The following is a 57,671-nucleotide window of genomic DNA, read 5'->3' on the forward strand; positions in this document are numbered from 1 at the left end:
AAGACCTTGCCATTGGAATTGTCCAGACTAATCACTTCTCGATCTATCTTACCTTACGTCCTAACTAAGCTGGCGATTGCTATAACATAATCCAATTGCAAGTCATGTAAACGCAAATTACCGTTCTCATCCTGTGATGCTAAGGATTTATCGACAAGCTCATTTACAACTTCGTGAGCATCATACTTATTTAAGTCTTCTGCTTCCCAAAATATTTGTAGTATTTTTTCTGGTATAGCTGTATCTTCGGGAAAGATAGCAAAATCAAAATATTTTTTCTTGATACGTGGTTCTAACGCGTCTACGCTGACCTGAATAGCTTTGAGTAAGTCGGGATAAGGATAATCCAGGAACTGTTGCTTAATTTTATCTAAATCAGCATTACGCAACCTATACAATACATATTCCCAACGGTCTTTCCCGCGCAACATTGCTCCCACCATCGCCAGAGCTAGGGGTAAGTTTCCGCATTCTCCGACAATTTCCTGTGCTTGCGAGGGTAGTGCAGCATTTTTCTCATAACCCGTCCACTGTGCTAAAAGTGTTAAAGCTTGACGATCGCTCAAAACTCCTAACTCATGTTTCTTAGCTCCCAAACAGCTAATTATCGAAGCGTCACGGGTAGTAATTAGCATTTGAGAGCGTCGTGAATCCAAAATGCTGTTAAAGGCTTTTAAGTGTTTTGAGTCCCAAATATCATCTAAAATCAACAAACAAGCTTTATCTGCAAACAGTTTTTGCAACCGCGCTTTTCCCGATTCAATACTTGTAAACGCAGCTTGATCGCCGTTCAAATACTCTGCAAGAAGAGATTGCTTACTTAAAAGTTCTGGTGTCTGTCCTAATGTTATCCAAAACACTCCATCAGAAAACGCCCTTATTATATCCTCATCTCTCCCTAAAGCTGTAGCTAATACAGTTTTGCCAATACCACCCATCCCTTGCAAGCCGACTCGGCGACTTGTAGCCGTAATTCCCACCGTTTTGTTTGTCTTAGAAAGTACTTTTTCTTTGAGGGGTTCGAGCTCTTCAGGACGGGGTTGATGGTGCGTTGGTAAACTCGGGACACCGAAGAGAATCTCTAAATTAGATTTGCTATCTAGTTGTTCTGTGGTCGATGATGAGGAGATTCCTAATTTTTCTTCAATATATTTAAGGTGTTGTTCAATTTTAGTTTGTTCATACTTGAGGTTGACGAGCTTAAATTTCCAGTAGGGTGAATTTGATTTTTGAGTTTCAGGGCGTAGATCTTCTAATAGTTTTAATTCTTGTAAATATCTAATAGAATTTCGTACTTTATCAATAATATAGTCGTCAATTTGCTTTTGAGTTTTAGCTTTACCTGTATTTTCACCTTTCTTTTCAGCTTCAGCTTTAGTTTTAGCGATTAATTGGGGGTTGTTTTGTTCAATAAGTTGTAGTAAAGCTTTTAATGTCGTACCCTCATGTTCCTTACCTTTTTTGTCTACGCTGACCCCAGTAACCTGCAACTGATTGTCATAAATCCATTCGACTTTAACTTCTTGTTGCACAGAGTCGTCTGTGTTTGGGTTTGATGCAAGTTTGAGTAGGGCTTTAACAAGAGTCCTGACGTATTCTTTAGCTAAGTCACTTTTAACAACCTTACCCACTCTTATCTTTACCTCCACCAGCGTTACCGATAAACCAGCTGTTTAGAAAATTCTTAAACCTAGAATTTATTTAGAGCTTATGTAATAAAACTTTACATATTAATGACATTCCCCTTGGGAAGAGCTTCCCAAGCATTTAAAATTCTATTATAGATAATTTGTGAGAATTGCTTGGGAAATGACTTAACCTTTTTTTCAAGCAAATAATTTCAGACTAGTACTCTGCCACATTGATTCTGACGGGTTTGTTTGTTGTCAAAACCCCCCCAAAGACGCCCGGTAAAGTCTTGATATTAAAGCGCTAAAGCGCTACTACGAACCTTAATTTACCTATCAAAATTAATGTGGCGGACTACTAGTACTGTGTCACACCAACTTTGCTTTGGAAGTTTGCTTGGTATTTTCCCCACCTTCATCATGTTGGGAAGTGATGGATGAAAAGGTCATAAATATAATGCTCTCACAATTAGGTTTCAATTTTCCGAACGAACAATATCAAATTCTTCGCAAGTTAGGGGAAGGTGGGTTTGCGCAAATATATATCGTCAAAGATATCAGCTTACCTAACCAACCAGAATGTGTTGTCAAAACACTGAAAACCGATTCTATAGAAGCACAGTATTTAGAAGACGCCAAAACTTTATTCCACAGGGAAGCTCAAATCTTAGAACAATTAGGCCTCACAACCAGATTCCGACATTCGTAGATAGTTTCCATAACTGTCAAGAACCCTATCAACAACCCTATATAGTCCTGGAATGGATAGATGGTGACGAGCTAGCTCGAGAACTAACTTCCGGAGAAACCAAAGATGAGGAACAAGTGATTTCTTTATTAATCGAAATTTTAGAAATCTTGGATTTCGTCCATCAGCACAAAATAATTCATCGCGACATCAAACCGAGTAACATCATCAGAAGAAAAAAAGATAATAAGTTAGTCTTAATTGATTTTGGTGCTGCAAAATTAATAGGTACCCAAACATCAACTCCCAAATCTACCGTGATGATAGGTACTCCGGGATATATTCCCCCAGAACAAGAACAAGGTAATCCCGACTTTAGTAGTGATATCTATGCTGTGGGAATAATTGGTATTCAAGCATTAACCGGGTTAAATCCCAAGGAATTAGAAAAAGATGAAAATACTGGTGATATTATTTGGCGAAATAAAGCACAAGTTAGTCCCGGTTTAGCCCAAATTTTGGATATCATGGTGTGCTGCAACTTCAACCAACGTTATTCTTCTGCTAAAGTTGCATTACAAGCTTTGAAAAAGTTACAACAAGCAACCGGTTTAACCCTAGTTGTTTCTCCTGGAAATAAACAAAAGGTTATTTCTTCTGGCGATCGCAGATTGTATACACCAAGTTCCGAATATACACCAAGTTCCGATAATCGTAATGAAAATATATTCATTGGCTTATTTATTATCGTATCCCTGTTGGTTGGAGCATTAATAACAGGAGAAATATATAAACTAGCTCAGCGAATTCATTTTCACGAACGTGCTGTATCCCTGTACGAGCAAGGGAATGTACATCATGCATCTAACCGGAAAGATAAAGCGATCGCAAATTACAAGGAAGCAATTAAATTTAAGCCAGATTTTTTCGACGCTCGCAATGCAATGGCTAAAATATTTGACGAGCAAAACAACAATCAAGCAGCTTTAGAGATATATGACAAAGTGCTTGAAAAAGATCAAAATAATCAGGATGCATGGAAAGGTAGAGCAAAAATTCTCCGGAAACAAGGAAGATATCATGATTCTACTATTTCACTCACCCAAGCATTAAAAGTCGCAGAAAACCAACCTGATATCTGGAACGCAATTGGTGAAAACTTCAGTAGTTTAAATTCAGATTCTCAAGCCCTCCCATATTATAAGAGAGCAACTGAATTGGATAAAAATTTTGGCTTAGCTTGGTTTAATAAAGGAAAAACACTACGTAATTTACACAGCTACGAAGATGCAGTCAAAGCATTAAAAAAAGCTACTGATTTAAAACCAGGTAATGCCACAGCTTGGTATTATTTAGGTGACTCCTTACATCAACAAAAAAAATACAGACAAGCAATTCGAGCTTTTGAGCAAGCAATAAAAATCAAACCAGATTATCAGCAAGCTAAAAACAGTCACAATAAAGCTCAAAAAGATTTAAACGCTTGTGGTATTTGGTGTAATGTTGACCCTTACCATTGGTTATGAATGATTATAAATCCTGTCTCCTGTCTTCTGCAATAATTTAATTAAACCGATAACCGAATTTGCGAACCCTGCTGAGTCTTATTTACCTCAATTCTCGCCTGAAAAGCTTCCTTAAGATGAGGCATGTGAGTAACTGTCAAAATACAAGCAAAATCAGGCGCGATCGCATTAATTGCAGCAATTAACCTGTCACAACCTTCAGCATCTTGGGTACCAAAGCCTTCATCGACTATTAGTAACTGTAATGCTGCGCCAGCTCTTTGAGCTAAAAGTTTAGCAAGAGCAAGCCTAATTGCAAAATTAATTCTGAAGGCTTCACCACCGGAATAAGTTTCATAGGAACGGGTTCCTTTTGCATCAGCAATTAAAATATCCAGGGTGTCGATTAATTTAGCGTTCTTTTTACTTCTCCGCTTTGTAGATTTTTGAGTGACAAATTGTACGTGCAGTTGATTTGCACTCAATCTTGCTAAAAGATTATTTGTCTGAGCTTCTAACTGGGGTAAAACATTTTCAATCATCAAGGTTTGGATGCCATTTTTACCAAAAGCCTGGGCTAACTCCTGATGTATGCGGTGTTGTTGGCGACAATTTTGTAATTGTTCTTGCTGCTGTTCCGACTGTGCTTGCAGAGTTTGTAGTTGATGAGCGAGTTGTTCTAAACGTCCTAGCTGTGAAAGGTATTCATCTAGTTGACGACGCCTTGATGCAATTTTTTGTTCTAAAGCCTGAATTTGGGATGCAGGATTTGCTGTTTGCTCCAGTTGCTTAACAATATCAGTAATTTGAGTTGCTAGACGCTGTTTTTCTCCCAATCTTGCTTGTAAAGCAGCTTTTAATTCTTGCGCTCTAGCCTGCAATTGAGGATATTGTTGCTGTGCAGATTGTAATTGTTGGTAGCTTAATTGCCAAGCTTGACCTTGTTTGAGAGTCCCACGCAGTCGACTGTGAGTTTCTCTGTCATAACCAATTTCTTTGATGCGAGCATCGAGTGCAGCAATTTCCCTCGCACATTCCGAGTTAACTTGTTCTTGTTTTATTGTTGTTTCTAACTGAGCAATTTGCGCCTCAAGTTGTGGTTTGCGTTGTGCAATCTGATTCTGACGTTTATTTGCTTCTTTAATTTGGCTTAATTTAATTTCAGCCCAACGCCATCTTTCTACTTCGCTGCGAGCAAGAACGTGGTCTTGTTCGTTGTAATTTAGTTCTTGGAGATGTTGTTCTAATTGAATCAATTGGTTTTGGGTATCGGGAGCATATTGACCGATTTGCAATGCTCTTTCTAATTTTTCCTGCTCTGCAAATAATTCTGCTAATTGCTGTTGAGCATCTGCAGAAGATTCCAACTGTGCGGCTAATTGTCCTCTGTGTTCCCGCAGTCGATCATAGCAAGATAATCTTTGCGAAACTTCGCGATATTCCTGACGCAAGACCTGAATTTCTCGGTCAGAAACCGCCATTTGTTCCCGAAATACCCACAATTGTCCTTCAGTATCCTGATATTCTAGCTTGGTTTTATCTACTACTCGATTCCAGTGGTGTTCGTCTAAGGGACGTTCGCATAAAGGACATTTAGCATCAGGATTTTGCAACATCAGCAATTTTTGCTCAAGTTCGCCCAGTAATCTTTCATATTCCCGTTGTTGGGCTTGTAAGCGCTCCATAAAATGGCGGCGTTCCTGTCCTTTTTCCTGTACCCGTTGCAGATAAACTCGGGTTTTCTCCATTTCTTCAATCTGGGTTGCTACATCCACCACCGCTTGTTGTAATTGTCCTTGGCGTTGGGAATGATGCTGCAGTTGATGTTGGGTTGTTTGTAGTTGCTCGATTTTTGCAACGATCCCAGCATGTACCCGGTCTAACTGGCTTTGCAATGTCGCCTTTTGTTGCAGTAGGGGAGAAACCTGCAATTGTAAATCATCTAAATATTTGAGGCGATTGCGAGCCGCATTCAGTTGTTCTAATGCAACTTCAACTTCATTAGATTTACTCAGCGTTTGTTGAATATCTCGCTCTTGTTGAATTAAAGCTTCTAACTGTGCTTGTCCTTGTTGAATTTGTCGTTCTAAAGCTTGGACTTGCTTCGCTAATTGCTGTTGTTTTTGTTGCTGAATTTGTCCTGCACGAGTGTATTCTTCAAATTTCGCACTCATGGCTTCTTCTTGGGATTGCAGGTTTTGATATTCGTTATATCCCGCTTCAATTTCAGCTTGGCGATTTAATATTGTTGTTAACTGAGATAGCTGAACACCAATTGATGATTCATCTTGGTGTAAGCGATCGCAATCCTGGGTCAAATTTTGCAACTGTTGGCGAACAAAATTTAACTGCTCTTCCCAATTTTGTCTTTGATGCTGAACTACTTGCAAACTCTGTAGTTCCACATTATCTAATGCTTGCTGTTGCTGAAACTGATTAATTTGTACTTCTAATTCTCGGCGTTGATTCTCAGTTTCCGAACGCTGTTGTAATTGAGTTTTAATTGACTCTAAAGAGCGTTTTAATTCCTCTCCCCGAACTTTAAATTGGCGGGAAAGTTCTTTTGCTCTATCTTCTAATTCATCATATTGGTTAAGCTTCAGTAACTCAGCTAAAATTTCCTTACGTTCCGAAGGGCGTTTGAGCATAAATTCATCAGCTCGTCCCTGACGCAAATAAGCTGAATTAATGAAAGTATCGTAATCCAACTTAATATACTCTACAATTAACTCCTGGGTTGCTCTTAAACCCTTAGCTGTAATTGCTCGCAAACCCTTGGGAGTTTCGATTTGAAATTCCAGCGCACTAGTAGAACCTCGATTGCGGGTGCGAATAACTCGATAAACTTGCTGGTTAGTTTCAAAGGTAAAATCAACCCGAACTTCTTTCGCTCCAGTTTGAATGACATCATCTTCCGAAGCTGCTCTACTCTCGCCCCAAATTACCCAGGTAATAGCTTCGAGCAGAGACGATTTTCCAGCACCATTAGAACCACATATGCAAGCTGTATGCAACCCGCGAAAATCCAAAGTTGCATCACGATAACTCAAAAAGTTTTTCAGAGAAAGCTGTATTGGAATCATCTAGGCTTCTAGGCCACACCTTAATTTTATTAGAACTTAGAAATTAAATTATATTTGCTTGTTATTGTTAGTTTAACTAGACAAAAATTATGTTTCTAGTCCTTAAGGAACTAATTTTACAAATGTTAACAATATTTTAAATGTTTTTTTTTCGATTGGGCTATTTTTTATTCTCATAATCAGAGAATAAACAAACTATTGCGATGATTCTATTGGTTTATGAGTGGCAATAGGATATTGTTTAAACTTCCTAAAAAAAATGGGGATCTGGGAAAGAAGAGGATTAGGGGGGAATATTTGGATAATTTTCCACAAACCCACACTCCAGAATCAATTTTTTAATCTTTATGTACCAACAGCCTATTAAGCGTTAAATTAGGCAATTTATCTACTCTTGAAGCGATTAATTTAGTTAAGGGACAATATTTTTATTTACTCGATTTTTTCTTGTTTGTTCATTTATGGGATTGAGTTGTTATAGGTATTACATTACAAAATCCCAATCATTGATTTTCGGCTTTATATTTTACCTTCACCACTTGCGGAATAATATCTATTCAGCGACGCTAATTATCAAGACTCAAAAATCTGACTTTTCAAATCCTCGAACTCTCGAATATTTACAAATCAAGATTTACAAGTTCAGTTATACATATTTAGTTTGCCCTACAAATCTACACATTTATTTTGCTCTGCAAATCTACACATTTATTTTGCCCTGCAAATCTATATATTTATTTTGCCCTGCAAATCTATATATTTATTTTGCCCTGCAAAAATTAACTAAATTCGATAAAGTATAAATCTGTGAAAAATTTAATCTTATGGAAGGTAATTAAAAAAATACCACCATGTCGCCTCCAGACAAATTGTTTGGCTAAGGTATAATTATTTCCTCATGGATAAATTTCCCCATAGATCAAAATATAGATGAAAAACTAAACTCCAGAACTCTTATTTAAGAATTGGAATATTAGAAACTGGAATATTAGAAACCAGAATCTTAAGAAGTAAAACTAAGAACTAAAACATGGACAAGCAAACAGTTACAGTAATTGGTGGGGGACTTGCAGGAACTGAAGCAGCATGGCAAATTGCTCGAGCTGGAATACCAGTAATTTTCTATGAAATGCGTCCGAATCGTTTCAGTGGAGCGCATCATAGCGAATATCTTGCAGAATTAGTATGTAGCAATTCTTTCGGAGCCATGGCTAGCGATCGCGCCGCAGGTTTGTTGCATGAAGAGTTGCGTCAACTTGGTTCGATTGTGATTGCTAAAGCTGATGAGCATCAGGTTCCAGCTGGTGGAGCCTTGGCTGTGGATCGAGGTGTATTTAGTCAAGATTTAACTTCGACTTTGGCTAATCATCCTTTAATTGACCTTCGTCGTGAGGAGTTACGCGCTATCCCTGAGGGAATTGTTGTTTTAGCTACAGGTCCCCTAACTAGTCCCGATCTAGCCGCAGACTTGCACCGCTTTACAGGAATGGAATATCTCAGTTTCTTTGATGCAGCAAGTCCAATTATTGTTGGGGAATCAATTAATCATGATATTGCTTTTATGGCATCCCGTTATGATAAAGGTGAAGCAGCATATTTAAACTGCCCTATGAATAAAGAGCAGTACCTGAGATTTTGGCAAGAACTACGTACCGCCGAACAAGTAGAATTAAAAGACTTCGAACGGGAAAACGCCAAGTTTTTTGAAGCTTGTCTCCCCATTGAAGAACAGGCGCTGCGGGGTGAAGATACAATGCGTTATGGACCTTTAAAGCCCGTAGGTTTAACTCCTCCTTCTCCTACTGGCTGGGGTACTTGGGAAAATCCTCCTGTCCCAACAAGTGATGGTGATGTAAAGAAAGAACGTCCCTATGCTGTCGTGCAATTACGACAGGAAGATAAAGCCGGAAAACTGTGGAATATGGTAGGGTTTCAAACTAACTTGCGTTGGGGGGAACAAAAGCGAGTATTTAGGATGATTCCTGGTTTGGAAAATGCCGAATTTGTCCGTTTGGGGGTAATGCATCGCAACACATTTATTAATGCACCCCAATTAATGCAGACAACATTACAATTTAAAGAGCGCCCAAGGTTACTAGCTGCAGGACAATTAATTGGTACAGAAGGTTATACTGCAGCATCTGCAGGTGGTTGGTTAGCAGGTACCAACGCTGCAAGAATTGCTTTAGGTAAAGAAGCTGTGAGCCTTCCAGGTACAACTATGATGGGAGCATTATTTGAATTTATCAGTTCCGCTTCTCCCAAACATTTCCAACCAATGCCACCAAATTTTGGTATTATTCCAGACTTAGGTAAAAAAATCAAAAACAAACGAGAACGTTACGGAAAATATCGCGATCGCTCCTTAGCAGATTTAGCAGCTTGGAAGTTGACAGTTTAATTTTATTTCTTCGCAAGATATGCGCGGTAGAGTGCGTTAGGCGCAAGTCCAGATAATTGCTTGATGCGAAATCTTAAAAGCGCCGTAACGTACCTGTTTGAGTATTTATTTGAATATTATTGATTTGAATATTGTTTATTGATGTTTTGATAATGAAGCCATAATAAATTACGGGAAAAGGTTCCAAGCGTTTGCCGATATCAAGATTAATGTTGATGAAATTTTAGGAAAAGGCTAAGTGAAAATTTGTTAAATATTAAACATTAAGCCTTAAGTAACTATTAAACTCTCATTAAAATAGCAGCTAATGAAACCTTTAAACTTGTTGCTTTAATACCATAGTTTGGAAGCAAGCTAAGTTTGTCAGTATCTCGCACTAATTGAACTATAAAATTTTTATCATCTAAATTATTTTGAGTACCTTCTGTGTATTCTCTTAGTAGTTTTTGAACTTGTTTTATATCTTTGTGGGAACTAAGTTTTTTGATACTATCTTTAACTTCTGTCGCTTTTAATCCTTCTGGGAGAGCATCCAATCTCTTCAGCCGTTTTTTGATTGAGTTGATACGTTCTGAGGTCATATTAACATTTTCTAATATCTCTTCTTGTTTTAGTTCTGCTGTCAACTTTCTTTTAACTTCAATTAATTGTTTGTAGAGTTTATCCACATTTTTCATGAGATATTTGGTAGAGAATACATCACCTGCATCTCGTGTTTTGAAAGCTGTAGCGATCGCTATTCCGTAACCATCTTTTTCTGCGGTTTGGTCGTTCCAAAAGATTGTTTGGGTTTGATTTGGAATTGCTTCTCCATTAGGTCCAAAATATTCTAGCGTTAATGCGAGTAATCCTGACGGTTCTTCTTTTTCTCCGTTGTGACGACCTAATGTAATCGGATTTGCTTGATAGTCTTCTCCCAATTCTTTGAGTAGTTTACTTAATTCTTCTGCGTATAAAACTTCATTTTGAGTGTAGAGGTCGCTGCTAGTTTCTTGTTTTGTATAAGCTTCTTCTTGAAGGTTATTTTGCTCTAGTTTTCTGGCTTTAACTAAGCTGTTAAGAAAGTTAATATATCCGGGTAGGACTTCATCATCAAATAAAGTATCGCCATATATGGAAGCTCCCAAGTTATCAACTTTAGTTACTATGGATATCTTTCCATCTTGCTGGTTTAATTCACCTACCAATTTTTTATTAAGGTTAGCAAGTCGAGAAGCTTGTCTTAATAATTGGTTTTCACTGTTAGCGTAATAGATATAAATGTTTTCGGTATGATGCTGTTTGGGGCGATCAATTCTACCTATTCGCTGTTCTAGAATCATTGGGTTCCAAGGGAGGTCGATATTAATCAGATAGTCTGCGTCTTGGAGATTTTGACCTACTGATAGAGTTTCTGAACCAATTAAAACTGATATTTGTTCTGTTATATTGGGTCGTTGTTCTGGTTTTTTACAATTGGCTACAGGTGCAAATAATTGAAAAACCTCGTTACGTTTTACACCTGTTCTATGTCTATCGTCTTTGTAAATATTATGTGGTTTAAATATCTTTGGAGTTGTTGAATTATTTGGGTAGTAATATTTAGTTGCACCAATTGCGATCGCAATACCTTTATCACTAATAATACTATCTCGGGTCATGTAGTGATAATAATCGATGACTGTATCGCTGAAGGTAGAGATTAAAAGTACTTTGTGACCTTTAGCAATCAGTTCTTTAACTTTATTGGTAACTTCTTCTCGCTTATGGTCGCGGACAAACTCACCTGACAACAGGTTTTGAATTTGTTCTAGTTTTTGCAGGTCGTCTTCACAATCTGCCAGAATTTTATGATAAATTCTTTGTGCTTCTGTTTTATTTTGATGTAATTTATCGATAACTGTGTCGATCGCACTCAGGAGTTTTTGGCGTTTTTGTTGTCTTTCTTGATTATTTTCTTCTTCTTCCTCTTCTTCCTCATAGTCTTCGTCCCACACCTCTTTGTCATCAAGGTCTAAAAAATTATTTTGATTGGTTTTATTTTCTGACTGAAAACGATAGTGAATCAATAAAAATTCTTTTAACCCATCTGCATCTGGTGAAACAGCTTCTAAGCGTTGTTGGAGTTGACGAATTTTATCCCCAAAGGTTTTGATTGTACGTCTTAGTGCATACATACTAGATTCCGCCCGTTGTAGGAAGAATCGGCGCTGGTTACCGAGCAAACTACGTTGTTCTACGTTACTTGTCAGGTAGCGAATGGGATCGGAAAAGGGAATATATAAGTTGTCTTCAAACTGGGTAAAAATTTGGTCTAGAGCTTGTTCTGTAGTAGGTTCAAATTGTACGGGTAGCCATTGAGCGACTCGTTTAGCATATAAATTCAGGTCTGGGGTAGCATCCCGCAGTATTTTACGGGTACGTTGTAGAAACAGTTCTCGGTAAGTACGACGGAATAATTCTGTGTTGTCAGTAAAATTTTCGATACCAGTTTCTCGATTTTGAAACCATGCTACTAATTCATGCTGAAAACCTAATTCCTTAAAACCTTGTGGACGATTGAGGAAAGGAGAAAGAATATTGTAAATATCTTCTCGTCGATTATTCCAGGGGGTAGCGGTTAAAAGTAAAAAATGTCGTTGTTTTCCTACTTTTTTATCTTGTTCTTGAACTTGCAAGCAGGTTTTATGAATGCGATTCCTATAATTGCGGATACCTTCGTGTGCTTCGTCGATAATTACTAAGTCGGGACCACCGTAACGATTGAAGTCGGTCAGAAAGTTATTACCTTTGCGACTCATCAGGTTTTTGTTGTAGAGTTCGTAGTCATTCGACTTAAAATCTAATTCTGCCATTTCTCGCTCCCAGTTAGGAAACAGTTTTTTGGCGGCTATGATGGCGATTTTAGCAGTGGTGTTATCTTGCTGGTATAATTTAGCAACTGTCGCTGCAAGTCTAGTTTTACCAAGCCCTACAGCGTCAGCGCAGACTGCAACGCCAAACCCTTGCATTACCCGCAGACAATGTTGTGCGCCGGATTTTTGATGTTCAAATAAGATATTTTGGTAAACTAGCCGATCTAGTAGATCGCTACTTTCTACTTGGAATTGATGGGGACGTTGCTGTGCTAACCAATACTGAAAATCTTTTGGTGTGCCGTGTTTACCTGCGAGTATAATTTCTACGGCTTGTTTAAATCCGGGAATTTCTGGGTATTCAGGAATTTTTAAAGATTTACTGACGGAAACTGGTTTCTTTGGGGATGTGTTGTAAGAACCCGTTTTGGTTTTGACTCGAAAATTATTAAGTTTAGTTGGTGGGCGATCGGGATGTACTTTAATTTTACCGACGATGGATTCAGGTTTTTTGCGATCAATATCAACTTTTACCAGCTCGTCATCTTTAACTTGAATCTCTTCTACCTTATCTAAGTTTGTACCCGTTATTTCTACTGTGGTGGTTTCTCCTGGAGTTAATCGATCAGGATTAACAGATTCTATTGTGGGTTGTTTAGCTTGGAAGCGTCGAGAACGTTCTTTTAGTACTTGCTGTAAAAAGTCTTGGCTGATATCAAATGTAATATCTTTTCGCTGCCATTCAGCATCAAATTGGCGAATACTATTATTAATTGCTTCTGAGTCTAGAGATTCCCAAGAGTAGAAAAATGTAACGCTTTCTGCATTTCTAGAATGGGCTGCGACGGTGAAATTATCCGAACCTTCATGCAGAATATGATTTTCTAGATCATCTGTAAAAATACCAGTTTTCTTGTGATAAATTGCTCGTCCCGAATCCATTTTCACGAGCTTTATTCGTAAAAATCCTAGACGTACCAGTTCCGCCATAATTTCTGTACCGGAAAAGGCATTATCTGACAAACCTTGGAGGAATTTCTCTAGAGTTCGTTGGGTAAATTCGGCACGATAGTAGGGGTTTTGTAGTTTTTCTAGCTCTTTAATATCTCTTTTTTTAGTAAACCCCATCCAATCCATTAACAGGCGAATTTGACTTCCCGTTTGTACAATTTGTTGTAAGGGCTGTTGATAAAGTTTGAGAATATCGCTATCAAAATAGCCAGTGGAACGACGATAGATTTTAGCGCGTTCTAAAATATTAGAAATTAAAGGATGATATTTATCTAGCTCATCTGGTAAATTGAATTTACGACGGCAACCTTTAAGTTCTCGAAAATTATTTTTTAGTAATGATTTTTCTTGAGTAACACTTTCTTTTTTAAGGAATTTTTCAATAATATCTAACTTGCTAGTTCTTAATAAAGTTACGCTAGGTAAATTTCCTTCTTGAAGGGGAGTATATTCAAAAATATTAGCGTTTTTAGGGTCGAGCCGCAGCAATTTTTCTGGAGCGTGTTTATCACCAATACCTAAAAAAGTGATGAAGTTATGCAGCAGATTGTCAGCATCCCGATGCTTGAAAACTAGCCAATATTGATTATCAACGCCTTTGATAGGGTTTCCTTGTGGTAGGTAATATGGGCGTTGATTGCGGATAATATCTTCTATGGCTTGTTCAAGCATTTGGGAATTTTAGATATTGGGTTTTAGATTATGAATTTTAAGTTACAAATATAACAGTTAATTCATTTTGATTCACGTCTAATTGGTAAAATCCGCACTCGAGACGTAGCTTGGTCAATAGTAACTAAAGCACCATTATTTAATTGTGTTTCAAACTGCTTAAGGGCTGAAATAACTAGATTTTCGATACTGACAGGCAAAACATCTTGAGTACGAACCTGAATGACACTAGTAGTCTACCAAGTCAACTTTGCCTGGTAATAGCGGATGCTGATAAACTACTTAAAAACATAGAGTTCAGGGCAGCATCATGGCGAAAAAATACATCGTGGATTTAAGCGAAGAAGAGTTATCATACTTACAATCGGTAACTAGAAAAGGTAAGCACAAAGCAAGAACTATTACCCGAGCCAAAATTCTTATTATGGCGAATGAAGGATGTTTAGATGCAGCGATCGCTTCAAATCTAAGAGTCAATGTTTCAACCGTTGAGCGAACCCGTGAAAAATTCGTAGTGGGGGGATTAGAATATGCGATAAAAGACCGTCCACACCCACGGAAACCTCGCAAACTTGATGGCAAGCCAGAAGCATTTTTGATAGCCACAGCTTGTTCTACTCCACCAGGAGGACGTACTCGTTGGACGATGCAGCTTTTAGCAGATCAACTTGTAAGTCTTGGTATGGTAGACTCAGTTTCTGACGAAACAGTGCGTCAAACCCTAAAAAAAACGAGGTAAAACCTTGGTTAAGGGAACAGTGGTGTATTTCTGAAGTCAACTCGGAGTACATCTTAAGGATGGAAGATGTGTTGGATTTATACAATGAGCCTTACGACCCAAAACGTCCAGTAATTTGCTTTGATGAGACTCCATATCAACTGATAGAAGAAGTTAGAACGCCGTTACCTCCAGAACCAGACCAACCGGAACGTTATGACTTTGAGTATAAAAGAAACGGTAACGTTAACTTATTTGCATATTTTCAACCATTAGTAGGTTGGCGACATATTGAAGTTACCCAGCGGCGCACGTTCGTGGCGCATGCCGCGCGTCTTCCAAAGTAGATTTTGCAAAGCAAATGAAGAATTTAGTTGATATTTACTGTCCAGAGGCTGAAGTAATTCGTTTGGTTGTTGATAATTTAAATATACATAATCGGGCCGCATTATATGAAGTTTTTGAGCCACAAGAGGCACGCCGAATAATACAAAAATTAGAGTTTCATTACACACCAAAACATGCTTCTTGGTTAAATCAAGTAGAAATTGAACTATCAGTTTTGTCTCGTCAGTGCTTAGAGCGAAGAATTCCAAAAGTACAAATATTAAAATCTGAAATTGCTGCTTGGGAGAAACGACGCAATGAAGAACGCGCAACTGTAAACTGGCGCTTTAAAACTACGGATGCCAGAAATAAATTTGAACGGTTTTATCCTGCTATTTAACCCCGCAAAGTTTGCTTGGCGAACTACTAGTATCACCGGTTACGGATTAATTAGTGAGAAAAAGCGGACGTTGTCACCAAATCATATCAAATCAAGATTATGCTCGGAAAAAATTTGTAGATGGTTAAAGAAAGCAATGATAATTTTTGTATACATCAGATACCTAACACTCATTGATATCTAATTGTTTGTAGTGTTGCTCGATCACTTCGTGCATTAATTGGAGTTAAAGCTAGAGCGATAAAAAAGGGAAAACAAAACCCAAAAAACTATGCAGGAAGCCCTAAAGCTTTCAATATTAGCGGTAACAGTTTATTACATGCTTCCACAACCTTAGCCGTATCAGGAAGACTCTTTAAGGTTGCATCAAACATTTTCATTGCTTTGCGTGCTAGTCCTTGTTTTCTCGTCGGTTCGTCCACTTGCTTAGCTTCTGCGAGAGCTTGAACTTGCTCTAGTAAATCAGCTTTATCTGGATCGAGTAACTCACCATCATTTTGAATCACTTCTTGAAGCTGAAGCAAAAGTTCTTTCAAGTTGGGTTGCTCGGATTCAGATTTATCTGGTAATTGATTAATTGCATTACTAACATTACCGCTAATTGTTCCTAAGTTCATTACCCCGCTTAAATCACCACCAACTAGACTACTGATATCGTTGATGTTTCCATCTGCGTTAATATTGATTCCTCTATTTTCGGTCACAACCATTTCTCCTTGAATCACTTGAATAGTTTCTGTCTGAACTGTTCTTGTCTGAATAAACTTCTCAATCGTACCTTTGAGAGTGCTAATCTCAGCATCTTGTTGAGCTAGTCTTAATTGAACTGCGATCGGTAACTCTTTTTTTATCCGACCATAATTGGCAAAATATTCATTACTCAACTCAGACTTATTTGCTCCAGGTCTAGTTTTAAACCTCAGATTCAAGCCATTGTGACCTCGTCGTTCCATTGCTACAAACTCTAGTTCTTCTTCCGGATGGTTGTCTGACAAATTTTTCAAAGCAATGGAAATTGCACGGGGGTCTACATCTTGACTGTGGTAGAGATCGAGAGTATCGAAGTAAGGTTTGATAAAATCAACAAACTCTCCATCAGCAAAAGTTTCCCGAAGATTATCAGGTTTTCTTAATGGATTTGGGTCGTCTTTTGTTGGTAAGCGCATGAAAACATATTCACAACGAACGCTCTCCAAGTTGGTAGTACTTGTAATTCCCCAATCCTCAATGTAAGCTCCTGTGAGTATTGCTCCTGTGAGGTCTGCACCATCCAGTTGTGTTTGCTTCAAGATACCTCTAGACAAATCAGCATTTCGTAAAATGGAGTGATTAAGGTTTGTTCCAATAAAACTAGCATCTTGCAAATTTGCGTCTTTTAGATTGACTCCTTCCATATTCAATCCGTCAAATTTTTGGTCTTGTCCTTGAAGAGTTGTGACTAATTTACGGATTTGATAATTTGCAAGATAAGTTGTTCCTAAACGGGAAAATTCTAAACCTTTTACATTATGCCAAAACGTTCGTGTTAAATTTGCATCACGAAAATCTGTATGTTTGAGAATAGAATCAGAAAAATTTGCATCGGTGAGGTTTGCACATCGAAATGAAGTTCCTCCAATTGCAGTCAAATTAATTGCCAATTTTGCAATTCCTGGGAATTTACTGTTGGATTTAAATACATTCAAACCGATAGATATTGCAGTTAATAAAATACTTATAGCTATGACAAAATCTAACCAGTCAGGTATTAAAATATTTAATTGATTAACCAGTATCAGAGCACTTATTACACCTATTAGAGCAGATAAAACCCCACTAATTAATATTCTTTTAGATAAAGTTTGACATGCAGAAATTGTGATACTGCTTAACCAAAGTGATAGAACTTCAGTAGTTACTGTGGCAGGGATATAGAGAAATGAATTAATAATCGAAGGGACATTAGAAAACAAAATTATGATGCCAGAGATAGCCAATGTTGCTAAACTTAATACCAAAAATACTGAGAAACCTCGTTTAAAAGTAATCACAAGTCCAAAAAGACTTAAAAATACAATTGCAATACCAAGAAGGAAAGAATCAGTTTTTGGATTAAGCAAGCCTGTAGAAAAAATAGCTGCTAATGCTGCCAAAAATCCAGAAAAACTTAGTAATACAAATAAAGTTAATGTTTTAACTGTCACTTGAATTAACGGTAATCCTGCATGACATCCAACAAAAACTTTTTGAGATAAGTTAGCATTTTTCCAACTAACTCCACATATATTAGTGTCTTGATAAGTACTTTCAAAGAAGCTATGTTGAAATTTGAAAAACTGTTTAATAAGTTTTTTCCCGTACATAGGGTCTACTTAATAAAAATAAAATTAAAATTTTTGATTCAAAGCTCCTAAAATATAGCCAGAACTTACACAACGAAGATTTGTCATTGTGACCGAAATGGATTTCAGGGAAGCAACCCAGAGTTTTATGAGCGCCGAGTCCTAACAGACATGCTCCGCGAATGCTATCCCTCTTAATGACGTAATTATGTAGATTTTGCGTAAGTCCTAATAGCTTTCAAATGTCTTGAATTGTATTAAAAAGTACCTTTATTAAGGTTGATGAACTATATTTTTTACCTCTAAACTAGCATCAACTATCTCTAATCTTAATTAATAAGTTGATTGGATACATATCGGTAACTTTGAAATATTTGTACAATATAAGTTACTCAAGAGTTATACTTATAACATATTACACACTAATTTAGTTTGAAAAGTGTAAGTCAAGGTAAAATATCGTCTGTTTCCTGTTTGCGAGGTGCAGGTGGTAACTTGTTGGGCTGGAAACAACATCCTAAAATACACTTACAATTTGTTGAATCGTGTTGACATCTTCGGGGACACCAATCATTTAAACGGATTAAAGCATTACCAATATCTGAAAGGCTGTGGTGTTTGATCAATTCATTAACAGATAAATCTTCTCCATCCAGTAGTTTTGTTGTTATATCATCAGCTAAATTCATTCCCAATATTTCATTTAGATTTTTACAAAAAGCATCTCGATCATTTAATGAATTATCTTCGTCAAACATATGAAACGATTCCTTCTTTTATAGAATGCAGATTGAGTACTTGATGCATAATCTTCCAAGCACAGTTTATGCTTGTCTCAAAAAACTATATCTTCACTGCCAAATCTACTGGATATTGACGACCATAGTTTAGAAACTTGTCCATCATAAATAACTGGCAAGTCAAAGCTTTTGAAGTTATTGTTTGTATCTATTTTCTAATCTTAGAGATAGAGAATATATCTCAGATGAGGCTGACCCACTAATAAAATTTTGTATAATTTATTTGTGAGTATCATTCATCTGGTGTATACAACTCTATATACTGTACAAAATTAAAAGTCAAGTTAAATAAGTTACATTTTGTTCCTGTGACTCCATAGTGATATTAAGACATTTAAGCTAATACTGAGTATTAAAAAATATCAATTTTTATTTGTACAATATATTAATTTTTTAGGAGTATTACTTTTTATTTTCAAGCTATTATTTATAATTTCAAGCTTTTCATATATTTTTCCTAAAAAATTTTTAAATTATCTCTATTGGGAGATATTTTGCTTTGTCGTGTTGTTAACATGTTATTTACCAATCTATCATTCTGCAACAATAGTTCAATTAATAGTATTAAGTGCTTGATATTAGCAGTTTGCAGGTAATAATTTTTAACCTTGACCATCTCTTCGTTCCTTCAACTTCAAAAGAATTTCTTCATGCTTAGAACGAGTAATGGGATAAAAATAAGCCAGCACCAAACCAACAATTAAAATTAAAGTAGGTATAGGTCCAATAATTAAACGTATCGCCCATAACACTGAATTAGGTTGATTTGGTGGTGCTTCAGATGCAACCGCAGGTATAAGTCCAGCCCAGTCTAAAATCCTCCCAACTAAGAACAACGCTGCAGCTAAACCCAACTTTTGAAATTGCACCACAAACCCATAAAATATCCCTTCCCGACGCTGTCCCGTATTCAGTTCGTCTAAATCCACCACATCCGGAAGCATCGACCAAGGTACAATATAAGCCGTAGAGAGACCAACACCTGCTAATACAGCTAATACATACATCAAACTAACTTGTCCCGGTTGGATAAAAAACAGTCCAGCTTGGGCGCAAATGGTTAAAGGTATTCCCATACAGTAGATAGCTTTTTTACCCACACGTTGAGCGATCGCACCCCAGAAAAACATCGCCAATAAACTTGATACCTGTACAGTAAGAGCCATTTGGCTGAAGTGAGACTTGGATAAACCCATCCAATCAATCACAAAGTAAGGTAATATTGCAGCGGTTACCTGTACCCCCAACCAAGAACATAGATAAATTCCAATTACGTAAAGAAACGGTTTATTACTTAAGGCAATTTTGATTTGTTTTAATACTGGTATTTTCTCCGGTTCCTCAACTTGACGGCGTTGTCCTTGCATTATTTTGTAACGCTCATAAGTTCCAAAAACCGATAGATATACTGATAAAGTAGCTAGAAATCCACAACAAGCACCAAGAATAAGATAGCTTGCAGGAGCTTCTACCCGAGCAAATATTACTTGAGCCAAAGCCAGAACAAATATACTACCCCCAATCCAAAAGGTAGATTTGACCGTAACTAGACTCGTGCGTTCGTCATAACTTCGAGTAATTTCTGCAGCTAAACTTGAAAACGGGACTAGAACAGAACTAATGGAAGCATAAAATAGAATTGCAACCACGGTGTAATAAGAAAATAGTAACCACTGATTACTAATTGGTGGAACAACCCACTGTAAAAAGAAAAATAACCCCAATGGGATAGCACCAACAAGCATCCAGGGGTAACGTCTACCAAGTCGCGAACGAGTGCGATCGCTCAACCAACCAATTAAAGGATCGTTGACTGCATCCCAAGCTTTAGCAACGAGAAGTACACCACCAGCTAAACTAGAATTAAGTCCTGCGACATTAGTCAGAAAAAACAGGACATAAAATACCAAAATATTATTCGGAATTGCTCCTCCCAACTCTCCAACACCATAAGCAAGCTTAGTTTTCAAGTTTAGTTCTAGTTTTTCTGGGAGAGAGTCTTTCATCAGGGAGGTTTGTAATAGAATTTACATCAATCTTACACGTTAGATCGAACGTAAATTGTAGTAAAGCAAATGGATAACTCAAAACCTAAATTATTGGTTTTTATTCGATCTGCATGCGAGTTTCCCTATTTTAGCGTTAGCTTGTGCAAGTCTTATAATTCAATGTAAATCTTGGCTTAGCGTAACAAAAAGTAAGACTGTTGGTCTTTAAAGAGCAAGTAGTTTTTGAGTTTGAGTTTGAATTTGAATTTGAGTTTGAATTTGTAACAGTTTGTAGTTTTATGAAGTAGGGAGATACAAAAATATTATATGTATAATCCTAAGTCCCATATTTAACCGCGATTATCCTTTCTAATTTCTGATAGACGTAGCACGCTACGTCTCTACAATTCATTACTGTGCGCTGTCGCGCCCCGCTGCGCTAACATTACTTATTACTCATTACTTATTACTTATTACTTATTACTTATTACCTGTTACTCATTACTCAAATAGTCGTTCCCCTCATTACCGTTTCTCCACTGGGTAAAGTAAATCCTTCCTTCGGTTCGATGGTAACAAAAACTTCAGTCGTACTTCCCCATTGTTTCAATGGTATTTGCTGTAATACTTTCCCTTCCGAATCAGGAGTAAATTTAGCGCATTTTATTTTTTTCCCGTCAACAAAAGCCCACAAGCGATAAACTTTTTCTGCTGGTAATGCAGACAAGTTTTGTAAACTCAGTACCGCACTTTGGGAATTGGGAGCAATAATTAAACTACCCGAATAATCACTACTAGGAGTTGTCCCCTTTAAACTTAGTAGGCGATTATCAGGCTCTTTGAGTAGGGTTAAAGTTTCTTCGTAACGAGATAAATTTTGTCGGGTAGCTGCTAATTCCTGTTTTAATTGTGATAATTCCAGCCTTTGTTGAGATTGGGATAAATGGGACTTAGTAATTAATAATTCTCGATGTAAGCGGTAGTTGCTAAATCCCAACACAGCAATTAACCCTGCTGCTGCACTTCCCACAAGTCCCAACCAAACTTGCTTTTTTCTCCAACGACGTAACGATGGGGAAAATCTTTGAATTTCCTGCTCTGGGTAACCTGTTTCCTGTACTATATTGTCCATAACCTGTTCTTCGTAAGCTACTGTTTCTTCCTTATTTCCTTGGAAAGGTCTTCCTTCTCTTTGAAACTCATTCTCAGCAGCTTGAAGTATTCGAGAACGTAAACTGTCAGAAGGTTTAGAAGATGAATTCTTGGGAAGTGATAAAGAAAACAAACCTAAAGTCGTTTGTAATTTATTCATGTGGGTTGTTAACTCAGGATAATTTGCTAAATACTCCTTGACCTTAGTCACTTCATATGGAGTCAAGTTACCCAAAACATAACCTGCAAGTAATGTTTCCCAATCTTGAGGTAGTTCAACACGTTCCATAATTAATCTACTAAATCCTTTAATAATTTTCTCAACTTCAATAAACCTTGGCGCGACCGAGTTTTTACGGTTCCCAGGGGTATATTTAATTTTTTAGTAATTTCTGATTGACTAAGTCCATCGTAGTAAGCCATCTTCAGAACTTCTTGCTGATTTACTGGTAGTTCTTGGAGTGCTTCCCGTACGATTTCGGCAATTTCCCCCAGAGATACCTTATCCATCAAATTATTTTGGGTACTATCGGGGGTGCTACGCTGACATCTTTGCAAAAGTCGCTCTTGCGATCGCTTTTGATGTAAGCGGTTGATTGCTCTGGACCGAGTCATAGTTAATAAAAATACAATTATCGAGCCTCTATTAGAATCATATTTATCATCACGCAGAAATGCCAAAAATATTTCTTGTGTGAGGTCTTCAGCTTCTGTAGATTCTCCCAAGATTCTTAGGGCTAAACGATACACTGCTTCACCATAGCGATCGTATAAAACACCTAATGCGGACAAATCCCCTGACTGCATTGATTGAAGCAATTCGGCTTCCGACTGATTGGATAAACTCATTTCAAAAAAAACACTACTGATGCTGAAAATTGGGTTTAGGATACTAGAGTTGTATCAAATAAACCACTGAATGCCAGTAACGAGATAAAAACCACCCGTTAATATCAGTGCGGCGCTTCCCAAACGAATAATCCAATCAGATTTACTCAACAAATTACGACTTTGTTTGACCAAACCGGTAAATAAACTAGCCAGAAAAATAACTGCTGTATAACCGATCGCATAAAAAACCATTGTTACTGTACTAATGACTTGAGAACCACTAGTAGCAGCAGCAGCTAAAACAGCAAAAAGTACGGGACTAGCACAGGGAGAAGTTACCAGAGCAAAGGTTAAACCAGCACCATAGGGACCAGCAACGGGGATATCAATTTGCTTTTGAGGTAAGGGTAACCGAATCAAACCGGCAAAACTCAACCCCATTAACAAAATTACTACGCCGACGACAACATTAACATGTCCGCGAAATTCCACCATTACAGCGGAGGCAAAAGATGCAAATAAGCCAAATAAGCTAAATACAGTAATTGCTCCTAAAACAAATAGACCTGCTTTAATCAAAGCATCGCGTCGAGAGTCAATTTTTAAGGTGCCAATGTAGCTAAGATTAACAGGAAGTAGAGACAAAATACAAGGGGAAATGCTAGCAGTTAAACCACCAACAAAAGCTAAAGGAAGCAATATAAATGGGCTACTAGTATTTTGAGCTTCAAACCATTGAGAGAAAGGAGTTTGGATCTGAGAAACCAGATCCTCAAGTCTGAAATACAAATCCTGGAACTGTTGTCCAAATAGAATTATGATGATGGTCCCTACAAATAAAAAGCAGGGTAGAAATAATTTTCCTGACTTTAATTTGGAGAAACTAAAACTCGATAATTTTGAGTTAGAGGAAGATGATTCATTTTGTTCTCTACTGTTAGACGCTAAATTATTAGACGCTACAAATTTGTCGTCATGAGAACGTTCACGATGATTCATGGTTGGTTACAGTGATCGGGGATTGGGGATTAGGGATTAGGGAATAGGAAATAGGGATTGGCGATTTGGGATTGGCGATTTGGGATTGGGAAGAAACAATTACCAATTACCAATTACCAATTACCCATCACCAGCATTACCAAATACTCCTTATTTCAGTTGTGCGATAAACGCCTAAGAGGCTTTCTGCGCAGCGATCGCAGAGTCTAAAACTTCTGCATAATCAGCCTTATTGGGATTTTTCTGAAATAACTTCAATACTTCACCCGTATCAGGATTGAGAATTCCAACTGTGGCTGTTTTCGCTTTGTTCGCTTCAAAAAAACTTTCTAAACCTAATTTTTGAGCTTTAGCTTCTGCAGTTTCAGTAGTTCCCTTATCCGTTACATCCAAAACCACAAAATTAACTGAATCACCATACTGCTGTTTGAGTGCGTCTAACGCAGGTTTAATTTTGCGACATCCCGAACACCATGTGGCATAAATATCAACAAGTACAGGCTTACCTTGTAATTCTTGCGCTAATGGCTTGACATCTGCAACCTGAATAGATTCAGGTTTCACATTCTCGACTGCGTTTGTTTGACTATTTGCTTCACTCTCTGAAGCAACATTATTTTGATTCCCACAGGCTACCGTAGTAATAGCAATTCCCAAAGCACCGACTAAACCCAGCAGCTTCAACATTTTCGCGGTTAAGTTGTGTTGTTGCTTCACAGTCATGATGTCAATTGATAATAGGCTTTACCTGTTATACAAATCTCAAGCCAAATTGGATTTACTCCGGACAAAAAAATTAAATAGTATTTAATTGAATAATTTGTGATTTTTCTGTAAGGACAAAATATTTTAAAGGTAAAAATGCTTTTGAAAGTTTTTCGGCGAAAATGCAGCAATTAATAGCATATTTCGGTAAATATAAAGCAAGTATTTAAAATACCACAGAACCTTTGAGTATCCATAGAGAAAAAGTATACTTTTGACATCCTTGTGTCACTTTTGTTTGTCAGAATAAAAAAGTGTAATTATTTGATAACTTGTGCGACCGCTGACAAAAACATCAAGAAAGAAGGTCAAACAGGTGTAAATGATTCATTGCCGAGGTAGATGTAAATATTATGACTACACCAAAAAAGCTATCTTCTCAAAAAAATGATCGGGATACTCAGCCAGATATTCCCACATCTCGTCAATCTATACGCAATCCAGAAAGTTGGGAAAAACCGGATTTTGAAGAAATCGATCTATGTATGGAAGTGACAGCTTATGTCGCTCGCTGGCAATAATTAAGAATTTAGATAGATTATCGAATAAGGGTTCCAATAGCAAGAAAGTTTTTTCTAAATCCGATCAGGACTAGATTTAAAACTTAAATATGCTTAAATAGCCTGGAACCCATTCCAAATGGCTATAAAAATAATTATTGATGAGGGGGTGGGAGTGTGTTGGCTCCTTTAAAGTGGTTTATTGGAATAATAGCTATCGCTTTGTTTGCTGTTGGTTGCGAAAATGTACCCAATACTTCCACTGCTGCTGAAAATGAAAATTCATCAGTAAATTCTGAATCGAGTACCAATGTTGCAAGTACCAATACTGCTACTCAAAACTTCCAAAAAACAACCTTAATTAAAGGTTTAGAACACCCTTGGAGTATGGCATGGTTACCAGATGGAGCTATGCTAATTACAGAAAGACCAGGGCGACTTCGTATTGTACGCGATGGAAAACTCGATCCAAACCCAGTTGGTGGTCTTCCCGAAGTATTTGCGGTGAATCAGGGCGGATTGATGGAAATTTCGCTACATCCAGACTTCGCCAAAAATCGTTATGTTTACCTCACGTACTCTCACGGAAGTAATAACGCCAATCGAACCCGACTTGCAAGAGCAACATTTGATGGTAAAACATTAGGTGACGTACGAGTAATCTTTGAAGTCTCCCAACCGAAGTCAGGCGGACAGCACTTTGGATCGCGTATTATTTGGTTACCTGATCGCACCATGTTGCTAGCAATTGGTGATGGGGGTAACCCACCAGTTAGACTAGAAGGCGATTTCATTCGCAAACAAGCTCAAAATCGAAACAGTCATCTTGGTAAAGTTTTACGCCTTAACGATGATGGTTCCATTCCCAAAGATAATCCTTTTGCAAAAACTGCAAATGCTTCTCCTGCAATATGGAGTTACGGACATCGTAATATCCAGGGACTTGCTTACGATCCAGTTAACAACAGAGTTTGGTCAACAGAACATGGTGCAAGAGGTGGTGACGAACTAAATTTAGTAGAAGCAGGGAAAAATTATGGATGGCCAGTAGTTACCCACAGTAAGGAATATACTGGAGGAGAGATTTCTCAGGAACGGTCTCGTCCTGGGATGGAAGATCCAAAAATAGTTTGGACACCTGCAACCGCACCTTCAGGACTAGCTTTTTATAATGGCGTTCGCTCCGCGGATGCTCAACGAGCTAATCGCTTCAAAGAATGGGAAGGCGACTTATTTGCAGGAGGATTAGTATCTCGCGATGTTCGTCACATTGATTTAGATGAGAAAGGTAATGTTGTCAGCCAAAAATCTATTGATATTGGTCAGCGCGTGCGCGATGTTCGTCAAGGTCCCGACGGCTTTTTATATATATTGACAGATCAGACTGATGGAGAATTAATTCGCCTTGAAAATAAATAAGAAGTAAGGAGTAAGAAGTAAAAGTAAGGAGTAAGAAACAAGAAGTAAGAAATAATAAATAATTACCAATTACTAATCACCCATTACCCATTACCCATTACCCATTACCAATCCTATGCTAGTCAAAATTTTGGGTGCAGGAGCAGGAGGAGGATTTCCTCAATGGAATTGTAATTGTCCTGGTTGTCAGAAAGCACGTAGGAGTGAAGCAAAAAGTTTAACGCAATCTTCGATCGCAGTTAGGTCTGATAATGGTCCCTGGTTTTTAATCAATGCTTCCCCTGATATACGTCAGCAATTGGAAATGTTACGAACAGAAGCAACTGAACTTTCATTAAACGAAAGTAAGCGTTCCAATCCTGTTGCTGGAATCATACTTACCGATGGTGAGATTGACCATACTACCGGATTAATTCTATTGCGGGAGTCCGCCCAACCTTTAAAAGTCTACAGTACAGATTCTGTTAAACGCGCACTAACAACTGGTTACCCACTTTTTTCTACTTTACAAAACTACTGCGGTGTAGAATGGTTTCCCCTCAAACCAGGAGAAAGTCTCACACCAATCAACTCCGATTCTCCCGATCTAGATGTTGAGGTGTTCCCCTTATCTACTAAACCTCCCAAATATATGCAAAAAACTAAGGGGGGTGAAGAGAACCAAGAAAGTAAAAAAACTAAAGAAGGTCAAAAAAATAATGAACCTAAAATATGGGGTATTGGTTTAACATTTCGTGACCGTAAAACTGGCGGTGTACTGACCTATACTCCAGGACTTGGAAAATGGAATGATTCTTTACAAGAACGCTTTGCAAACAGTGATTGTATTTTAGTCGATGGTACTTTTTGGCAAAATGAAGAACTTCCATCATTGGGAATAGGTTCTCGTACCGCTCTTGATATGGGACATTTACCACTCTCTGGTGATGATGGTTGCATTACGAAACTTGCTAAATTAAAATCTGACGAATCTAAAATATCGCAATCTTCAAAGCCACGGAAAATATTAGTTCATATAAATAATACCAACCCGATTTTGATTCCCAATTCATCCGAACGTCAGATAGTAGAAGATGCAGGTATTGAAATTGGTTATGACGGACTGACTTTAGAAATATAAATCTAGAAAAAATTTTCCCTGTTCCCTGTTCCCCGTTCCCTTATAAAAATTTATGTCACTACAAACACCACTATCATCTATTTCAGATTCAAATACTTCAGATTCAAATATTTCAGAAAAAATTCTCCAACAACCTTGGACGAAAGAAGAATTTGAAGCCAATTTACGCGCTCAACATCGCCGTTATCACCATCTCCATCCTTTTCATCAACGTATGAATGCAGGACAACTAAATCCAGAAGAAGTTCGACGCTGGGTACTTAATCGTTTTTATTATCAGCAAAGTATACCTTTAAAAGATGCAGCAATTTTATCAAACTGTCCCGAGCGGGATATACGTCGGGAATGGATTAGCCGTATTATCGATCATGATGGACGTACCGGTTCGGAAGGTGGAATCGAAGCTTGGCTGAAACTTGGAGAAGCTGTCGGACTTGAGAGGGAAAAAATGCTGAAAGGACAAGCAGTATTACCAGGTGTTCGTTATGCGGTTGATGCTTACGTTAACTTTTGCAGAACAAAACCTTGGATCGAAGCTGTAGCATCTTCCTTGACAGAATTATTTGGTCCTGATGCTATTCGCGATCGCCTGATTGCTTTAGAAAAACACTATCCTTGGATTGACAAAGCTGGGTTTGATTATTTTCGAGTGCGATTAAAGCAAGCACCACAAGATGCAAGCTATGCATTAAATTTAGTTTTACAACGCTGTCAGACAGTTGAGATGCAGCAACGAGCAGTGGAAGCTTTAGCTTTTAAATGCGATCTCTTATGGAGTCAATTGGAAGCAATTGAACGAGGTGAAACGCGTCCAATTATTAATGACTAGGAAAATCTGATTACTAAAAATCTGATTACTAAAAATCTAATTACTAAAAATCTAAAATTAAGTCCAATGTTAGATCGACATCAGAATCAGATTTTACGTTTATTTTTCGCTTTTGTAGCGGGATTTATTTCGGTGATTCTGTTTCATCAGGGAATGTTAGCTCTTTTAAATTTGATTAACTTTATTGAAGCTACCCCTTACCGAACAAACCCAACTCAACCTTTTGGGATCCCTGTAATCTTATCAATATCATTTTGGGGTGGTGTTTGGGGTGTTATATTAGCCGCTCTGACTTTTCCTTTACGCAACAAATTATCTTATTGGTTAACTGCATTATTATTTGGAGCAGTTGCTCCGACTGCTGTATTCTTATTTATTGTTTCACCCCTCAAAGGTATGCCGTTTGCTGGAGGTTGGGAAATCAAAAGAATTGCAACAGGATTAATGCTCAATGGTGCTTGGGGTTTAGGAACAGCTTTATTACTTCAAGTTGCACTCGATAGAGTCAATACGCAACAGTCACAATAAAACCCGAACATTCGAATATCTAGTGGTGGTATCGATATCACAATTACCAATTACTCATTACCAATTACCAATTACCAACCCCACAGATAAAATAAACGAATTTTTAAAATGTTTAATTTTCAAAATGTTTAATTTCCAAAATATTTAATTTTCAAAATGTTCATAAAAATCTATTCAGACACTTGTCCTTATTTAGCTCCAGGAGTGCGTTTATTTTGGGATGAAGTGAGACAACAATCATTCCTGTTATTTCCTGAAGGTACTCTGGTACTAAATAAAACAGCACTAGCAATCTTGGAGCTTTGCAATTGCGAACGCCACACCGTAAGTGAAAACTACACCGTAAGTGAGATTATTGCAGCATTAACCATGAAATATCCATCATCTAATCTTGATGCAGATGTAAATCTTTTCTTATCCCAACTTGCTGCAAGAGGATTAATTAGGTTTGAGAGCAATAAATCAAAAGCCAAATAATCTATAGAAATAAATAGCAGCCTTTAATCATTTAAAACTTCCCACACTTCCCACACCTCCCACACTTCCCACACCTCCCACACTTCCCACACTTCCCAACTTCCCACACTTCCCACACCTCCCACACACCTCCTCATCGTCATGAATAGACCATTCAGCTTGGTTGCGGAACTAACCTACCGTTGTCCTTTAGCTTGTCCCTACTGTTCCAATCCCATAGATTGGGGTAGTAGTAAATATCGTCAAGAACTAGATACAAATCAATGGTTGCAGGTTATTGAGCAAGCAAGAAGTTTAGGGGTACTACAACTCGGACTTTCAGGTGGAGAACCATTACTGCGTCAAGACTTAGAAATCTTGGTTGAAAAAGCCGCAAGTTTGGGACTATATACCACCCTGGTAACTGCTGCAACCCTACTGACGCGATCGCGAGCTACAAAACTCCGCGAACTAGGTTTAGATCACATCCAAATCAGCATTCAAGATAGCCACGCTCCTGAATCAGATCGAATCGCAGGTATTACCTCTTTCGAACAAAAAATTATTGCTGCACGCCTAGTTAAGGAATTAGGATTTCCCCTAACCCTTAATTTTGTCCTTCACAGTCAAAATTTAGACAGAATAGAAGAAATTCTCACATTAGCCGAAACATTACAAGCAGATCGTGTAGAGCTAGCAAATACTCAATACTATGGTTGGGCTTTTAAAAATCGTGCAGCTTTATTACCCAGTCGCGAACAACTTCAAAAAGCTCAACAAGCAGTGACTGCAGCTCGAAAGCGCAATAAAATCCCTATGGGTATCATTTATGTGATTCCCGATTACTATGCAGAATATCCCAAACCCTGTATGGGAGGTTGGGGAGAACGCACTATTGTAGTAACACCCAATGGAGATGGATTACCCTGTCAAGCCGCAAGTATTATCCCAAGTTTAGAATTCGCCAATATCCGCGAACATTCTTTGGAATGGATTTGGTACGAATCTCCAGCTTTCAACCGTTTTCGTGGTGATGACTGGATACCTGAACCTTGTCAAAGTTGCGAACTTACAAATGAAAAAGGTGTCCTAAGGCGAGAACTTGATCGAGGTGGTTGTCGCTGTCAGGCTTTTGCGATCGCACAAGATGAAAATGCAACCGATCCAGTTTGTCACCTCTCACCCCATCACGATCGCATTGTCGCTGTTCGTAACCGTACACAGTTAGAACAAAATTCTTCTCTAATATATCGTCGAAAATAAATCATGATAAAGTTATTTTTGCTACTTTATCTTCAACTAATACTTAATATTTAATCCCCAATCCCCAGTCCCCAGTCGCTAATCCCCAACCTCGAAAATTGAAGATTTGCAAACATTACTCACAAAATTTAGACTTTTTCTCAGATAAGTTGGAAAATTTAAATGTGAAGCATCCCAAAATTAGACCGTGATTCATTTTAATACCTACATAATTCTTAATAAAGACCCTGATAGATCTCAAAAAGTTTTAATCTAAAAGCTACTGGGTTATTTTTTTGCAGTCTGGAAGGCAACACTCGGAAAGCGGTAGCGCAGTCCTTGTATCCAGCCCAAAAAAAATCCAGGCTTAACACAGGAAAAATATGATGGGAGTTTTACAAATCCGATGAGTGTTAAGGCAAGTGGTGGAAGCTCAGTTGCGCGTCCGCAACTATATCAAACTGTAGCTTTGGCAACAATTACCCAAGCAGAACAGCAAGACCGTTTTCTCGAAAGAGCGGAATTAAGTGAGTTAAGCACTTATTTTGCTTCTGGTGCAAAACGGCTGGAAATTGCCAAAGTTTTGACAGATAATTCTGAGATAATTGTCTCTCGGGCTGCCAATCGAATTTTTGTTGGTGGTTCGCCAATGGCTTTTTTGGAAAAGCCTAGGGAACCAGAGCCGGAAATGGCAATGGCTGCCACTGGTTCTGGAATGGATGTCAAAAGAGAAATGGAATTAGGAACCGTTACCTACGTGGAAACGCGAGGTGGGTTTTTAGAAAATTTACGCTCAATTTTTAATACTCCTAGTGGCCCAACACCAGCAGGTTTTAGACCCATTAACGTTACTCGTTATGGTCCTAGCAACATGGCTAAAAGTTTGCGGGACTTGTCGTGGTTTTTACGTTATGGTACTTACGCAATAGTTGCTGGCGACCCCAATATTTTGGTTGTAAATACCAGGGGTTTGCGAGAGATTATTGAGAACGCCTGTTCTACAGATGCAACTTTAGTAGCATTACAGGAAATAAAAGCCGCTTCTTTATCTTATTTCCGTCAAGACCCAGAAGCGACGGAAATTATATCCCAATATATGGATGTTTTGATTGGAGAATTCAAAGCACCCACCCCTTCAAATAAAGTGCGCCAGCGTGATAGCGTTGACCAACAAGGCTTAGAACTACCTCAAATTTACTTTAACGCAGCAGAACGCCGGCCCAAATTTGTCATGAAGCCCGGTTTATCTGTGAGTGAGAAAATTGATGTAGTCAAAGCTGCATATCGACAGATTTTCGAACGAGATATCACCCGTGCTTACGGTCAGTCGATTTCTTATTTAGAATCCCAAGTCAAAAATGGCGACATCTCAATGAAAGAGTTTGTCCGTCGTCTTGGTAAATCTCCTTTATACCGCAAGCAATTTTACGAACCTTTCATTAATAGTAGAGCTCTAGAACTGGCTTTCCGCCATATCCTTGGTCGCGGTCCTAGTTCTCGTGAAGAAGTACAAAAATACTTTGACATTATTTCTAAGGGTGGTTTGCCAGCATTAATTGATGCTTTGGTAGATTCTCAAGAATATTCCGATTATTTTGGTGAAGAAACAGTACCCTATCTTCGCGGTTTGGGTCAAGAAGCCCAAGAATGTCGCAATTGGGGACCGCAACAAGATCTGTTGAATTACAGCGCACCATTCCGGAAAATTCCCCAGTTTATCACCACATTCGCGGCTTATAACCAACCATTACCAGACCAACATCCTTATGGTTCTGGAAACGATCCATTAGAAATCCAGTTTGGAGCTATTTTCTCCAAAGAAACTCGCAATCCCAGCACTAGTCCGGCTTTCTTTGGTAAGGATACTAAGCGCCTCTTAATTCACCAAGGACCACCAACTAATAATCAAAATAGTAACCCCGGAGCTAGAGGTGAGTTCCCAGGTTCTTTAGGTGCAAAGAAAATATTCCGCTTAGACCAACTTCCCGGTACAGGTAGTAAAGCCAGAAGTGTTCAGTACAGCGAGATTTCTACCCAGGCTGTAATTAGAGGTGCTTATCTACAAGTATTTGGACGTGATGTTTATGACGGTCAACGACAAAAAGTCGCAGAAATAAAACTGGAAAACGGTGATATTTCTGTACGGGAATTCATCCGTATTTTGGCAAAATCTGATGTTTTCCGCAAGATGTACTGGACATCGCTGTATGTAATGAAAGCGATCGAGTATATTCATCGTCGTTTGTTAGGTCGTCCCACCTATGGGCGTCAAGAAACTAACAAATACTTTGATATAGCAGCAAAGAAAGGTTTCTATGCTGTAGTTGACGCAATTCTTGACAGCACGGAATACAGCGAAGCATTTGGTGAAGATACGGTTCCTTATGAACGGTATTTAACACCTGGGGGTTTAGCACTACGGAAAATGCGTCCCGGTAGCATGCGTCCTGACATTGGTCCCAAAGTTGTGAAAGAAGTTACACCTCGCTTTGTGGAATTGGGTGCAGTTGCTGATAAACGGGGCGAACCAGATATCCAATTCCGGATTAACCAGGGTGTATCCAAACAACGGGAACAAACAAAAATCTTTAAGTTAGTTGCGGGTCTGAACGATAAGGTCGCAGTTAAAAATGCGATTCGTGCTGCATACCGTCAGATTTTTGAACGCGATGTTGAACCTTACATCACTTCTTCGGCGGAATTCAAGAATCTAGAAAGTAAGTTGGGTAACGGTGAAATTACAGTCAAGGAATTCATAGAAGGTTTGGGTTGTTCTAGCCTTTACTTAAAAGAATTTTACACCCCATATCCCAACACCAAGGTGATTGAATTGGGAACCAAGCACTTCCTCGGACGTGCACCCTTAAACCAAGAAGAAATTCGTAAATACAATCAAATTTTAGCTACTCAGGGTATTCGTGCCTTTATTAGAGCTATGCTTAATACTATGGAGTATGCTGAAGTATTTAACGAAGATACGGTTCCTTATCGTCGTTTTCCGACCCTTCCTGCGGCAAACTTCCCCAATACTCAAAGGTTGTATAACCAACTCACCAAACAGAACGATGATGTGGTTGTACCGAGTTTTGAGCCAGTTAAAACCAAGATGGATGTAGCACAAATGCCAATGATGGGATTAGCGATTGCAAATATGAATACCCAACAAGAAGGTAATTATATTGGTCGCGTAAACCAAGCAGAATAAGATTTTAAGCAGAGTAAGATTTTAAACTTTATTGTTCTTGCTTAAACGCTTTTGTTTTTGGCTTAGTGAACATTTTTAACACCATTTTGGCTGGTAATGGGTAACAAGTAAGGGTAATAAGCGTATCAGCGAACTGTTTTACTCAAGCGATGTCAATAGTTATATCGATTGAGATAAACATCTGTTATAAAATATGCTTTAACTAATTGCTAATTACCCATTACCAATGTGTACAAATATGACATGATATAAAATTATGTCATTGCTTCAGTATTTACGTGGAGATACCTGCCAAAAGTATTTTTTTGAAAAAATCTTTCTTTTTTCAAAAGGCTTTGTTTGAGAACTGGAGAAATTTTTGGAAATAAAAACAGCAATCATAAGGTTTAATTTTGAACAATAAAACCACTAATGAGTTCGCTAAATTCAGAACATTCAAATTTCAATTTAAGTTGGAATTGCAATTTGAATTTAATCTGTCAGCGATCGATATGAGTAAATTCATGGAATCGCAACAAGAGTTTACAAAGTTCTCAAACTGCAAGTATCATAGTAATTCTGAAAGAAAATGTTACAAACTGTTAAAAACAGTCATATTTACTCATCACAATGCCCGAAAATATTTCCGAGGAAGACAAGTTAAAAAAGCTTAGTGCTTCTTTAGCCCTCCCCGTGAAAAGGTGCAATTAATACTTGTCCAGGGTAAAGCTTTTAGCCCCCTGTGAAGTAAATGTTCTACCCAATGTCGGGCTGTGGGAGTGTTACTGAGTGAATCTCAATTACAAACAGATATTGTCTGGGATTGATGAGAAGCTCAGTTGGTCTATAAATTCACACCAGTTTAAGTAAACCTGGTTTTATCTAGTATTGGAGGAATCCAAATCATGAGTATCGTCTCAAAATCTATTGTGAATGCGGATGCTGAAGCCCGTTATCTCAGCCCCGGCGAACTAGATCGGATCAAAAGCTTTGTTACCAGCGGTCAGCGCCGCCTCCAAATTGCTCAGATGTTGACTGACAACCGGGAACGGATTGTTAAGCAAGCTGGCGACCAGCTCTTCCAAAAGCGTCCTGACGTTGTTTCTCCTGGTGGTAATGCTTACGGTCAAGAAATGACTGCAACATGCTTGCGGGACATGGATTACTACCTTCGCTTAGTTACCTACGGTATCGTTGCAGGTGACACTACTCCCATCGAAGAAATTGGAATTGTGGGCGTACGTGAGATGTATAAGTCTCTTGGAACTCCTATTGATGCAGTTTCTGAAAGTGTACGTGCGATGAAAGGTGTCGCAACCGGTATGATGTCTCCAGAAGATGCTGCTGAAGCTGGCTCTTACTTCGACTATGTAGCTGGTGCTCTCCAGTAAACAGAAACATCCCTAAATTATCCACAAAAAGCAGTATTACAAAACGCTTGTAAATAAGGAATCGACAAGATGCAAGACGCAATTACCTCTGTCATTAATTCTTCAGACGTTCAAGGTAAATACCTTGATTCTTCTGCGATGGATAAGCTCAAAGGTTATTTCGCTACTGGTGAGTTGCGCGTACGTGCTGCAACCACTATCAGCGCTAACGCAGCAGCTATCGTTAAAGAAGCAGTAGCGAAGTCCTTGTTGTACTCTGATGTTACTCGTCCCGGCGGTAACATGTACACCACTCGCCGCTATGCAGCTTGTATCCGTGACTTAGATTATTACCTCCGCTATTCCACCTATGCAATGTTGGCTGGTGATCCCTCCATTCTCGACGAACGCGTACTTAACGGTTTAAAAGAAACCTATAACTCTTTGGGTGTACCTGTTGGTTCTACCGTTCAAGCAATCCAAGCAATGAAAGAAGTTACCGCTAGCTTGGTTGGTCCTGACGCGGGTAAAGAAATGGGCGTTTACTTCGACTATATTTGCTCTGGCTTAAGCTAAGAGCTGTAGCACTTAATAAGGTGCTGTTGTAATCTTGTTAAGGTCTGGAAATCAGCCGTGAGTGTTAAAGTCTGATATTGCTTATCTTCTTCAGATGATGATTGATGAGTGTTGGTGCTTTAGTATTGACGTTTGATTTCCAGCCTTTGAATAATTAGATAAAGAAAAACTCTGTTATTTTTGAAATAAGCAATTTTCCACTTATTATTTGGGGACTTTACACCATGCGAATGTTTAAAATTACAGCTTGCGTTCCTAGCAAAACCAGAACTCGTACCCAACGCGAATTACAAAATACATTTTTTACTAAGTTAGTTCCTTATGAAAATTGGTTCAGCGAACAGCAACGAATTCAAAAAATGGGTGGGAAAATTGTTAAAGTACAATTAGCTACAGGTAAGCAAGGAACCAATACTGGTTTACTCTAATTTATTTTTTGAAAATTAAATATGCAAGTTAAATATTTTTTTTAAGGGAGTTGCAAAGGGGTCAGTGGAGACCTCTTTTTTGTCCTAAGAGAGTTATGTCAGATTTTTACTCAAAATACAACAAATGGTTATAAGAAGATTGCTTGTTTTTATCTCCCAAATGATATCTATATTTTTACAGAAAGAACTGCTCAACCTAAAATTTCAAGTCTCTACAAAATCCTAGTATTGCAAGTCTATATCGTTAGAAAATTGAATTATTAAAATACTCAGATCCAGGTCCTCAGATTTTAGGTAATTAGATTCTAGCTCCTCAACTTTTGACGTCAACTTTTGAACGCTGAGATTCTAAAATAACTTCTCTAGCCATGTCATCTAGCTATTAACTTGTAGCTATTAACTCAGGGAGTAACAATGAGTTATGAAACCCTAATTTCCTTATATAATGTTAGTCCACCAATAACTAAAATTAATATAAGTGGGACCGTAACAAATTTCTGCTCTATTTCTAATAATTCAGCGATCGTATCATCAAGTAAGGCTGTAAGTAAAGCTGTAACACATACTATTAATGTTGCAGGTACAGCATCTTTCATTGACCACCGCAAATTATAGAATCCAGTAAAAACATTCATTAAAATTGCGGTGAATAAACCGATAACCATTACCCAAAATTTAGGCATAGACTAATAGATTGTTCCTCAAATCATATACAAGCAATAGTAAGTAAGGGCTAATTGGCATAACATATTCTCAGAAAAATATTACTAAACTCAGAATTTTGAGCTTTGGAAATGTCGTAATACCCCAGGGACAGAGAGTAGCATAAGATATTCAATTCTAATAAATATGAGGATAATATTACCTTCGAAAAGATTTTAAAAGTTTGATATTTTTTAACATCGTCAGCTTTATTTCCAATTGTTTTATTGTATCGATTTTGAAAAAGATACATGACTGCATTCAACTTTCTTGTTTCTCAACCTCCAGACTTACTTTCGTTAGTTATCGAGTCTGAAAGATTACGTTTAGTTCCAATTTCAGAAAAATTCGCTCGAGATATATTTCATGAGTTTAATAATGAAATAACGCGTTATATGATTCCTCAACCTGCACAAAACATTGAAGAAACGCGTCAATTCATCAACCAAAGTAGAGCCAGCATGAAAGCTGGTTATAATTTTCAGTCTGCGATCCTTTCCAAAGAAACAAACGAGTATTTAGGAAACTGCGGTCTCCACGGTCATAAAAACATCAAAACGCCAGAATTAGGAATTTGGCTGAAAAAAAGCGCTCACGGAAATGGTTATGGAAAAGAAGCTATTGGTGCGGTGGTTAATTGGGCGCAAAAAAATATAGAGATTGAGTACTTTATTTATCCTGTCGATCGCAGAAATATTCCCAGTTGCAAGATACCTGAGTCATTAGGAAGTAAGATATTCTCTGAGTTACCGGAAACTTCTGTATCTGGTGATGTCTTAGATTGGGTCATCTACAAAATATTTCCTGTATGATTTGGTGCAATCTTTGTTTGCATCTCATTACCAATTACCAATTACCTAATCAACAACTCAACCCAAGGAAGTATTGCTTCTAAGGAATAATCCACCATATTTTAGATCGGTGTTAAAGTTTTTAAAAACGTCAATAACTTTGAAAAGATTTGTGTCTAATACTGGACATACAGATTAATAATGGATTCATCAAATTTTATTCGTACTTTTCTATATTCATTACGTCGAATTAGTTTTTTATTTTTAAGCATATTTACAGCACTGATATTGATTGCCTGGAATAACTCAATCCTATTGTCTGCATCATCAAATCCAATAAATAACTTTCATTGGAGAAGTGTAAATATTCAGGGAATGGGCTATGTCACAGGTTTAGTGGTTTCTCCATCAGCGCCCTATGATGTTTATATTCGTACAGATGTTGGTGGAGCCTATCGCTTTGACAGAGACAAAAACCGGTGGTTACCACTAATGGATATGTTCGATAGCAGCTTTTCTGGAGGTGGAGTTGGAGTTGAAAGCGTAGCAATAGATCCCCAAAAGAATGGAAGAGTTTATGCTGCAATCAATCGCCGTAACAGAACCTTTGACGATAATGGGAAATTAAAGTACAAATATTCTGGCGAAGTTATGGTCTCCGATAATCGAGGCAAAACTTGGCGTTCCAGTAATTTAGGCAGTAAAAATATTTTTGTTGGTCCCAATGAAGCTTATCGTTCCGATACGGGCGAGCGCTTAGCTGCAGATCCAAACCAGGAAGGTTTAGTTTATTTTGCATCTCGTCGAGATGGACTGTGGCGATGGGATGGTAAAAGTGATTGGCAGCAAGTATCTGGAGGTTTACCGGATCCTAGTAGTCTACCAAAGTACAAGAAATCTGATGGAAAAATAAATAAGAAAATTCCTGGTTTCACATTTGTCGCCTTCGATCAAAGTACTAGGAGTCGCAATCAACCCACTCAAACTATTTATGTTGGCGTTCATGGTAGTGGGATGTGGCAAAGTAGAGATGCAGGAAAATCTTGGAATAATATCGTCGGGGAAAAAAATCCTTTACGAGGTGTGGTGGCATCTGATGGTACTTTGTATGTTAGTTTTGGTTCTCGGGGCAAAAAAGGGAAAAAATCACCTAGAAGTTTGAAAAAATATCAACAAGGAAAATGGACTGATATTAGCCCAGATGGCAACGATAAAGTTTACTCATCGGTAACAGTCCAAGAAAATCAACCCAATGTAGTAATGGCTGTTTCGGGTAAGTATGTTTATCGTTCCCAGGACGGCGGTAAAAATTGGCGTAAGCAAACCATGGAAATGAGTGCCAAAAATAAATCTCTCACCCAAGATGTTAATACCTCTGCTCCTGCTTACTACCATGAGGATGCTTCTAGTGGAGCAGCCGCTATTTTTATCGATCCTGGTAATCCCAAACAAGTTTGGTGGACTAATGGTTGGGGAGTTGCACGAACCGATGATGTTACAACTTCTACTCCTGACTACAAATGGTTAATGGAAAATTTAGAAGAATTGGACGCAAATATGGTGAGAGTTCCACCCAAACCTAAGGATGAGGGAGGAGCAGATTTATTGAGTGCAGTACATGACACCATAGGTTTCCGTCATGTCGAACGTTATCAAGTACCAAATAACAAAATCAATCCTATTAATCTTCCCATTAACCCAGATTTTAAATGGGCTAATCCTAAATGGCAGCATTATCCCACTCCTTTTCCCCACGTCGCCGGTGCAACGGGTATGGATTATGCTTACAAGAAACCCGATTATGCAGCTTTTGTCGGTTTTCATCAATGGCAGGGGAATTGGCCAGTTCATGGTATCACTAATGATAACGGTAAAACATGGACAGCTTTTCCTTCCATACCTGAAGAAAATGTATGGAAATCCGATGGCTCGGAGCAATACAAAGCATTTGCGATCGGCGGTCAAATTGCCATGTCTCCAACCAACCCCCAAAATATGGTTTGGGCTCCAACTTGGGGAACTTGGCCTCACTATACTAAAGATGGTGGTAGAACCTGGAAACTAGCTTTCAATTTGGACCATCCACCAAGACCAGATGACTATGATCCGAAAAATAACGATCGCGCCCATTACGAAGCCTTGCCTAAAGCTTGGTCAAATACAATTTCGCCCTGGTTAAGCTCGTATATCTTAGCTGCCGATCGCCAGGACCCAAAAGGAGAAACCTTTTATTACTTTAGTGGTTCTACTTTTTTCTACAGTAACGACGGTGGTTTCAACTGGCGTAAAGGCGCTGATAGTGGTTTTCCTAATTGGCTCATTCGTCCAACCATAGTATCTAACCCCACTCAACAGGGCGATGTGTGGATGAGCTTTGCTCGCAATCCAGAAGATGTTAATGGGAATAAGCTTTATCATTCATCGGATGGGGGGAGAACTTTTAATACTGTCTCTTCTGTTGACACCTGCGAATTTATTACCTTTGGTAAAGGTAAATCTGATCAACAGCCTTACATGTATATATTCGGACGAGTAAATGGAGCGACAAAAGATGCGATATATAAGTCGGAAAATATGGGTAAAAATTGGATAAAAATTAGTGATCCCGAACGCTTACAATTTCCTGGTCTGACTTGGTTAGAAGGTGATATGCGAACCCCAAACCTAGTTTATGCAGCTTTAACCGGTCGTGGAATCATGGTGGGTGAGACCCTTAGCTGTCAACCGCAAGAATTATCCTTGTATTTACACAGGTAATATGCTGCCGATCTGTAATTGCTAGATGCTCACACCTATATGTGAAGGTTGAGAACGCTGTAATAAATATTTGGCTAGTAAATGCTAGGACTGCATCATATGTAAATATACACAACGTATCAACTGATAACTGAATAACTGATAACTAATTAGGTTGCGTGCATCTACGAACTACAGAACAAATAATTAAAAAAGGCAGAAGGCAGGAGGCAGAAGGCAGAAGTTCAATTAGATGGGGATTTAAACCCCAACTAATTGTGGACACCGTAAGACGGTGGGGTTTTAAACCCCAGTGGCGGTTAGCGCAGCGTTACGTTAGTAATAGGCAAGAAGTTTTAGTTTTTATACCAGGTTTTTCCTTCTGCCCTCTGCCCTTGCACGCAGCAAGCTGAACGTACTTCTGCCTTCCGCCGAAGGCGGATAAATCATGATAAACAACCAAAAATGTAAAGTTTTTGTGATGTGTTTACCATTTTATTCAGAATTCTCACAAACAGGTTATGTCAAATAATTATTAATTTGATTATCAAATTATTTTTAACTATTTTATACCCAAACATCAAATTCATTTTGTTGTCTTTTAAAAATTAAGACTGATTTGTCAAGCTTCTGGCAGAACTAATTATGTCTTGCTCTAACGAAAGGGTATTAATTGCAACCATTCATAATGTTCAGTTCTGCGTAATTTTTAAAATAACTATTTTTTTTCTATTTTGTTCCAATTACTGTTGTGATAATATTCTGAATGAAAAAATTTATAATCCTGCTTGTTAAAGTGTAATTTTATTCGGAACAAAGATTTTACTTGTCTGTGTAGATCGCTTTTAGAGTTCTGTATGATTGTCTAAACTTGGCCAAACTATTTACTGTTTTGCGTGTAATTTACAACAGTGAGCAATAAAAAAAGATGACTGCTATTGTAAATCTGAAAGTCAACAGGAAAATATTACTAGAGATAAATCATGTTAATCTGTCGACAGCCATAAGCGTATCGTATTCCAAACCTAAATATTTCAATCAAATCAAGTATTTACAATCTTGAGAAAAGTGTTTAACTCAGTTTATAAAGCTTCTAAACAATGTGGTGCAGCATTTTACAGTCCAACTTTATGTAGTTACAAGATACATTTAACTTAAAAATTTTTAGTATCATATCATCTATAGATATTTATGAGTTAGCTGCCTTTGGCCAAAGAGTAAATGACTATAAACTCATCCCTCATGAAAATTTATGTGTTATTCAATATCCTATAAGCAAATACACCACGATACCTCAAAAACAACTTAAAACTAACCATATTTATTTATTTATACGCCAGAAAATATGCAGCGATCCTGGAAAAAATTTAAACATTATAATCTAATACAATTTTCAAGCAGTCGATATTTGGGAATCCAATCATTCCTAAGTAAATCGATTTAAAATTTTTTATTTTTTTGAGATTACAAATTCACTACTTGAGGTAAGATAAGTCCACGCTTTACCTTAAACGGAGAAGAACTTTTAGTTGTCTGCTACCAACATATTTACGAGTGTGGTTTTGCTTAAAACAGAAGTACATTTTTAATTTGTTTTTTTAACTCAATTTATGTTTTTTACTACAAAGCCACTTCACATCTCGTCTTTTGACTGTTAGCAGGAGAAATCATACGCTTGCTCAGAACATATGTAATCTTAAAACTTTTCTGGATACTAACAACGGAGGAAACACTGACCTATTTTCAACCTAAACGCGCAAGTTTCCTCGCTGGTAGTACAACTCAGTTAAAAAGTACTAAAATCATGGCAATGCAAAGCTTTCGAACCAAAGTTTTGAGAATCATTGCACGATGATGTAATTCACCGATATCGATCAACTCAATTTTGCTTCCAGCAGAGGTAAGGAATGCCTATCAGTAACAAGCAGCAGTTAAAAACAATGGTCCGCCAACTACCCAAGCTAATTAATGGGAGACACTCGGATGCGCTTGTCCAAAGACTTGAAGCATTGAGTGAAGCAAGCGGTAGTGAGTTCGTATCAAGATTGATTCGAAAAGACGTCATTCCCCACAGAGACACCATTGACGATCGCATTCCCTGGCTTTACAAAGTATTGCTGGAAAAAAGTGGAAGCAGCGAGATTTGCAATTACTTAGCAGGAGAACTAGCGGAAGTTGCAGAAAGGATTGAGGATCTAGAAGCCGATATCGTACACATTAAGGCAAAAAAGACCATTCCCAAAATAATTGTTATCAGTAGTGTTGTGGTGGCTTTCCTCAGTCTAGCTGGTGCAACTGCCTTTGGAATCTACAAAACAAGAGAAAATGCTATGTCCGGACAGCGAGTTGAAGAAGCTCGCTCTCAAGTTGTTGAGGTTAAAAAGCAAAAAACAAGCATGGACAAGCAAATTGCAGATCTTAAAAAACAAGTAGAACAAAAGAAAGAAGAAATTACATCAACTCAGAATGTAGCTCTGGAAAATCAGAAACTCAAAAAAGAAAATAGCGTTCTTAAAAACAAAATAGAAAAAGAAATTAACAATTTGACTGAAAATGAAGTTGCCTTAAAATCTGCAAATCAATTTGCAACTGAAAATAGACGACTCAAAAATCAACTTGCGCTCCTCAGACGCAGAAACGAATCCCTTAATAATAATCTAGAAAAAGAAAAAGAAGCAGCAAAATCAGCGGAAATGGTAATCGCTGAGAATGAAAAACTTAAAAAAGTGAATAGTCGTCTCAAAGGTAGGAACGAAGAACTCAAAGAACGTTTGTCCCGCTGTAAAAATCCAGGATTTTTATCACTTGTGGGTAATTCCAAGTGTTAATTTGTTTATCAAACTTCTGTGTAATATCAAATTTATTTGTTTAAAAATTTGTTTTTTTTTGCCGTTCGCTTGACTGAAGCGGACGGCTTTTTATTTATAGTAGATACTTTACTTTTTAGAAAATGTGGAGCTTTTAGGGATTAATTCCCTGCAAAATTGTAAAAAAATGAAGTTTTAACCCAAAAATGATTACTAATACAGTTACTATAGTTTCAGAGACTCCAATTATGCAGCCTTTACTATTGATGAATCTAGGTAATCCAGGAAGTTTTATTCCGATGACTTTTCGAGGTTGTAAAATTTCTAGCTTCGATTTTTAATACCAAATAATTACTGGAACAAAATTGGTTTAATATTTTTTAAGGAATAAAACAGAGAATAGATTATATAAATTAATAGATTATATAAATCAATAGTAAATATATAAATAGTTTGGTCTGCCTAATTATTTCATCAATTTTTCCATTTAATTTTTAAATTAACCGGGTTATACAAGATAGGTAGTGCAATAAATACTGTGAGTGTCTTACCCATGAGTGAGAATTAACCAAGAAAGTTGTAATTTTACATTTTGTATTTTATTTCACAAAAATAGCAATATCAGAGATACAAGCAACGGAGTTAACTCTAAGTATTTTCCAATAAAAACTCACACTGCATCTTTAATCGAGTATAAACTCTACTGATGCCTAATTTATCCTATCTCCTTACACACACAAACAGAATCAAACACATGCAATCTTTCCACTACAAGAAAAACAAAATATTCAGAAATCGAGAAAAGAGCGGGAATCACACTTACACTTACACAACATCTTTCCTGAAATTAAAGTCAGTATATTCGTTACATTGTAATGTCAATTAGATATCGAAGACTAACTTGAATCTGAAATTTTTCATAGATAAAATTATTACACTTTACCTGTAACAATCGTGAATGTACGTCGCTTAATACCATTTTTAGACGACTCTGTTTCCAGTTGGGCATTGGAAGCACGTCTATTACGCTGGTTAACATTGATTTGGCTATTTGTTGGTTTAGTAACCCTCTTTTCTGCGTCTTTTGCGGTTTCCAGCGAGCGCTTGAATGATGGAATGTTTTATTTTAAACGCCAACTGATATGGGTTGGAGTGGGCTTAATTTTATTCAATATTGTTAGTAATATTCCCTTACGTCAGATTACTCGGTCTTCTCATTGGTTTATTTTCTTGTTCTTAATTTTAATTTTTTTGACTTTGGTTCCGGGACTAGGAAAAACAGATTTGGGCGCAGCACGCAGATTAGCCATAATACCCATCCAACCTTCAGAATTAATCAAGCCTTTTTTGGTGTTACAAAGCGCCCGACTATTTGCTAGCTGGGATCGCCTTAGTTGGGCAGTTCGTTTGAGTTGGTTGGGTGTTTTTTGTTTGGTAGTTTTGGGGATTTTAGCACAGCCGAACTTAAGTACGGCTTCTTTGTGCGGGATGACAGTTTGGTTAGTCGCCCTAGCAGCAGGATTACCTTATAAACAGTTGACAGGAACAGCCCTAACAGGAGTTGGTTTAGCTGTTTTGAGTATTAGTATCCGAACATACCAACGCAGACGAATAATGTCATTTCTTAACCCTTGGGCGGATCGGAGAGGAGACGGCTACCAATTAGTACAAAGTTTACTTGCAATTGGTTCGGGTGGAGTATCCGGTACAGGATTTGGACTTTCCCAACAAAAACTATATTATTTGCCGATTCAAGATACTGATTTTATTTTTTCGGTATTTGCTGAAGAATTTGGTTTTATTGGCAGCATGACATTATTAATAATGTTAGCCCTTTATGCGACTATGGGTTTAATTGTCGCTCTCAAATCAGAAAATATTGTTCATCGATTAGTAGCAATGGGGATGACTCTGTTGATGGTAGGACAATCATTGCTTCACATTGGTGTAACTACTGGTGCTTTACCAACTACAGGTTTACCTTTACCTTTGTTTAGTTATGGGGGTAATTCAATGATTGCAAGTTTACTTGCAGCCGGATTATTAGTCAGAGTTGCACGTGAGAGTAATGAGGCAGAAGTTGTGCAATTACGAGAAGACGATCGCAAAACACCAAAACGCACAAGCAGAAGATTCTTCAGCTAAATTAGTCAGAAGCAGAGTCTGGTCATATCTCACTACGGAATCAGGTTAGGTTATAAATTTCCGGACAAGTCTAAATTGTTTGTATATTGTGCTAAGAGCGGTTAAGCTTTGCGTGCAGCATTGAGCTGCGCGAACGTCGTCAGACGCGTGCAATCCGCTAATGACTTGCACGTAGCGTTATGTAAACTCAGTCACCTGGATAGTTGCGAGATGTTATCCAGCAGGGAATTAAATAAGGAACCTATAAATTCAAAGCTTTATCGGTCTGGATGTTTCTGAGATACTACCAACAGAATAATGAAAATTGATTGACTAAAATTAAATAGTTTTTCTAAAAAATAAATAAATTTTTATTGTCTTGTCTCATTGCAGCTTGGAAGTAAGTGAGACACAGATTAAAAACTTAAATTCATACTTAAGGTACATTTTGTTGCTGTTTTTTGTTTTCTTACTGCTGTTAGGAAAATTATCTCCTACCACACATGACTCTGTTATATATCCAAGGATTTATTTTTTATACATTCATATGTTGACTTAATAAGTTACTGTCTGAAACTATTAATTTAACAGATATGATAACTTTTCTAATTTATCAATCTAATTTAACTTGCAACTTTTTTAAAAAATCTTTTCAGATATCTTTTCTAAATGTTTTCAGATTGCTGTAGAATCTCTACAAGATTTTATCACCCTATATTCAAAATATGAATAAAATTAATGTTAATAACAATAAAAATATAACCGCTAAAGAACCTTGGTATGTTGCAAATTTATCATTTTTTTTTCCTGGTGTAGGACAAATTTATTCAGGAAATAAATTGAAAGGATTAATTTTTATAATTAGTAAAATTTTATTATCATTTTGGATGCTCTGGATCATTATTTTTCCGGAAAAACACTTATTGCGTGATGGTTTAATTTGGTTATTATTGTATGTTTTGGTTGGTAACTGGAATTTAATTGATGCTTATCTATCAACTAAGACAAATAACCCACCAGCTTTTGAAAGTAACAGAAAAAGTAAGAAGGATCCTTGGTTGGCAGTCTTACTATCACGAATAATACCTGGAATTGGTCATATTTACATTGGTTCTTATTTCGTGGGAATAATTTTGGTTATTATTTCACTAGCTGCTTACTTAATCCCTTTCGGTCATGTAATTTTATTTTTAGCTGTACCTTTCAGTATTTATCACGTATATGTTAATTCTCCGGAAAGAAGAGAGAAATCGAAAAAAAAGATTACCGGAATTGTTATTGCAACAGTACTATTACCAATATTTGTGTGGATACCTTCAACCCTTTTGATTACAAATATAGTCGCAGAAGCACAGTGGATTAGGTCTAATGCAATGCAACCCACTCTAAATGGAAATCACAACCAATGGGATGCAGATAATTTTATGGTAGATAAGTTCAGCTACAAATTCCATAAACCAGAACGTGGCGATATTATAGTCTTCTCCCCTACTGAAACCCTAAAAAAAGAAGATTATACAGATAATTTCGTTAAACGCATTATTGGCTTACCAGGAGAGAAAGTAGAATTAAAAGATGGCAAAGTTTACATCAACGATAAACACTTATTAGAAGATAGTTATATAGAACAAAATCAATCTACCTTAATTGATGTTTGTATTTCAGGATCCCAGTCTGTATTTATTTCTAAACCGATAATAGTTTCAGAAAACTCATATTTTGTTCTAGGGGACGATCGCAACATTAGTTATGATAGCCGCTGTTGGGGATTAGTACCGAAAAATAAAATTATTGGTAAGGTGTCAAAAATTTTCTTTCCCATTTCCCGTATCAGGTCTCTTTAAGTAACTTATTGGAACAGAAATTTTGTTGTCTATCTGATTCTGGGTTGTTTTTGTGATTTTCCGATCCTCTCTACTTGGTTACAAATGCAGAGCTAAAGACCCCGCACTTGTACAACTAATTATTCTGTCATAGAACCCTGATTGCGCTAAAATTCAAGCAGTATAAATATTTTGTGCTGCTATTTTTTTATGTCTTAATTATGCTCGAAACCTTACAGACCCAACTTTACAACTTAGAACAATTTTCGTCATTTGTTGTTTCTAATCAGTTAACACATTTGAGTTGGTTAAGTATCGTTATTATTTTTATGACTGGCTTGCTCACAAGTTTGACGCCTTGTATGCTCTCAATGTTACCAATTACCATTGGTTATATAGGTGGTTACGAAGCAAAAAGTCGCTTGCAAGCTGCAATTCAGTCAACCTGGTTCGCTCTGGGACTTGCAAGTACCCTCGCGGGCTTGGGAATATTTGCTGCTACATTAGGAAAAGTCTACGGTCAGATAGGTGTAGGTTTACCAATAATTGTTAGCATCATTGCAATATTGATGGGGTTAAATTTATTAGAAGCTTTACCATTACAATTTCCATCATGGGGTGGAACGGATTGGATCTCTGAAGAATTACCCCAAGGTGTTAGAGCATACTTCATTGGTTTGAGCTTTGGTTTGGTTGCTTCTCCCTGTAGCACCCCTGTTTTAGCTGCATTATTGGGTTGGGTGACTAGTACTAAGGATTTAATTTTAGGAGCTGTTTTATTGTTGTCCTATGCTGCGGGTCATGTCACACCATTGATTTTAGCTGGTACATTCACTGCATCAATCAAGAAGATACTGGAAATACGTCGTTGGTCTGCTTGGATAAATCCTGCTAGTGGTGTGTTATTAATTGCTTTTGGTGCAATCTCGTTGGCTTATCGCCTTCCTTTAAAGGTATTTGGATTTTGAGAGTAGGTGTTTCTAAAAGATTATTGGGGAGGAATTTTTTGAAAATATTCCAATTTTTTTTGACTTATAATCAACAATAAACCTACTTAATATGGGTAAGTTAATTATATTTCTTAAGTCAAAACATGTAAAAACAGTTACTCTTAAAAAGATAATATTCGCTCTTATAAAGAGGAATGATACCTGAAAATTTTACCTTCCTCTATTTATTACCTCCCCATAATTTTTAAATTTTTGATGTCGTAATAATACTGAATAAATCATTTTTGAAAGATAATTCTGAAATCATAATCCTGAAATCATAATTATTGAAGTCATAATTTTGGAGTTAGATTTTTCGTAATTTATTTTATATGAAAGAAAACACAATTGATAACAAACCTGATTTTTTCTCCATACTCAAAAAATCTATCAAACAAGATATATTGCCAATACTTACTAACTTGCGCTTGGCAATATTTATGCTTCTAGTTATTGCCTTATTTAGTATTAGTGGTACGGTTATCGAGCAAGGTGAATCTTTAGAATTTTATAAGACAAACTATCCTTTAGAACCTGCTTTATTTGGATTTTTAACTTGGAAAGTTATTTTAACCCTGGGTTTAGACCATGTTTATAGTACTTGGTGGTTTTTAGCATTATTGATTTTATTTGGTACGAGTATTACTGCTTGTAGCTTTACCAGACAGTTACCAGCATTAAAGCTTGCTCGAAAGTGGAAATTTTATAATAAACCCAAACAATTTAACAAACTAGCATTGAGTGCAGAGTTTAATCTAGAAAATCAAAATAATGCATCAGTAGATAAACTCATTGAAAAATTGCATCAAAAAAACTACAAAGTTTTTCAAGAACAAGATAATGAAAATCTTTTATACGCCCGAAAAGGAATTGTTGGACGTATTGGTCCAATTGTAGTTCATATCGGTATTATTGTGATTTTACTAGGATCGATTTTCGGAACCATGACCGGATTTATTGGTCAAGAAATGATTCCTAGTGGTGAAACTTTTCAAGTCAAAAATATATATAATGCAGGACCTTTTGCAGATGCACAAATACCAAAAGATTGGGCAGTAAAAGTCAATCGTTTTTGGATTGATTATACCCCCAAAGGTGATGTCGATCAGTTTTACTCTGATTTATCAGTCGTAGATGAACAAGGGAAAGAATTAGATCGTCAAACTATTTTTGTTAATAAGCCTCTGCGTTACAAGGGTGTTACTTTTTACCAAACAAATTGGGGACTTTCTGCTGTTCGCGTCCAAATAAATAATAGTCCTATCTTTCAGCTACCCATGGCTCCACTAAATACTAATGGAAATGGTCGCCTTTGGGGTACTTGGGTTCCAACAAAGCCAGATATGAGTGAAGGTGTATCTCTAATAGCAAAAGATTTACAAGGATTATTATTGGTTTACGATCCTAAAGGTAAATTAGCAAATACTGTTAGGACTGGAATGTCTGTCCAAGTTAATGGGGTTACATTAAAGGTCTTAGATGTTATTGGTTCTACTGGTTTGCAAATAAAAGCTGACCCGGGAGTTCCTGTGGTGTACGCAGGATTTGCTGTATTAATGTTGGGTGTAGTAATGAGCTACTTCTCCCACTCTCAAGTTTGGGCTTTACAAGAAAATGGTTGTCTATATGTGGGGGGTAAAACTAATCGCGCTCAGGTAGTATTTGAAAGGGAAGTATTGGGAATTTTCGATAGTTTAAGTTCTTCATCCCAAACAGACGGTCGGGAAAAAGTTGCTGATTCAGTGGTTTCTAGCTCTTAAATTTTAGTTGTGGGTAATTGGTAATTGGTAATTGGTAACTGAGTTAACTGTTAACTGTAGCCCGTAAGGACGTGGCGTTAGCCATAAACTGATAACTGTTTTATAATTACCAATTATCAACAATTCTACTTGTTTGATTTTTGGTGAGTTACTTCAACTACCGTATGTACGTTCCCACGCGGTGAAAAGTCTGCTTTAACAGTAATTTCTAAGGGATCGCAAGCAGAAACAAAATCATCCAAAATTTGGTTTGCAGATTCTTCGTGGGAAATATAGCGATCGCGGTAACTATTAATGTATAGCTTTAAAGCTTTAAGTTCTACTACCTTTTCATCAGGAACATAGTTAATGTAAATAGTTGCAAAATCAGGATATCCAGAAAACGGACATTTACAGGTAAATTCTGGCAAAGAAATATCGATATTGTAGCGTCTTCCAATACGAGGATTTGGGAAAGTAATTAACTTACCTTCTGCAATCTCGCGTTCGCCATATTTCATTTCCGCAATAGGAAAGTTTGTACTTTCTGTAGAGGAGTCACTCATGAGCTTTTATATATTTATATCAATCGCAAATATTCAAATCTGAGCAGTTATTTCTTCATATACTCAAAAAAATTTGAGTTTAGAATGAGAGAGCTTTTATGGTGAAAAAGTTAATTTCGAGTTGATTTCAAAAATCTAATTCTTGCTTCTCCCAGTCCGGGCAATTATCATCATCCCGTCCATGGGGGTGCATAGCGCAGACTAGTAGATTACCATTATACACTTGACCATGATAATGCTGACACCCAATACAAGCAGGATTATTTTGTGCTGTAGCTTCTACTGGATAAGGAAAACTTGACTCAAATTCATCATCTAAAATATCTTCAAAGTTCCAATCAAAATCAGAAATCGGTTCTGTTATTTCTTGTAAATACTCGTCAACTTCAGTGATGATGAAATACTGTACTTGTTCGATCGTTTCCTCCGTAAATTCAACAAAACTATCGGCAATCTCTGTTACCCCTTCAAAAAAACGTTCTACCTCATCAGCTACAGTTTGTACAGTTTCCCAGAAATCCTGTTGCCATTTGTCCATAATCTAGAATTCCTTAATGTTTAATTTTCGGATTGGGTTCAACATAACACTTGCCCAGATTAAACCAATTAGATGTTCAATGGCACTTGTATCAAAATTCAGCACACTAAGTTATCCATTAATTCTCATGATATCCCTATATTATTACTAATTTTTTTGGTCAATTTTTTAATGAAGCGATTTCATCTATATATCTTATGAATAACAATTTAAGACGCAATACATTATGTCCCTACATTAAACATAATATATTACGTCTATGAATCAAAAATAATTACTTAAATTTGAGAGTATTTTTGCTTTAAAATTTAATTTGACTTAACAAGCAATAAATTTACTATCGATCGCGTTGTAAGCGTCTCAACTCTTCTTGTAAATCTAGGACTTGTTGTCGTAAATTATCTACATTCTGATTCCCACCAGCATTAGAGTTTTGTGAGTTGGATGATTCCTCTTCAGTATCTTCCAAAATTTCAATTTGACGCGGTTGGCTGGAAGTTTTTTCTTGAGGACTATTAATAGTAGAAGAAGGATTTTGAGCTTGTTTCATCATATCTTCCACAAAGCGGCGAGCTTCATCTGTTGTCATCTCACCTCTTTCAACCATTTCATCAGCTAGTTTTTGGACCTGCGATCGCAATTCGGACAGTTTACTGCCAGCCTTTTCTCCCGCATAGGCAGCTAAACCAACTCCAAGATAAACCGCTTTCTGAATAATATCTCCAAAACCAGGCATTATGGCGCTCATCTTCACAAGAACTAGGAGACCCGGAGACTACGCCTACCACAAGCATCCCGTATTGCTGCTACCTTCCGGTCCTGACAAGGTTTGGGCGTTGAAGTTGCATAGATCCGAGTCATAAATAGCATAGCATTTAATTTCGAAACTGTGTGAATTATTCCACAACAATTTTCCATTCATAAATTACATAATCAACGCATTCGTTTTCTACCAAGGGATCGCGCGCCACAATTTCTTTGGCTTCTTCCATTGATGCAGCTTCAAATAACATCATTCCACCTCCCCTTTTTGCCCAGTACCCAGTCTTAGCGCGATGACCTTTAGCAATCAAATCCCGTACAAAATTTTTATGGGCATCCACATGTTCGTCAAACATGGACTTCTCAACTTTGCCTGCTTCAATTTTCACAAACCAGGGCATTCACTTGCATCCTCTCAACTTCCTCTAATATATTGTCTGTCATCGACATCAGCAAAATTTGAAATAATTTCAGTTTCAATTTTAAGTTTTTATTCTGAAGCTTTGAGTTTTGTAAAGCTTCAAAGTATTGTGTTGTGTCAGATTATATTTGGAAGATTTAGGCTACAGTTTTAATGCCAATAGTAAAATCCAATGAGCTTATTTTTTGTTGCCCTCTTACCACCTCAAGATATTCAAGATTACGCGACCCAAATAAAGCAACACTTTGCTGATACATATAATGCTCGGCATGCTTTTAGGTCTCCACCCCACATTACTTTACAACCACCTTTTAAATGGGAAGACGCTCATATATCAATTATTGAAGAATGTTTGCAAGAATTTGCCCTAACAAGAAGTTCTTTACTAGTTACGCTTAACGGTTATGGTGCTTTTATCCCCCATGTTATTTATATAAATGTTGATAAAACCCCAAATTTATTAGCTTTGCAGACTGAATTGATGGCAAACTTAGAGAACCAATTAGGTATAGTTGACAAAGTTTCTAAAACTCGTGCCTTTACACCCCACATGACTGTTGCTTTTAAAGACTTGAAGCGTAAAAGTTTCCAGACAGCATGGCAAGAGTTTGAAAGACGAGAGTTACATTTTGAGTTTATTGTGGATAAATTAACCCTACTTATACATAAGGATAAATCCTGGCATATTAAATCTGAGTTTCTATTTTGCAAGAGATAAGCGTTTACTATGACTAATGAGATATTTGACACAGGTGCCTATACTTCAATCATGCTATACCAAAATATCAATTATCTTTATCTAATAATCAGATTTTGGTAATAAAAATTGATAAACCCTTTAAAAGAGCTAGTAAAGAATTTCGTCATGGAGAGCCTTCTTCAATATTTGTAGAAACACCATCAGGATTTGTTGCTTTTGGACCAGATCATCCTATTTAGTTTCCACTACTACCTGATTGATATGTTGCAACAAGCCCGTTTGAATATATCCCCTTTTTAAACAAAACCCCTTTTTCCTTATCACAAAAACTGTTGTCCCTCTGCGTGATTAATAAAAAAGGGGATATTTAATCTTTTGATATTATTAAGCTAAACTTGTCCCAAAAAAATGTTTAGTTTCTACTGTTAAAAAGTATAATGCCACCAGGTTTCAATATTTGTATCTAAAATCGCCTGACATACAAACTGAAGTAAGATAAGATACAACCCAAAACCTCATCATTTGTGGTGAAGAATTGGGAAGCCATGCTCAAAAAGTTAACAATTACGCTAACCTTGTTAGCAAATCCACTATTATTTACTTTTGGTATTCACTCGCCAGCTATTGCTAGAAAAATTATTGCTCAGAAAATCGATTGTTCTTCAGCTAGCAGCACAACAGAAATCAAATACTGTTCCTTGAAAAACTACCAAGAAGCAGATGCAAAGCTCAATCAGATGTACCAAAGAATTATTGGTCGCGTCAGTGGGGAGCAACAAAAAATACTGATTACCGCTCAGCAAGCATGGATAAAGTTTCGCGATCGCAACTGTAATTTTGAAACCTATCGTTCCCGTAGTGGTACTGGCTATGAGATATTTCGTAATGGCTGTCTCGAAAGGTTAACAGAACAACGCACAGCAGATTTGGAAAAATATCTTTCTTTGCAAGATGACTTTAAGGAAAAAAGAGTATCTAAGTTAGCAGTTAGTCAATTACCGGATGGTAATTACCGCTATGTTACCGCAGATTTACCACCTCCACCAGATATTATCAAAGATAACGATCTAGTGAAAGCTGGCGGTTATTACTTTTTATTCCGCAAAATAGGTAACAAAGTGACAGGTATATTGCATCAAATTGATTCGGAAAATAATATTTGCATTACTGGTCGAATCAATCAAAATCAAATTATAGGTGAAGCCATTGAATATTATGAACCAAACATAAGACAACCTAGAGTTCTTACTACAGGATCAGAATTTGTAATTTGGGATAATGAAGGTAAACTGAAAGTAAGAAATGGTAGAAAAGTGGGTCGGGATGTGAAATATAGTGATGTCAATTTGAATCTCAAGTTATTTAACCCAATAAATGCTGGAAGTCAAATTCCTCCTCGTTCTTGTCGTCGCTAACCTAATTATTACTTGTTGTTATTATAAAGCTTATGCCTCCAAGAATACTGGAGTTATAGGCTTATTTTATACGTAATTGTCTTTTTAAGAGACTCATAGATCAAATCAATTTAAATTAAATCTAGTTCTTAGTAATCCAAAACACCTAATTGATAATTAATAACCAATAACTGATAATTGATAACTGATACTCAAACATTAATGCTTTATGACTGCTGCTTTGGAAAGTCAACAAGAGATAATTGGTGTAGCGGTTGTGGGAACTGGATTTGGAAAAAAAGTCCACATTCCTGGTCTACAAGCACATCCCCGAACTAAGGTTATTGCTGTTTACAACCGCGATTTGGAGAAAGCTAAAAAAATAGCTATAGAAAATCAAATCCCCCATGCTTGCGATCGCATGGAAGATATTCTAAAAATACCTGAAGTACAGGCTGTGAGTATTTCCACACCGCCATTTTTACATTACGAAATGGCAAAAGCTGTAATCCAAGCAGGAAAACATTTATTGCTGGAAAAACCTGTAACTCTTAAGGTACAAGAAGCGAAAGAATTATACCATTTAGCACAATCTAACTCTGTAATTGCTACGGTTGATTTTGAATTTCGCTTTGTCCCAGGATGGCAATTTTTTGCAGAATTACTTAAGTCGGGATACGTTGGGAAAAAAAGATTAATAAAAATCGATTGGCTAGGTTCTTCTCGCGCAAATCCAGAACGTGCTTGGAACTGGTATTCACGAAAAGATTTGGGTGGAGGTGCTTTAGGTTCTTTAGGTTCCCACACCTTTGATTATATTCACTGGTTATTTGGTGAAGCGAACAGATTAAATGCTAGATTTGCTACTGCAATTTCTCAGCGTCCAGAACCTTCTACTGGTGAGCTTAAAGTTGTTGATAGCGATGATACTTGCATGCTAATGCTAGAGTTGGCTGATGGTACACCTTGTCAAATTTCTATAAGTGCAGTTGTTCGCGCGTCTCGAACCCATTGGGTAGAAGTATATGGAGATGAGGGTACGTTAGTTTTGGGTAGCGAAAACCAAAAAGATTATATTCACGGATTTCACGTTTGGGGAGCCAAAGCAGGAAAACCTTTAGCTGAAATTAAAATTCCCAATCGTTTAATTTTCAAAAATAATCATGCTGATGGACGCATCAGTGCTTTCATAAGAGTTGTAGAACAATGGGTAAATGCTATGGATCGCAGAGAACCGCTAATTTCAAGTCTGCGTGAAGGGGTTTATTCTCAGCTACTAATGGATTTATCTCATAAATCTAATGAAACATTAAATTGGGTTAATGTACCCCAATTATCTAATTATATTGATGATACCCTCTATTAAGAAAACATGGTGTTGCTGAATCATGGGGTGATTTCGACCTATTTTGAACGAATTATTAATAGTTTTAGGTGCTGATTCATCCCACATTTATGCAACGCCGAAAATATATTCTCAAGTTATCGCCAATATACAACACCTCACTTCATCAGATTGGTGACAGCTGTATTATTTTCTGCACATATCTACGAGACATCTGCTAGTAAATCAAGCAGAAACATAGATCGATAATCACAAAGGAGTCATTCGTGTCAACTTATGATTGACAGAACTTTTTTTTCGATGTAATTTGAATGTTATAAACTCTAAATTGCTTCATGAATCAAAAATCAAAAGCAAGTCGTCTTTAGTTTATTTATTTACGACTTGTTTTTGATATTATTTCTTATTTTTACATTCAAGATTTAAATAGATAGTCACCTGAAATTTTTATTAGCAAGCTTTTTACAGTATTTAAATTATTGCTACCTATTTTTTGAAATATTTCTATTGTCGCGAAGTGGTGCTGACATATTTAGTTTAGGATTTTTAGGTCTTACCCATCGGGTCGATTAGTTATTTAATTGTTAGCCAAAATTATAAATATAAAGACATTTTATAAATATAAATAAATAGGCAGTTTCTTTAGTTATTGGATAAACCAAAAGTCTTTTTGGAAGGAGACAACGCCCGTGGGCGAGAGTTCGTTACCAAAACTGCCTAATATTTTTCTGCCAACCTCTACTAGTGGAATACTGCAGTGGTTGATATAGAACCTACACAAATATCTACTATGAAGCTGGTGAAGTGGTAACGTTTTAACAAAGAGATATTAATGTAAATGAGTACATTAAACCACCATATAATACCCTATCAGACTAGGTGATTCCGAAAGAAATTAACTATGATTGACTTTAGGGTATTTGTTAATTAGTCATCACCACCAAAGATGCTTGGGTACAGCTGCTGAAGAAAATCGAAATACTGCTTCTGTAGAAATAGTTGATATGGGTCTAATCCACCACCTTGAGGAGTACCAAATCCGGGAATACCTGGCTGTTGAGGAGCACCATCTCCACCTGAAATTGTTGCTTGCTCTTCTCCGTTTATATCTTCAACGATTAAGTGTTCGAAGTTGGTATTATCTTTCATTGCTTATTACCTCTAAATTGCTTTTGAATCACTCTAAAAGTTGTAGGAAGCTGTTGTTTCCTTAACTTATCTATTAGCACTATATGTTGTACAAACATTTGTTTTGAAGCTAATGAAGTGCTAATTTTTCCAACACAGAGATAATATGGTAAATGAGTAAATCAAATTACCATATTATCTCCTATCAGACTAGGTGATTCCCAAATAAATTACCTATGATTGACTTTAGGGTGTTTGCTAATTAGTCTCCACCACCAAAGATGCTTGGGTACTGCTGCTGAAGAAAATCGAAGTACTGCTTTTGTAGAAATAGTTGATATGGGTCTAATCCACCAATTTGAGGACCACCAAATCCAGGAATCCCACCAAATCCAGGAATCCCTGGCTGTTGAGGAGAACCGTCTCCACCTGAAATTGTTGCTTGCTCTTCTCCGTTTATATCTTCAACGATTAAGTGTTCAAAGTTGGTATTATCGTTCATTGCTTACTTACCTCTAAATTGCTTTTGAACCACTCTAAAAACTACAGGAAGCTGTTGTTTCCTTAACTTATATCGATTCCGGCACAGCCGGAATTGATATTATCTATTAGCACTATATGTTGTACAAACATTTGTTTTGAAGCTAATGAAGTGCTAATTTTCTAACATAGAGATCATATGGTAAATGAGTAAATCAAATTACCATATAATCTCCTATCAGACTAGGTGATTCCCAAATAAATTACCTATGATTAACTTTAGGGTGTTTGCTAATTAGTCTCCACCACCAAAGATGCTTGGGTACTGCTGCTGAAGAAAATCGAAATACTGCTTTTGTAGAAATAGTTGATATGGGTCTAATCCACCAACTTGAGGACCACCAAATCCAGGAATCCCACCAAATCCAGGAATCCCTGGCTGTTGAGGAGCACCATCTCCACCAGCGATTGCTGCTTGCTCCTCTACATTCAGATCTTCTGAGATCAGCTCTTCGAACTGAGGACCATTATTCATTTCTGATAACCTCTAAATTGCTTTTGAATCACTCTAAAAGTTAGAGGAAATTGTTATTTCCTTAACTTACTCAATAGCATATATGGAAAAAGTGACAAAAACGGGACAAATTCTCTCCATATCGAAAAAAAAATTCATGCTCATTATCGTCAATATTTATTTCAACAATATAGCTTCAAAATTTAACTACACTGTTGAAGTAAAAGTACTCACAAACGCAATTTTTATATGATGAGGGCTTATGTCGCTAGTGGTAAGTATCCTTAATTTACGGTGGTTTGGTCGCAAGTCATATCCATTTCTTCATTAATTATAA

Annotated in this window: 42 protein-coding genes, 1 other RNA gene and 2 pseudogenes; 25 read left to right on the top strand and 20 right to left on the bottom strand. The window is 37.2% G+C overall.

Annotated features, from left to right (window positions below; all coding sequences use genetic code 11):
- Window positions 1-53 precede the first annotated feature (53 nt).
- Window positions 54-1,631, bottom strand: coding sequence for an NB-ARC domain-containing protein (locus tag BC008_RS25475; protein ID WP_027844676.1), 1,578 nt, complete (start codon window positions 1,629-1,631; stop codon window positions 54-56).
- Window positions 1,632-2,085: 454 nt separating this feature from the next.
- On the opposite strand from BC008_RS25475, the gene BC008_RS51535 reads away from it, so the two are divergent.
- Window positions 2,086-2,337, top strand: a complete 252-nt coding sequence (locus tag BC008_RS51535) for a hypothetical protein (RefSeq protein ID WP_058184006.1) — start codon at window positions 2,086-2,088, stop codon at window positions 2,335-2,337.
- The gene (locus BC008_RS25485; RefSeq protein WP_235595943.1) at window positions 2,322-3,842 is read left to right on the top strand and encodes a protein kinase domain-containing protein; all 1,521 of its coding nucleotides are present in this window, start codon (window positions 2,322-2,324) and stop codon (window positions 3,840-3,842) included. The genes BC008_RS51535 and BC008_RS25485 overlap by 16 nt, the downstream gene beginning before the upstream one ends.
- Window positions 3,843-3,883: 41 nt before the next feature.
- Here BC008_RS25485 and sbcC read toward each other — a convergent pair whose 3' ends face one another.
- Window positions 3,884-6,904, bottom strand: coding sequence for an exonuclease subunit SbcC (gene sbcC, locus BC008_RS25490; RefSeq protein ID WP_027844677.1), 3,021 nt, complete (start codon window positions 6,902-6,904; stop codon window positions 3,884-3,886).
- A gap of 1,030 nt (window positions 6,905-7,934) precedes the next feature.
- On the opposite strand from sbcC, the gene trmFO reads away from it, so the two are divergent.
- Entirely contained in the window at window positions 7,935-9,305 is a 1,371-nt protein-coding gene (gene trmFO / locus BC008_RS25495) for an FADH(2)-oxidizing methylenetetrahydrofolate--tRNA-(uracil(54)-C(5))-methyltransferase TrmFO (protein WP_027844678.1), read from the top strand.
- 281 nt (window positions 9,306-9,586) lie between these two features.
- Here trmFO and BC008_RS25500 read toward each other — a convergent pair whose 3' ends face one another.
- Both BC008_RS25500 and BC008_RS50745 read right to left on the bottom strand, forming a co-directional pair.
- A complete protein-coding gene (locus BC008_RS25500; RefSeq protein WP_027844679.1) occupies window positions 9,587-13,822 on the bottom strand; it encodes a helicase-related protein in 4,236 nt (1,411 codons plus the stop codon).
- 62 nt (window positions 13,823-13,884) lie between these two features.
- The gene (locus BC008_RS50745) at window positions 13,885-14,022 is read right to left on the bottom strand and encodes a hypothetical protein (RefSeq protein ID WP_201026180.1); all 138 of its coding nucleotides are present in this window, start codon (window positions 14,020-14,022) and stop codon (window positions 13,885-13,887) included.
- A 110-nt stretch (window positions 14,023-14,132) separates the two neighbouring features.
- Between BC008_RS50745 and BC008_RS47635 the strand changes: the two are divergent.
- A pseudogene (locus tag BC008_RS47635) lies at window positions 14,133-15,267 on the top strand (IS630 family transposase).
- A gap of 269 nt (window positions 15,268-15,536) precedes the next feature.
- Here BC008_RS47635 and BC008_RS25515 read toward each other — a convergent pair.
- The 7 genes from BC008_RS25515 to BC008_RS25545 all read right to left on the bottom strand — a co-directional run bounded on the left by BC008_RS25515 (window position 15,537) and on the right by BC008_RS25545 (window position 24,081).
- Window positions 15,537-17,609, bottom strand: coding sequence for a pentapeptide repeat-containing protein (locus BC008_RS25515; RefSeq protein ID WP_082650631.1), 2,073 nt, complete (start codon window positions 17,607-17,609; stop codon window positions 15,537-15,539).
- 425 nt (window positions 17,610-18,034) lie between these two features.
- Entirely contained in the window at window positions 18,035-18,346 is a 312-nt protein-coding gene (locus BC008_RS25520) for a hypothetical protein (RefSeq protein WP_058184008.1), read from the bottom strand.
- A gap of 644 nt (window positions 18,347-18,990) precedes the next feature.
- A complete protein-coding gene (locus tag BC008_RS25525; RefSeq protein ID WP_027846306.1) occupies window positions 18,991-20,394 on the bottom strand; it encodes an MFS transporter in 1,404 nt (467 codons plus the stop codon).
- A 487-nt stretch (window positions 20,395-20,881) separates the two neighbouring features.
- The gene (locus BC008_RS25530; protein WP_027846433.1) at window positions 20,882-21,817 is read right to left on the bottom strand and encodes an anti-sigma factor; all 936 of its coding nucleotides are present in this window, start codon (window positions 21,815-21,817) and stop codon (window positions 20,882-20,884) included.
- 2 nt (window positions 21,818-21,819) lie between these two features.
- The gene (locus BC008_RS25535) at window positions 21,820-22,377 is read right to left on the bottom strand and encodes a sigma-70 family RNA polymerase sigma factor (protein ID WP_027846434.1); all 558 of its coding nucleotides are present in this window, start codon (window positions 22,375-22,377) and stop codon (window positions 21,820-21,822) included.
- Between the two features lie 54 nt (window positions 22,378-22,431).
- Window positions 22,432-23,358, bottom strand: coding sequence for a cytochrome c biogenesis protein CcdA (locus BC008_RS25540; protein WP_082650632.1), 927 nt, complete (start codon window positions 23,356-23,358; stop codon window positions 22,432-22,434).
- A 174-nt stretch (window positions 23,359-23,532) separates the two neighbouring features.
- Window positions 23,533-24,081 carry a thioredoxin domain-containing protein gene (locus tag BC008_RS25545; protein ID WP_058184009.1) on the bottom strand — a complete coding sequence of 183 codons (549 nt, stop codon included), beginning with the start codon at window positions 24,079-24,081 and terminating at the stop codon, window positions 23,533-23,535.
- Between the two features lie 395 nt (window positions 24,082-24,476).
- Between BC008_RS25545 and pqqA the strand changes: the two genes are divergently transcribed.
- From pqqA to BC008_RS25595, 11 genes and pseudogenes are all read left to right on the top strand, one after another.
- Window positions 24,477-24,644: a pyrroloquinoline quinone precursor peptide PqqA gene (pqqA, locus tag BC008_RS45810; protein WP_063800816.1), complete on the top strand. Its 168-nt coding sequence runs from the start codon at window positions 24,477-24,479 to the stop codon at window positions 24,642-24,644.
- Window positions 24,645-24,800: 156 nt separating this feature from the next.
- Window positions 24,801-26,042 (top strand): PQQ-dependent sugar dehydrogenase, encoded by a 1,242-nt coding sequence (locus BC008_RS25550; protein WP_027846436.1) that lies wholly within the window; start codon window positions 24,801-24,803, stop codon window positions 26,040-26,042.
- 115 nt (window positions 26,043-26,157) lie between these two features.
- Window positions 26,158-27,162 (top strand): pyrroloquinoline quinone biosynthesis protein PqqB, encoded by a 1,005-nt coding sequence (gene pqqB / locus BC008_RS25555; RefSeq protein ID WP_027846894.1) that lies wholly within the window; start codon window positions 26,158-26,160, stop codon window positions 27,160-27,162.
- Window positions 27,163-27,214: 52 nt separating this feature from the next.
- Window positions 27,215-27,991 carry a pyrroloquinoline-quinone synthase PqqC gene (gene pqqC / locus BC008_RS25560; protein ID WP_058184010.1) on the top strand — a complete coding sequence of 259 codons (777 nt, stop codon included), beginning with the start codon at window positions 27,215-27,217 and terminating at the stop codon, window positions 27,989-27,991.
- A gap of 66 nt (window positions 27,992-28,057) precedes the next feature.
- The gene (locus tag BC008_RS25565; RefSeq protein WP_058184011.1) at window positions 28,058-28,519 is read left to right on the top strand and encodes a hypothetical protein; all 462 of its coding nucleotides are present in this window, start codon (window positions 28,058-28,060) and stop codon (window positions 28,517-28,519) included.
- A gap of 156 nt (window positions 28,520-28,675) precedes the next feature.
- On the top strand, window positions 28,676-28,996 hold the full coding sequence (gene pqqD, locus BC008_RS25570) for a pyrroloquinoline quinone biosynthesis peptide chaperone PqqD (RefSeq protein ID WP_058184012.1): 321 nt from the start codon (window positions 28,676-28,678) through the stop codon (window positions 28,994-28,996).
- A gap of 141 nt (window positions 28,997-29,137) precedes the next feature.
- Window positions 29,138-30,238 carry a pyrroloquinoline quinone biosynthesis protein PqqE gene (pqqE, locus tag BC008_RS25575; RefSeq protein WP_058184013.1) on the top strand — a complete coding sequence of 367 codons (1,101 nt, stop codon included), beginning with the start codon at window positions 29,138-29,140 and terminating at the stop codon, window positions 30,236-30,238.
- A gap of 385 nt (window positions 30,239-30,623) precedes the next feature.
- Window positions 30,624-33,380, top strand: a pseudogene (locus BC008_RS25580) (phycobilisome rod-core linker polypeptide); the annotation flags it as partial.
- Between the two features lie 926 nt (window positions 33,381-34,306).
- Window positions 34,307-34,792, top strand: coding sequence for an allophycocyanin subunit alpha (gene apcA / locus BC008_RS25585; protein WP_027845263.1), 486 nt, complete (start codon window positions 34,307-34,309; stop codon window positions 34,790-34,792).
- A 69-nt stretch (window positions 34,793-34,861) separates the two neighbouring features.
- Complete coding sequence (gene apcB, locus BC008_RS25590) at window positions 34,862-35,347, top strand: allophycocyanin subunit beta (RefSeq protein WP_027845264.1); 486 nt, start codon at window positions 34,862-34,864, stop codon at window positions 35,345-35,347.
- Window positions 35,348-35,571: 224 nt separating this feature from the next.
- Complete coding sequence (locus BC008_RS25595) at window positions 35,572-35,775, top strand: phycobilisome linker polypeptide (protein WP_027845265.1); 204 nt, start codon at window positions 35,572-35,574, stop codon at window positions 35,773-35,775.
- A 419-nt stretch (window positions 35,776-36,194) separates the two neighbouring features.
- Here the strand turns inward: BC008_RS25595 and BC008_RS25600 are convergent, their stop codons facing one another.
- Complete coding sequence (locus BC008_RS25600; protein ID WP_027845266.1) at window positions 36,195-36,458, bottom strand: hypothetical protein; 264 nt, start codon at window positions 36,456-36,458, stop codon at window positions 36,195-36,197.
- Between the two features lie 270 nt (window positions 36,459-36,728).
- Between BC008_RS25600 and BC008_RS25605 the strand changes: the two genes are divergently transcribed.
- The 7 genes from BC008_RS25605 (at window position 36,729) to BC008_RS25640 (ending at window position 49,507) form a co-directional block, all read left to right on the top strand.
- Window positions 36,729-37,289, top strand: a complete 561-nt coding sequence (locus BC008_RS25605; RefSeq protein WP_058184014.1) for a GNAT family N-acetyltransferase — start codon at window positions 36,729-36,731, stop codon at window positions 37,287-37,289.
- Between the two features lie 180 nt (window positions 37,290-37,469).
- Window positions 37,470-40,025: a sialidase family protein gene (locus BC008_RS25610; RefSeq protein WP_058184015.1), complete on the top strand. Its 2,556-nt coding sequence runs from the start codon at window positions 37,470-37,472 to the stop codon at window positions 40,023-40,025.
- A 1,886-nt stretch (window positions 40,026-41,911) separates the two neighbouring features.
- Window positions 41,912-42,832, top strand: coding sequence for a hypothetical protein (locus tag BC008_RS25620; protein WP_027844484.1), 921 nt, complete (start codon window positions 41,912-41,914; stop codon window positions 42,830-42,832).
- A gap of 933 nt (window positions 42,833-43,765) precedes the next feature.
- Entirely contained in the window at window positions 43,766-44,956 is a 1,191-nt protein-coding gene (locus tag BC008_RS25625) for an FtsW/RodA/SpoVE family cell cycle protein (protein WP_027844483.1), read from the top strand.
- Window positions 44,957-45,660: 704 nt separating this feature from the next.
- Entirely contained in the window at window positions 45,661-46,779 is a 1,119-nt protein-coding gene (gene lepB, locus BC008_RS25630; protein ID WP_027844482.1) for a signal peptidase I, read from the top strand.
- A 200-nt stretch (window positions 46,780-46,979) separates the two neighbouring features.
- Window positions 46,980-47,726, top strand: coding sequence for a cytochrome c biogenesis protein CcdA (locus tag BC008_RS25635; RefSeq protein ID WP_027844481.1), 747 nt, complete (start codon window positions 46,980-46,982; stop codon window positions 47,724-47,726).
- A gap of 353 nt (window positions 47,727-48,079) precedes the next feature.
- Window positions 48,080-49,507, top strand: a complete 1,428-nt coding sequence (locus tag BC008_RS25640; RefSeq protein WP_027844480.1) for a cytochrome c biogenesis protein — start codon at window positions 48,080-48,082, stop codon at window positions 49,505-49,507.
- 125 nt (window positions 49,508-49,632) lie between these two features.
- Here BC008_RS25640 and queF read toward each other — a convergent pair whose 3' ends face one another.
- From queF to BC008_RS25660, 5 genes are all read right to left on the bottom strand, one after another.
- Window positions 49,633-50,052 (bottom strand): preQ(1) synthase, encoded by a 420-nt coding sequence (gene queF / locus BC008_RS25645; protein ID WP_027844479.1) that lies wholly within the window; start codon window positions 50,050-50,052, stop codon window positions 49,633-49,635.
- 127 nt (window positions 50,053-50,179) lie between these two features.
- Complete coding sequence (locus BC008_RS25650; protein WP_027844478.1) at window positions 50,180-50,590, bottom strand: hypothetical protein; 411 nt, start codon at window positions 50,588-50,590, stop codon at window positions 50,180-50,182.
- Window positions 50,591-50,927: 337 nt separating this feature from the next.
- Window positions 50,928-51,326 (bottom strand): phasin family protein, encoded by a 399-nt coding sequence (locus BC008_RS25655; protein WP_027844477.1) that lies wholly within the window; start codon window positions 51,324-51,326, stop codon window positions 50,928-50,930.
- A 26-nt stretch (window positions 51,327-51,352) separates the two neighbouring features.
- Window positions 51,353-51,449, bottom strand: an RNA gene (gene ffs, locus BC008_RS45815) — signal recognition particle sRNA small type.
- A gap of 37 nt (window positions 51,450-51,486) precedes the next feature.
- Window positions 51,487-51,753, bottom strand: coding sequence for a YciI family protein (locus BC008_RS25660; RefSeq protein ID WP_027844476.1), 267 nt, complete (start codon window positions 51,751-51,753; stop codon window positions 51,487-51,489).
- A gap of 192 nt (window positions 51,754-51,945) precedes the next feature.
- Here BC008_RS25660 and BC008_RS25665 point away from each other — a divergent pair, with 192 nt between their 5' ends.
- The 3 genes from BC008_RS25665 to BC008_RS25675 all read left to right on the top strand — a co-directional run bounded on the left by BC008_RS25665 (window position 51,946) and on the right by BC008_RS25675 (window position 55,233).
- Entirely contained in the window at window positions 51,946-52,491 is a 546-nt protein-coding gene (locus BC008_RS25665; RefSeq protein ID WP_027844475.1) for a 2'-5' RNA ligase family protein, read from the top strand.
- 506 nt (window positions 52,492-52,997) lie between these two features.
- Window positions 52,998-53,888: a lysozyme inhibitor LprI family protein gene (locus tag BC008_RS45820; protein WP_063800817.1), complete on the top strand. Its 891-nt coding sequence runs from the start codon at window positions 52,998-53,000 to the stop codon at window positions 53,886-53,888.
- A 208-nt stretch (window positions 53,889-54,096) separates the two neighbouring features.
- Window positions 54,097-55,233, top strand: coding sequence for a Gfo/Idh/MocA family protein (locus BC008_RS25675; protein ID WP_027844474.1), 1,137 nt, complete (start codon window positions 54,097-54,099; stop codon window positions 55,231-55,233).
- Between the two features lie 906 nt (window positions 55,234-56,139).
- On the opposite strand, the gene BC008_RS25680 is transcribed toward BC008_RS25675, so the two are convergent.
- From BC008_RS25680 to BC008_RS25690, 3 genes are all read right to left on the bottom strand, one after another.
- On the bottom strand, window positions 56,140-56,361 hold the full coding sequence (locus tag BC008_RS25680) for a hypothetical protein (protein WP_058184017.1): 222 nt from the start codon (window positions 56,359-56,361) through the stop codon (window positions 56,140-56,142).
- Between the two features lie 241 nt (window positions 56,362-56,602).
- On the bottom strand, window positions 56,603-56,842 hold the full coding sequence (locus tag BC008_RS25685) for a hypothetical protein (protein ID WP_058184018.1): 240 nt from the start codon (window positions 56,840-56,842) through the stop codon (window positions 56,603-56,605).
- A 273-nt stretch (window positions 56,843-57,115) separates the two neighbouring features.
- The gene (locus BC008_RS25690) at window positions 57,116-57,355 is read right to left on the bottom strand and encodes a hypothetical protein (RefSeq protein ID WP_027844388.1); all 240 of its coding nucleotides are present in this window, start codon (window positions 57,353-57,355) and stop codon (window positions 57,116-57,118) included.
- Window positions 57,356-57,671: the final 316 nt, after the last annotated feature.

This window comes from Mastigocoleus testarum BC008 (genome assembly GCF_001456025.1).
Lineage (GTDB): Bacteria > Cyanobacteriota > Cyanobacteriia > Cyanobacteriales > Nostocaceae > Mastigocoleus > Mastigocoleus testarum.

Excerpts from the sequence above, each read along its gene's own strand:
- BC008_RS51535 (WP_058184006.1), top strand. The coding sequence starts at position 2,086 with ATGCTCTCACAATTAGGTTTCAATTTTCCGAACGAACAATATCAAATT.
- sbcC (WP_027844677.1), bottom strand. The coding sequence starts at position 6,904 with ATGATTCCAATACAGCTTTCTCTGAAAAACTTTTTGAGTTATCGTGAT.
- trmFO (WP_027844678.1), top strand. The coding sequence starts at position 7,935 with ATGGACAAGCAAACAGTTACAGTAATTGGTGGGGGACTTGCAGGAACT.
- BC008_RS25500 (WP_027844679.1), bottom strand. The coding sequence starts at position 13,822 with ATGCTTGAACAAGCCATAGAAGATATTATCCGCAATCAACGCCCATAT.
- BC008_RS25515 (WP_082650631.1), bottom strand. The coding sequence starts at position 17,609 with ATGTACGGGAAAAAACTTATTAAACAGTTTTTCAAATTTCAACATAGC.
- BC008_RS25520 (WP_058184008.1), bottom strand. The coding sequence starts at position 18,346 with ATGTTTGACGAAGATAATTCATTAAATGATCGAGATGCTTTTTGTAAA.
- BC008_RS25525 (WP_027846306.1), bottom strand. The coding sequence starts at position 20,394 with ATGAAAGACTCTCTCCCAGAAAAACTAGAACTAAACTTGAAAACTAAG.
- BC008_RS25530 (WP_027846433.1), bottom strand. The coding sequence starts at position 21,817 with ATGGAACGTGTTGAACTACCTCAAGATTGGGAAACATTACTTGCAGGT.
- BC008_RS25535 (WP_027846434.1), bottom strand. The coding sequence starts at position 22,377 with ATGAGTTTATCCAATCAGTCGGAAGCCGAATTGCTTCAATCAATGCAG.
- BC008_RS25540 (WP_082650632.1), bottom strand. The coding sequence starts at position 23,358 with ATGAATCATCGTGAACGTTCTCATGACGACAAATTTGTAGCGTCTAAT.
- BC008_RS25545 (WP_058184009.1), bottom strand. The coding sequence starts at position 24,081 with ATGACTGTGAAGCAACAACACAACTTAACCGCGAAAATGTTGAAGCTG.
- pqqA (WP_063800816.1), top strand. The coding sequence starts at position 24,477 with ATGACTACACCAAAAAAGCTATCTTCTCAAAAAAATGATCGGGATACT.
- pqqB (WP_027846894.1), top strand. The coding sequence starts at position 26,158 with ATGCTAGTCAAAATTTTGGGTGCAGGAGCAGGAGGAGGATTTCCTCAA.
- pqqC (WP_058184010.1), top strand. The coding sequence starts at position 27,215 with ATGTCACTACAAACACCACTATCATCTATTTCAGATTCAAATACTTCA.
- BC008_RS25565 (WP_058184011.1), top strand. The coding sequence starts at position 28,058 with ATGTTAGATCGACATCAGAATCAGATTTTACGTTTATTTTTCGCTTTT.
- pqqD (WP_058184012.1), top strand. The coding sequence starts at position 28,676 with ATGTTCATAAAAATCTATTCAGACACTTGTCCTTATTTAGCTCCAGGA.
- pqqE (WP_058184013.1), top strand. The coding sequence starts at position 29,138 with ATGAATAGACCATTCAGCTTGGTTGCGGAACTAACCTACCGTTGTCCT.
- apcA (WP_027845263.1), top strand. The coding sequence starts at position 34,307 with ATGAGTATCGTCTCAAAATCTATTGTGAATGCGGATGCTGAAGCCCGT.
- apcB (WP_027845264.1), top strand. The coding sequence starts at position 34,862 with ATGCAAGACGCAATTACCTCTGTCATTAATTCTTCAGACGTTCAAGGT.
- BC008_RS25595 (WP_027845265.1), top strand. The coding sequence starts at position 35,572 with ATGCGAATGTTTAAAATTACAGCTTGCGTTCCTAGCAAAACCAGAACT.
- BC008_RS25600 (WP_027845266.1), bottom strand. The coding sequence starts at position 36,458 with ATGCCTAAATTTTGGGTAATGGTTATCGGTTTATTCACCGCAATTTTA.
- BC008_RS25605 (WP_058184014.1), top strand. The coding sequence starts at position 36,729 with ATGACTGCATTCAACTTTCTTGTTTCTCAACCTCCAGACTTACTTTCG.
- BC008_RS25610 (WP_058184015.1), top strand. The coding sequence starts at position 37,470 with ATGGATTCATCAAATTTTATTCGTACTTTTCTATATTCATTACGTCGA.
- BC008_RS25620 (WP_027844484.1), top strand. The coding sequence starts at position 41,912 with ATGCCTATCAGTAACAAGCAGCAGTTAAAAACAATGGTCCGCCAACTA.
- lepB (WP_027844482.1), top strand. The coding sequence starts at position 45,661 with ATGAATAAAATTAATGTTAATAACAATAAAAATATAACCGCTAAAGAA.
- BC008_RS25635 (WP_027844481.1), top strand. The coding sequence starts at position 46,980 with ATGCTCGAAACCTTACAGACCCAACTTTACAACTTAGAACAATTTTCG.
- BC008_RS25640 (WP_027844480.1), top strand. The coding sequence starts at position 48,080 with ATGAAAGAAAACACAATTGATAACAAACCTGATTTTTTCTCCATACTC.
- queF (WP_027844479.1), bottom strand. The coding sequence starts at position 50,052 with ATGAGTGACTCCTCTACAGAAAGTACAAACTTTCCTATTGCGGAAATG.
- BC008_RS25650 (WP_027844478.1), bottom strand. The coding sequence starts at position 50,590 with ATGGACAAATGGCAACAGGATTTCTGGGAAACTGTACAAACTGTAGCT.
- BC008_RS25655 (WP_027844477.1), bottom strand. The coding sequence starts at position 51,326 with ATGCCTGGTTTTGGAGATATTATTCAGAAAGCGGTTTATCTTGGAGTT.
- BC008_RS25660 (WP_027844476.1), bottom strand. The coding sequence starts at position 51,753 with ATGCCCTGGTTTGTGAAAATTGAAGCAGGCAAAGTTGAGAAGTCCATG.
- BC008_RS25665 (WP_027844475.1), top strand. The coding sequence starts at position 51,946 with ATGAGCTTATTTTTTGTTGCCCTCTTACCACCTCAAGATATTCAAGAT.
- BC008_RS25675 (WP_027844474.1), top strand. The coding sequence starts at position 54,097 with ATGACTGCTGCTTTGGAAAGTCAACAAGAGATAATTGGTGTAGCGGTT.
- BC008_RS25680 (WP_058184017.1), bottom strand. The coding sequence starts at position 56,361 with ATGAAAGATAATACCAACTTCGAACACTTAATCGTTGAAGATATAAAC.
- BC008_RS25685 (WP_058184018.1), bottom strand. The coding sequence starts at position 56,842 with ATGAACGATAATACCAACTTTGAACACTTAATCGTTGAAGATATAAAC.
- BC008_RS25690 (WP_027844388.1), bottom strand. The coding sequence starts at position 57,355 with ATGAATAATGGTCCTCAGTTCGAAGAGCTGATCTCAGAAGATCTGAAT.